This window comes from Enterococcus raffinosus, from assembly GCF_001886185.1.
GTDB lineage: Bacteria > Bacillota > Bacilli > Lactobacillales > Enterococcaceae > Enterococcus_A > Enterococcus_A raffinosus.
Window position 1 is genome coordinate 1 of record NZ_JXLA01000019.1, and the last position, 57,030, is coordinate 57,030.

Below are 57,030 nucleotides of genomic sequence, written 5' to 3' on the forward strand. Positions count from 1 at the left end.
AAAAGCGAATTATGAAATTAGCTCAATTACTAAAGAAGAGGCGATGATTGAAGATTTTCTACCGATAATTCAGAAATACATGGATGACGGTGAGTATCAAAACTTCTTAAGCGATATTGAATCCTTCAATCGTCTAAACGAACGACTAGCCGAGGAAACACAGGAAATCAACCGATTGACTGCGATCCTGACGGTTGAGCGGATCAAACTGGATCAAAGCTGTGATAGCTGGCAATCAGCAGTGGAGGCGGCAGGGCAGCTCTTGCTGGCAGATGAACTAATCACATCGGAATACATCCAGGCGATGATTCAAATGGTCGTTGATTATGATTCCTACATTGTAATCTCACCAGGAGTGGCCATTCCCCATGCGGAATTCTCACATGGAGCCAAAAAAATTGGCGCAAGCTTTGTCCGTTTAGCAGAGCCAGTTTCCTTTAACCATCAGAAAAACGATCCAGTGAAGTATGTTATTGCCTTTTCTTTACCTGAAGGGGTTTCAATCGGCACCTGTTTGTATTATTTTACAGAAATTTTAGCAACCGAAAATTTTTTAGCGTTGATGGATCAATGTCAATCGGAAGAAGCGGTCATGAATCAGTTAAGAAAATTAGAAGATAAAGTGATGGGATATCCTTATGAATAAACTATTGAGAAAAGAAGATCAGAAATTTTTGTATTATTCCTTCGATGAAGAGGACCAAGAGGCACTATTAAGAGAAATGAGCGGAGTGCTGATCGATGCCGGCTTTGTCCATGAGAGCTACTCAGAGGCGGTAATTGAACGAGAACAGGTTTTTCCTACAGGACTACCCACGCAGGGAATCAATGTGGCGATCCCTCATACGGATTCTGACCATGTAAAAAAGGAAGGGTTCTTGGTAGGCGTGTTGGAAAAGCCCGTAACCTTTGAAATGATGGCCAGCAAAGATGTTTTTTTAGAAGTAGAACTTATTTTTATGCTGGCGATCAAACAGCCAGAAAATCAATTGGAAATGCTGCAAAAATTAATGCTGCTATGTCAGGATGAGAAAAACTTACAGTTGCTTAAGTCAAAAGAGAAGGTTGTTGAGGTGGAGCAGTTATTGAAGACGATTCAATAATGGAAACAAGGAGGAGAAAAAATGTTAGATATACTTAAAGCAGGTGTGAACTATATATTGGACCTTGGAGCAGCTGCGATGCTGCCGATCATTTTGACCGTCTTTGGGGTTGTTTTAGGTCAAAAGCTGAGTAAATCTTTTCGAGCTGGTTTAACCGTCGGGATTGGTTTCACTGGATTGAATCTAGTAATTGGGTTGCTTTCGGATTCGATCGGAGCATCCTCTCAAGCGATGATTGAACGTTTAGGTTTGCAATTGGATATCTTGGATGTTGGTTGGCCGATCGGAGCAGCGATCACCTTCGCCACACCAATCGCAGTAATTTTGATTCCGGTAATCTTTATTTTTAATATGATCCTGCTGCGATTTAATCAAACCAAAACGATGGACGTGGATCTTTGGAACTATTGGCATTTGATTTTCCCGGGAGCAATGATTTATTATGCGACCGATTCGATTTGGATCGCGATTGTTTGTGCCTTGATCAATTCCTTTGTCATTTTCAAATTAGCCGATTGGACGGCACCAGCAGTCGAGCATTTCTTTGGCTTGCCGGGCATCTCCTTACCCCACGGGGAGACGGTAAACTTTGCGCCGTTGACCTATGCGTTGAACCGTGTATGGGATAAGATTCCAGGCATCAATAAAATCGATATTAACGCGAAGAACTTGAAGGAACGTTTAGGGATCTTTGGTGAACCGATGATGATCGGTTTGGTACTAGGGGTCGGAATGGGCTTGCTGGCAGGCTACGACTCTCAAGCAATTATCCAATTGGGTGTGCAAACTTCAGCGGTAATGATCTTAATGCCGAGAATGGTGGCTTTATTGATGGAAGGGCTATCACCGATTGCTGAAGGGGCTAAAACCTTTATTCAAAAACGTTTCCCAGGAAAAGAAGTGTACATTGGTTTAGATGCGGCAGTTGTAACAGCCCATCCGGCAATTATCACTGTAGCACTATTGATGGTACCAATCACGATCTTATTAGCGGCAATTCTGCCATTCAATCGCTTATTACCTTTCGCTGATTTAGCGGTATTGCCTTTCACGGTCATCTGGTCAGTCGCAGCATCCAAAGGAAATATTTTCAGAGGATTGCTAAATTCAATCGCATCCATTTGTATCGTCTTCTTTATCGCAACGAATTTAGGGGCATTGACGACCACAATGGCACATGCAGTGGGCTTTGCTTTTCCTGAAGGGGCAACGATGATTTCAGGGATTGATATGAGCAGCCACATCACCCTATGGATCATGCTGAAGCTGATTGATCCATCGAATCTTCCGGCGTTCATGGCAGGGGCCATCGCGCTAGTTATGTACGGAGCATTGTGGTTCTGGACACGAAATGATATTAAGAAGCATTATGGATTGCCAACAGGAAAAGACGATCCAAATAATACGGTTAAGGGAGCTGAGATGAATGAATAAAAAACATATCCTTATTGCCTGCGGAACAGGTGTAGCTACATCAACGGTGGTGTGCATGCGGGTAAAAGAAGAGCTGGAAAAGAACAATATTCCGGCAACAGTGGAACAGTGCAAGGTAGCCGAGCTGCCTTCAAAAATACAAGGAGCGGATTTGGTTGTTACGACGACGGCTTATGAGAGCGAGAACATCCCTGTTATTCGTGCCTTGTCCCTTTTAACAGGTGTTGGAATTGAAGCAGATGTACAGAAAATTATTGATATTTTAAGTTAGACAATGCGCGCTTTTTTTCCTGAATAAATAGGAAAAGAAGCGCGTATCTAACGAAAGGCATATGTTCGAACATATAAAATAGAGATAGGAGCGAACCCATGAAAGGAAAAGTTGCGGTAATCACTGGCGGGGCAAAAGGAATCGGCAAAGCGATTGCTCAAAAGTTTGCGGAAGCGGGTGCGTACACAGTGATTTTAGATTTTGACCAAGTGAACGGGGAGCAATCAGCGGCGGAATTTTCTCAGTCCTTTTCGGAGTCCTTGTTTATCCAAACCGATGTCTCAAATCCAGAGTCGCTGCAGCGGGCAAGCGAGCAGGTTTTTGAACATTTTCATCAAGTGGATATTTTGGTGATCAACGCGGGGATCAGCTATCTACATTCCATAGATGAAATCTCGATCGAAGAATGGCAGCGTGTCCTGCATATTAATTTGGACGGCTCCTTCTATACCTTGAAGGCTTTTTATGATTATTTTGTCGATGACGTAGGAAAAGTCATTTTTATCACCTCTGGATCAGCTATTACGGGCACAGGTGGCGGGATGCACTATGCTTCCTCAAAGGCAGGACAACACGGTTTAATGCGAGCGGCGTCAAAAGAGCTTGGACCAAGAGGGATCAACGTCAACGCGATTGCACCGCGAGTCATTCAGACCGATATTTTAGATACGCTTTATCCAGATGCAGCTAGTCGAGAAGAGCTGGTGAAGAAAATTCCGCTTCGGCGGATCGGTCAGCCAGAAGACATTGCGAATCTAGCGCTGTTTTTGGCAAGTCCTGAAAGTTCGTATATTCATGGACAAATTATGTTAGCTGATGGTGGAAGAACTTATTAAAGGAGCGCTTATGAAAAAAATTTTAGTTGTTACAGGTACCTCCGACAATAAACGGAACTTTGCCGTGAACTATATTGCGGAGTTTATGAAGAAAAAAGAAGTAGAGGCAGAGGTTGTTGGAGAAAGTATTTATGATGTAACGGAGGTAGCCGAAGATATTTCTGCGATTGTAGCTATTGGACAGCCGCAATTCACGACGGATCTGCCGATCATTGACGGCACCCCCTTTATTACGAAATTCAACATGGATACATGCTGCCAGCAATTGCTTGAAAAGCTCTAACGTGGCGACCCTTATAGTGTGAAGTCGATTAATGAGCCGAGTGTTGAGGAAGCAATGAAAAGCTGTTCTTTCATGATTAATGATGAAAAAAGGATGACTATAAACAGAGGCACAGATTTATTATGATGGAGATGAGAAATAGGGCAGAATCAGAGGCTCAGCGAGGATGTACCTTTTTGTTTTTAAGCTGAGTAAGTTGTTCTTTCACTATGGAGATACTAAAGGACTCTAGGAACGAATAGAAGAAACATTCTCCTGCATTTATCGAGTACCATAAAGCATTTGGAAAAATCATAGTGAAAATCAACCTTATTGGTCCTTTCGCGAGAACGCAATAATACATGGTTTTTACTATGATCTTTTTATTCAAAAGTCAGTAAACCCAAAAGAATGTGAAGAGCTGTGACATATGTTACGAAAACCGCGTCGTTGGAACATTTTGTAAAGATGAGATTGTGAAAAAAATCATTTGATGAAAGCGTTGACACTAAGAGGCAAGGCTCTTATGATGAGTGTGTAACATATGTTAAATATAAGAACATATGATAATAATGAGTCTAAATTAAGAAAGAGTTCCTTTATACAGGTTCTCTTTTTCAAAAAGAAGCTCATTGGCACGAACTAGGAGGGAATAAAAATGAGTTATTCCGACGATGCCCGATTGTTAACCGAGATTGCTTCCATGTATTACGAAGAGGGAGCAAAGCAATCAGATGTGGCGAAAAAATTTAATATTAGTCGTTCGCTGGTATCCAAGTATTTAGCAAAGGCACGTTCCTTAGGTCTGGTAGAGATTATCATTCATGACGATCTTGTCCATCCCTATCGCATGTTAGAAGAGAAATTGATTGAAAAATTTGGATTGACGGAGGTCATTTGTATCGCGCCAGCCGCAGCTGAAATGCTGAACAAACGGATCGGGATCGCCGCTGGAAAATACCTGTCACGCGTTTTAAAAGGCGATGAAACCATTGGCGTTTCCGCGGGGATGGTCGTTCACGAAGCGGCTCAAAACTTTTTGCCGAAAAACCAAATGGAAAATATTCGATTTATTCCGTTAGTAGGCGGATTGGGACAAGAGCATACGGCGTTGCAGGCAAATGTGGTCTGTGAAATTTTTGCCCGCAAGAGCGGCGGCTCAGTATTGGAGCTGCATGCACCAATCACCGTTGATTCGGCTGAAGCCAAAAAGGTGTTTATGGCACAATCCTTTATCAAGAACGTTTTTGACAAAGGAAAGAAGGCGGATGTCGCATTAGTGGGAATTGGCGGATTGCCCGCGTATTCCACGATGACTAAAGCCTACCTGCCGAATGAAGAAGTACCACTAAGAAAGGAATTGTCTGCTGGCAATGTGTCAGGAGATATTTGTTACAACTTTATTGATGAGGAGGGCGAGTTAACAGATTGCACTTGGAATGATCGGGTCTTAGCCATCAGCCTGTCGGAATTAAAGCAGATTCCCAAACGGATTGGCGTATCTGGCGGCAAAGAAAAAGTCAGCGGGATAAGAGCAGCGTTAAAGGGGAAATTAGTCAATGTTTTGATTACCGATGAAGAGACAGCTAAAACGTTATTAGATGAAGATAAATAAAAATGGAGGCGCATAAATGATGACAGCAACGAAAAACATCTCGATTCCGAATCGAGCAGGTTTGACGGACGAGGATTTGGTAGAGCTTTATCGCAGAATGTGGGAAATTCGTTTCTTTGACGAGAAGGTGGACCAGCTATTTGCCAAAGGATTGATTCACGGAACCACTCACTTGGCAGTGGGACAGGAAGCGACAGCCGCAGGTAGCGGAGCAGTTTTAAGAAAGACCGACTGGATCACTGCAACGCACCGCGGACATGGACAAACAATTGCTAAAGGGACAAATATCAATGAAATGATGGCAGAGTTGTTTGGACGTACAACGGGAACGAACAATGGGAAAGGTGGCTCAATGCACATTGCGGATCTGGATACGGGAAATCTCGGCGCAAATGGGATTGTAGGCGGCGGCTTCCCGATCGCTACAGGTGCGGCACTGACGTCAAAATTGAAAAAAAATGACACGGTTGCTTTAGCGTATGCCGGGGATGGTTCAACAAATGAGGGCAGCTTCCATGAATCCTTGAATCTGGCTTCCATTTGGGCATTGCCTGTCGTCTTCTTTATTGAAAACAATCAATACGGAATGAGCGGACCGTTTAAAACAATGATGAACGTTGAGCGTTTGTCTGAACGAGCAAAAGCGTATGGAATCGAAGGAATTACTATCGAAGGAAATGACGTGATCGAAGTCATTAATACTACCTATGACGCGGTTGAAAAAGCGCGTCGCGGAGAAGGCCCAACCCTTATTGAGGCGATGACTTATCGCTGGAAAGGCCATTCGAAATCTGATGCGAAGAAATATCGTACGAAGGAAGAGGAAGAAGATTGGCGTAAGAATCGCGATCCAATCAAATTGGCTCGTGAAAAATTCGTAGCGGCGGGGATCTTCACGGAAGAGGAAGCAGAGGAAATTCGCTTAGCAGCGAAACAGGCGATTGAAGATGCGGTAACCTTCGCGGAAGAAAGCCCAATGCCGGCGATTGAAAGCATGTACGAAGACGTTTATTCAGACTAGAGAGAATTAGGAGGAGCAAATAATGAGAGAAATCACGTACGCGGAAGCGGTCAGAGAAGCAATGTCTGAAGCGATGCGAGAAGATGAAGATATTTTCATGTTAGGTGAAGACATCGGTGTTTATGGTGGCGCTTTCGGTGTGAGTCGGGGTATGGTGGAAGAATTTGGTGAGGAACGGGTGCGTTCAACACCGATCTCTGAATCAGTGATCGCGGGAGCGGCTGTAGGTTCGGCGATGACAGGAATGCGTCCGATTTTTGAAATTCAATTTTCAGACTTCATTACGATCGCATTAGATCAAATCGTCAATCAAGCAGCAAAAATCCGCTACATGTACGGTGGAAAAGCGAAAATTCCATTGGTGATGCGCACACCAGGCGGTTCGGGAACAGGCGCGGCGGCGCAGCACTCGCAAAGCTTAGAAAACTGGACAGCCCACGTCCCTGGATTGAAGGTTATCCAACCAGCGACGGCTTATGATGCGAAAGGTTTGCTGCATGCAGCGATCGAAGACAATAACCCAGTCATGTTTTATGAACACAAGCTTTGCTACCGGACGAGTTCAGATGTACCGGAAGGAAAATACACGATTCCAATCGGAGTCGCAGATATCAAACGAGAAGGAACCGACATTTCAGTTGTAGCGACTGGAATTATGGTTCACAAAGCCATGGAAGCCGCAGATATTTTAGCGGAGGAAGGCATTCAAATCGAAGTGGTTGATCCACGGACGCTGGTACCGCTAGATAAACAGGCAATTATTGATTCTGTTGTTAAAACAGGAAAAGCTGTTGTTGTGACTGAAGCAGTAAAACGCAGCGGATTCAGTGCTGAGCTGGCAAGCGTGATCGCAGAAGAGGAATGCTTCGACTTCTTAGATGCACCGATTGTCCGTTTAGCCGGTAAAGAAATCCCGATGCCGTATCATCCAGAGCTTGAGAAGAAAGCGGTTCCTCAAGTGGAGGATATTGTTGAAGCTTGTCGTGGATTGATGGCGTAGGGGGGATAAAAAATGGCGAATGAAGTATTGATGCCGAAGTTAAGTTCCACGATGGATGTCGGAACGATCACGACTTGGCTAAAAAATGAAGGCGATTCCGTGGAAATCGGTGAGGCGATTTTTGAAGTAATGACGGATAAAATCGCGATCGAAGTGGAAGCCTATGATGAAGGTATTTTACTCAAAAAATATATCGGCGACGGAGATAGCGCACTGGTGAATTCCGTGATCGCCTACATTGGTGAAGCTGGGGAAGACGTTCCCGCGGAAATGCCGGGAGCAGAAACAGAAGCAGCGGAAGAAGCACCAGCTGAGGAAACGACAGCAACTGCTGAACCTGCTAAAGAAACAACCGTTGCGACAACGAAAGTTCGGGCAACACCAGCGGCTCGACGCATCGCACGAGAAAAAGGAATTGATCTGCAGCAAGTTCAAGGAACGGGTCCAAAAGGGCGCATTCAAGCTTTAGATGTGAAGCAATATCAAGAAAAACCAGTTGCAGCCGCGCCAGCACAAAAAGCTGCAGAAGGCGAACTGATTCCTTGGAGCGGGATGCGTAAAGCCATTGCCGACAAGATGTCAGAAAGCAAGCACACGATTCCTCACGTGACCATGAATGCGGAAGTTGATTTAACAAAAGTGATCGAGCTGCGGAAGCAATTATTACCGATGGTGGAAGAACGCACCGACGAGCGGTTATCCTTCTTAGAAATTATCGCAAAAGCCGCGATGGTCGCGCTAAAAGCGTATCCTGAATTTAATGCTAATGCCTATGAGGATGGCATCCGACGGTTCGAGCATGTCAATCTTGGTGTTGCAGTGGCAGTCGCTGATGGCTTAGTCGTTCCTGTTGTGGAACAAGCGGATCAGAAGGGGTTAAGTGATCTGACCGCAGCTGTAAAAGCGGTGACGAAAAAAGCGCGTGACGGGCAATTGATGCCGGCAGAAATGAGTGGCGGGACCTTTACGATCAGTTCATTAGGCCGCAGTAAGGTTCAAACCTTCAATCCAATTATCAATTTGCCGGAAGTGGCAATTCTAGGTGTTGGCGGCAGCTATGACAAATTAGTTGTTGAGAATACACCAGAAGGACCGCAGGTTGCGACGATCACGGCGTTGAACTTATGTCTGTCCTTTGATCATCGAGTTGCTGATGGCGCACCGGCCGCGGCATTCTTAAGTATGATTGTTGACCTGTTGGAAAATCCAATGAGCTTGTTGCTGTAGAGGGGGCTGAACATGACGAAAAAGACAGATACAGTCGTAATCGGCGCAGGACCTGGCGGTTATGTAGCGGCCATTCGTGCAGCACAATTAGGACAAAAGGTAACAGTGGTAGAAGCTGAACATATTGGCGGTGTCTGCTTGAATGTAGGATGTATCCCATCCAAAGCATTGATTACAGCAGGACACCGTTATCAAGAAGCCCAGCACTCTGACTTTTTAGGTTTGAGTGTGAAGGAGGCAACCTTAGATTTTGCCAAGACGCAGCAATGGAAGGATCAGCAGGTCGTCAAAACGCTGACCTCTGGTGTTGGAATGCTTTTAAAGAAAAATGGTGCGGACGTGATTATGGGCAAGGCAGCCTTTACTGGTCCGCAAAGCTTAACGATCACCACAAAAAAAGGGGAAGAAAAGCTGGAATTCAAACATGCGATCGTCGCAACCGGCAGCCGGCCAATCGAGATTCCTGGTTTTGCTTTTGGCGGACGGGTATTGGACTCTACTGGCGGCTTGAATTTAAAGGAAATACCGAAGAAGCTGGTAATTATCGGCGGGGGAATCGTTGGCTCAGAGCTTGGCGGCGCCTATCGCAATCTGGGTTCAGAGGTCACGATCATTGAAGGCAGTCCGAATATCCTGCCGAATTTTGAAGCGGATATTCAAAAGCTGGTTGCTCAGCGCTTTAAACAAAACGGCGTGTCTATTTTCACAGACGCAAAAGCGAAGAAAGCGACAGAGACAGCAAATGGCGTAGCGGTTGAATTTGAGGTCAAAGGCAAGACTCAAACCATCGAAGCAGATTATGTGATGGTCACAGTCGGGCGCAGACCCAATACGGAAAGTCTAGGTTTGGAAAAAGCCGGCGTTAGACTGACTGAACGAAACTTGGTTAAAGTAGATGAGCAATACCGGACCTCTCAGAAAACGATTTTTGCCATTGGTGACATTGTGGAAGGTCTGGCCCTGGCCCACAAAGCCAGCTATGAAGCGAAGGTTGCGGCTGAAGTGATTGGCGGGAAAAATGTGGCGAAGGATTATCGCGCGATTCCAGCAATCTGCTTCACCGACCCGGAAGTGGCAACAGTTGGCTATACCTTGGCAGAAGCAAAGGCGGAAGGGATCAAAGCCAAGACAGCGAATTTCCCAATGCAGGCCAACGGACGTGCCTTGTCGTTGAATGCTACGGAAGGGTTTGTTCGATTAGTCTTTGAGGAAGAGACCGAGCTGGTTCTAGGCGCTCAAATCGTTGGTGTGAACGCCAGTGATCTAGTGGCTGAGATCACTCTGGCGATCGAATCCTATCTCACATTAGAGGATATTTCTCTAACGATTCATGGACATCCGACACTTTCAGAAATGGTGATGGATGCGTGTGAAGTCGGACTAGGATTGCCGATTCATATGTAAAAAGAAGGACTGCCAAGCAATCGGCGGTCCTTCTTTTTCATGCTATTTTTTACCTAATTCCTCATCTTTACGAATTGTCGCGTCAATCCCTTTAATCACCGTTGAGATAAAGGCGTTGTCTTCTAACTCTACGATCCCGGCAACCGTTGTTCCACCAGGTGAACTTACCCGATCAATTAAAGTCCATGGGTTTTCATCGCTGTTGGCTAAGGTTTGTGCGCTGCCTAAAATTGCTTGGGTCGCCATTTCTAATGCTAGATCTTTCGGCAAGCCATTTTTCACGGCTGCACGAGCGATGGAGTCGATAAATAGGAATGTATACGCAGGAGAGCTGCCGGCGATTGCTGTGAAGATAGAAAAATATTTCTCTTCTAGTGGCCAGGCTTTTCCGACGGCGTTGAATAGATCAATGATTACTGCCACGTCTTCTTTGGTAGCGCTGGTGTTTCCACAAACAGCGGCCGCACCTTCACCCACCATCGCGTTCATATTCGGCATGACGCGGACAATTCGAATCGGCTGATCTGTTTCAAAGACTTCATAGATAGCTTCGGTACTTGTTCCAGCCGCGATGGAAACAATCAAAGGATCATTTTGCAGAATGGCGTCTTTCGCTTCCAACAAGACTCCTTTAATGACATTGGGTTTTACTGCCAAAATCAAGGTATCGACGGTTTTAATGACTTCCTGAGGATCTTTCAAGGCATGGGCGCCCACTTTATCCGCAAAAGCCTGTACCTTTTCGGTTGAGATATCATATAAATAAATATCCTCAGGCTTGCTGAATCCCTTTTGAACAATGCCTTCTACGATTGCAGATGCCATATTCCCGGCACCAATAAAACCAATTTTCATACTGATTCCTCCTAATTTCTATTTCTATAGGTCTGCTTAATTTTGAGCAAAGTGTTTCAATCAAATGTTTAATTGTTAAAAAGATGGTACAATCACTAAAGAGATTATATGCTGAAGGGACTTTATTTAAAATAGTTTAGATAAAGAAGAAAGTGTTCGATTCTAAGGTTGTGGGGAAATGGATGTAACGACAGAGCAGTATGTCAGCTTTTATCAATTTTTGAAAACGTTGGATTGTTACTTGGGTGATGATGGTCAAATGGTCGGGGAGGTACAGCGTTTTGCTGCTAATCCGCGGCGGGAGATCGCAGCCTTTGTAACGAAAGAAACGTCTGATCGAATAGAGGTTCCTGCTGATTTTATTCGCATATTGTATGTAATGAAGGGAACGGTGGCCGTTCAAATCAAGGATACGGAGCAGGTGCTGGATGCTGGCGGTCTAGTCATAGCCAATGCTGTAACCAGCCTTTCTTATCGCGGCAACTTCGAGGCTGAAGTGATTGCCTTTTATTTTAAGCGAAGCTACTTTAACGAATCGTTGTTAAGTCAATTTTTAGAAGAGCCGTTGCTTTACCGCTTTTTTGTAGAGGCATTGAGTGACGAGTTTAACGGAATTCCACGTTTTCTAGTCTATGATTTTGCGACGATCACAGACGTTCATTTTTACGCGCTGCTTCTTTTAAAGCAGGTGGTAAAAATGGCGTACTTCAATAATAAGGTGACCAAATCGGCATTTGTTCTTTTGATCGTGGAGATCAGTCAGGCCGCTCCTGAACGGTTGATCGCGAAGGATAGCGTTGTCTCTAATGGTCAGCTGACGGAAGAAATATTAGCGTATATCGATGCTCGCTTGGAGCAGGTAACCTTGGAAGAGGTCGCACAAAAGTTTCATTTCCATCCCAATTATTTATCCAACTTATTAAAGGAAAAGACGGGTCATTCATATACGGAAATTGTCTTAGTGAAAAGAATTGAGCGCTGCAAGAGCTATTTGGAGCAGACCGATCTGACCATCCAGACAATCGTTGAGCGTCTAGGATATAAGGACAAGGCCTTTTTCTACAAACGGTTCAAGCAGATTGAGGGCGTCACGCCACGACAGTATCGAAAAATGCGAGAGGAAGAAAACTAATGTATGAAGAGATTTTTGCTGAGGTTCATTTAACAGTCGTTGAACAACCGATTGAATGGGTGGGGGAGCTGCCGCTTTATCGGGGGCATCTCAAGGAATTGCCTTTTATCACTGGGGAAGGTCCATCTAAAAAAGCAATGTATCGCCAGTTGGCGGAACAATATCAGGAATATGTCGCGTTGAATCAAATGGAGGATAAGGAGGAGGAGATGACCTCTTCACTATTAACAGCGGATCAGTTATTGAAATATTACGATGGCGAAACCTTCGACGGCTTTTCATTGAGCGATTTATTGAAAGATGAATAGAAACAGAGCAAGTTTGTATACCTTTTCAATACTTTTCGATAGACTGAATGCAACACGATGAAGGAGTGAAACTTATGTCACCGATCGAAGAATATATAAATGACGCGGAGCAGGAGCAGCAGCCGATGCTAAAAGACATCTATCAGCTGATTAAAGAGCTGCTTCCAGCAGAAACGACCGAAAAGCTTTCCTATGGGATGCCAACATTTTATTTGAAGGAAAATCTCGTTCATTTTGGCGCAATGAAAAAGCATCTGGGTTTTTATCCAACGCCTAGCGCGATGACCGCTTTTGCGGACCAGCTATCTGATTACAAAACCTCAAAAGGCGCCTTGCAGATTCCCTATACACAGGAGCTGCCGAAAAAGTTGATCAAAGACATGGTTCGCTTTCGTTTGCAGGAGATGGTGGAGAAAAATGCTTAAGGAAATAGAGATCATGCTGTATGTCAATGATGTAGCAGGCTCAGCGGCCTTTTGGCAGGAGGGGTTAGAAGGAAGAATCATTTCTCAGCAAACAATGCCGGATGATTCCTTGCAGGTGACGGTGGAATTGTTCGATTCAGTACATCTAGTATTGTTCGATCGCGGATTTATCGAACGATATTCTCCAGAAGTCGTCGATAATGTTCCATCACTGCTTATGAAGGTATCGGATCTGGACGCTTACCATAAACGATTGCAAAAATTAGGGACAACGGTGAATCCGATTGTCCAACAGGGCGAAAAACGGCAGTTTAATTTCGCTGATCCTGAGAACCATTATTTTGTTTTGAGTGAATAACCTTCATGAATTGAGGGTTATTTTTTTGTATTGCGCGATTTCTGCCAGCTACTCATAGAATCCTCTATTGTTTATAGGACGAATATCATCAAACTGTTAGGTGATTTAAGTCAAAATCCTTGTGAATTGTTGTATTATCTTAAAAGGAAAAAGAGCTTTCATTGATTATTTTTTTAGAGGAGAGAACTATGGTACAAATTTTGTTGGGACTGTTAGGTGTCCTATTGGTTTATTATCTGTTTTATTTTATTCGCGATTTGATCGCTGAACGTGGCAATTGGGGCGGCGGAAATATGGTTGTTTCCGGTGTGATCGGTTTTATCACGGATGCGATGGATACGCTGGGAATCGGCAGTTTTGCGCCGACGACAATGCTGCTGGAGATGACAAAGCAGCTGGACAACGACCGTCAATTACCAGGAACCTTGAACGTTTCTCATACTGTTCCGGTTATTATTGAAGCATTTATTTTTATTACCGTTGTAAAAGTAGCGCCGCTGACGTTATTCTCATTAGTTATCGCGGCAATCGTTGGGTCTTACATTGGTTCGAAAACAGTCAGCAAGCTGCCTGAGAAAAAAGTGCAATTCTATATGGGAATCGCTTTGATTGTTACAGCCGCGTTGATGGCGTTGAAACAATTAGGGATGCTTGATCTATTAGGAACAGGCAATCATTTAACTGGCTTGACGGGTGTGAAATTGATCATCGGGATTGTCGGCAACTTCATTTTAGGTGCCTTGATGACGATTGGTGTTGGCTTATACGCGCCGTGTATGGCATTGGTGTATATGCTGGGATTAAGTCCGCTAGTGGCCTTTCCAATTATGATGGCTTCTTGTGCAGGATTAATGCCTGTGGCGGGGACAAACTTTATCAAATCTGGTGATTATTCGCGCAAAGTAAGCTTAGGGATCACGATCGGGGGAATCATCGGTGTGATTATCGCGACCCGTTTTGTTACAGGATTGAACATGACGGTGTTGACATGGATCGTCATCGTAGTTGTCCTCTATTCAGGCTTTACCTATATCCGAAAAGGAATGCATGAAGTAACAGGCACGTTGAAAAAGTCTTAGAGAGCAATCTCTAGGACTTTTTTTAAGATAGTGGGAACGGTCTATTCACCTGCTTGTTTTTAGCGGATAATAAGTGAAACGAGTTTATCAGATGGGAGAATTTATGGATCAGGAATTATTAATCATCGATTTGCTTTCGGCAGGCGAGGCGATCTATAAGCGTGTTCGAAAAAATCGACAGCGAAACTTGCGCACAGCATTTTTGTTTTTAATTGCTGCTTCGGTAGTATTTTTCGGAATCGGTACCTTTGTCTATCAGCGATTGGAAATGCGTGTCTACTCGATCGACAGCGGCTATTGGCTGCGGGGATTTTATCATTTTTCATTAGTGCTGGGAATCCTCAGTGTCATCGCGGTAGTGACCTTCTTTATACTGAATGGGATTCAAGAGGTCCGACTGCGGCAATCCTTTCAACGTTTTTTAGCACACCATGTTAAGAGGGCGGCCAAGTATCCGATTGTTTATCAGGATCGCGAAGCCTATTACTTAGCGGAAGAGGCAGGAAAACCGACATTGCGGTTAGAAAAGCCGGAATGTCTTGAATTGACCACGACATTTGACGGCGCGAAGGTCTTCTTAGGTGAACGGCAAGAGTTCTGGGGATTTTCCGTGATTCAATTATTTGTCCTGAATGAGGAACCGCCACGACTGCCTGTCCATTTTCCTAAAACACAGGGAATGAATCGAAAAGGATCTTTCCTATTGATTAGCGTGCTCTTTTTTGCGGGAGCAGGAGTGTTTGCTTACGATGGAATGACACGGCATCAAATGCTTTATGGCGGAACTGATGAGCCGAGGCATTCAACTGTTACCAATTCCAGCGAAGCGGCTCCGCTAACGAGTGAAGATTTACTGACGCAGCAAGGCGCGGCACCGACTAAAAAAACCAGCCAGACCAATCAATTGGATTTGAATGAACAGACCCAGGAATTGTACCTGACGACGGATGGCGGCAGCGCATGGTCATTTGTCCCATTAAAACCAGAATGGCTCCGTTCAGGCAGCTATTTGCTGACTAGCGGGGAGATTCCCATGGGGTATTGGATGGATAAGACGTACAATGTCTCGTCGGATTTCTCTTGGTTTATCTATTCGGAGAACGAAAAGGAATTGTATTTCTTATTCTCCAAGGACAATGGCAAGACGTGGCAGAAATCACTTGTCTCAGAAAATGCGCAACGAATGCGTTATCGCAAGGCACAATTTTTCGCGGACGGCAGTGGCGTACTCGTTTATTCGAATGCGTCGCCGGAGGTCTCTTCTGAAGGCTTGGAAATCTACCAAACCAATGATTTCGGCAAGACATGGTCTAGAAGCAACGGCACGACCATCAGTCAACCGGTCCAAAATGTCAGCTTTGTGAATCCGGCTTTAGGCTTTGTTTCAACAAGAGAAAAATTATATTACACCAATAATAGCGGCAGCTCCTTCAAGGAGGCGATCGTAACCATTCCCGCGGAGTATCAAACTGGCGGGCTGGATCTGTTCCAATCGCCAAATGAGGTGACACAGGTCGGTACCAATCAATTGGAGACGAAATTCTATTTATTGAAAATGAAGGGAATCGACCAAGGCAAGATTTTCGCTTGTCTCTATCGTTCTTCCGACAATGGCGAGACCTGGCAATTTGCGGAGCAGCTGTCGCAGGTTCAGCCGACAGAATAGTTTACAGGCAACGCTTTTATTGCTACACTGTTCCGTTACAGGAAAAATGAAGATGGAGTGATTTGATGGAAAAACGATTGGACAAGGGCCCTTTTTATCACGGAACCAAAGCGGATCTAAAGATAGGTGAGTTGATCACAGCAGGAAAGAACTCCAATTACGGCAAACAAGTCAAAGCAAATTTTGTCTATTTTACCGGAACAATGGAGGCGGCAATCTGGGGCGCTGAATTGGCGCTGGGTGAGACTCGGCAACGAATTTATCAAGTAGAGCCGACAGGCGAATTTGAAAATGATCCGAATCTGACGGATAAAAAATTTCCGGGAAATCCGACACGCTCCTATCGAACGCAGCAGCCGTTGAAAATTGTCGGCGAGGTTGCGGAATGGTCTGGTCATTCCCCTGAACAATTGAAAGCAATGATGGCTCACGTAGAGAACATGAAGCAGCAAGGAATTGAAGCAATCAATGAATAGCAATAAAAAAAGCCTTGATCTCAAGGCTTTTTTGCTGCTATTCAAAGACTTTATTGACGTCCTCTAGCATCATTTTGACTGATTCCAGACCGCCGCCGCTTAGGTACCATACGTCTGGCTGTAAAGAAATCACTTTTTTATTTTTGCCGGCAGTTGTTTGAGCGACGAGTTCGTTATCAGCGACATTATTGTTGCTGTCGTCACCACCGATTGCTTTTGTACGGTCAACGACGAATAGTACATCTGGATTTTTATCTAACACATATTCGTAAGAAACACTTTGACCATGGGTAGAAGCTTTGATAGCATCATCGGCTTGTGCAAATCCAAAGGTATCGTAAACAATGCCGAAGCGAGAATCTTTTCCGTAAGCTGAAAGCTGCCCTTCATTTACTAAAACGGTCAAGGCCTTGTCTTTGCTCTCTTCAGCTTTTGTTTTGGTTTCTTTTATACTGGTTTCTAATTCAGCTAATTGTTCTTTGGCTGCTTTTTCTTTGCCGAAGATTTTTCCTAGCGTCTCCACGTTCTGCTTGATAGAGTTCCAGGTATCGGAAGTGTCTACCGCCAGATACATCGTTGGGGCGATTTCCTTCAGTTGATCTAAAAAGTCGCTTTGACGACCAGAAATGATGATCAAGTCCGGTTTCATTTGATTGATTTTTTCTAGATCGGGTTCCTTGATTCCGCCAGCAGAGTCCACTTTTTTGTAGTCCGCTAAATATTCAGGCAAGTTGTCCGTAGCTGCGCCTACCACCTTATCGCCGACACCTAGAGCATCCAAGGTATCCAACGAGCCATTATCGAAAACAACGACCTTCTCAGGGTTCTTTGGTACAGTCACTTTGCCATTCGAATCTTGAACCTCCATCGTCTTTGCCTCTTTGACTGTACTACTTGTCGCTGCTTTGTCGGTAGAAGCACTGGTACTTTCACCGTTCGTTGAGCCGCAGCCCGCCAAACCTGCCCCTAGCAACACCAAAGATAAGCCAACTATATATTTTTTCATTCCTTCTTCCTCCTAATTTATCGTTAAAAAACTCAAGGTTGATGAGTTTGATACCTAAAAATGTTTAATTAAAATACATACAGAAGCGTTTGCCATCTAGCTCGCAGATTTTGATCTCCATATCGTATAGGGCATTCAAAATCTGTGGCTGGATCATCTCCTCCATCGTTCCGTGGGCAAAAATTTCGCCCGCCTTCATCGCAACGATCTCATCGGCATAGGTCGCCGCAAAGTTAATGTCATGGATCACCAATAAAATGGTCTTGTGTTCTTCTTCTACTAAGCGACGCAAGGTTTTCATCAGCTGTACCGCATGACTCATGTCTAAGTTATTCAAAGGTTCATCTAATAAAATGTATTCCGTATCTTGGGCTAGAATCATCGCGATATAGGCCCGCTGTAATTGTCCGCCAGATAACGTATCAATTTTTTCCTCCGCCATTTCCACTAGCCCTAGTTTTTCTAAGGCGTAATCGATCATCTCCAGATCGTCTCTGGTTAGGCGGCCTTTTGAATAGGGGAAGCGGCCAAAGCCTACAAGCTCACGGACAGTGATCCGCAGATTGACGCCATTGCTTTGCTTTAGGATTGATAATTTTTGTGACAGCTCATTGGAACGCCAAGCCTTTACCTCATTGTGATCGAGATAGATTTGCCCGGCATCAATGGAGATCAACCGACTGATCATCGACAGCAGGGTACTTTTGCCAGCACCGTTTGGTCCGATAAAAGCCGTCAGCTTCTCTTCTTTAATGGGCAAACTCACTTCAGAGATGACTTTCTTCATCCCGTAATTCTTTGATACGTCATTTAGCTCGATCATTTTTGCCGTCTCCTCTCATAAATGATTTTCCAGATAAAATACAAGCCGCCGACAAATTGTGTCACCACACTGACTGTCGTCTTTAACTGGAAGACCTGTTCGACTAAAAATTGGCTGCCGATCAAAAAGATCATTCCTAGTAAAACGGCGGTAGGGAACAGATAGCTGTGGCGATAGGTGGGCATCAGCTGATAGCTGATGTTGGCGACAATAAAGCCTAAAAAGGTAATAGGGCCCACCAATGCCGTCGCGGTTCCAGTCAAGAGACTGACTAAAAATAAGATCAGAATTTGAAATTTGTTTAGTGAGATTCCTAGATTGGTCGCTTGATCTCCCCCTAAATGCAAGACATCCAGGTAACGATTGGCAGCAAATAAAAGGAGGGACCCTAGGATAATGATGCCAGCCGCCAAGCCTAAATGCGTCGTATTGATATTTCCAAAGCTGGCAAAGAGCCGTCCCTGCAACAGATCGTATTCATTGGGGTCCATCATGACCTGTAAAAAATTGCTGGTGCTGCTGAATAAGGTTCCAAAGATCATCCCCAGCATCAGTAGGATGAATAGATCGTTTTGCTGCCGCTTCAGCAAGACCTTCGCTAGCAGCAAGCTCAACAGCGCCATCAAAAGAATACTGATCAAAAAGGTGGAGGTCTGCTCCTGCGACAGCATGTTGACTCCGCCGATAATGAAAAACAGCAAGGTTTGAATCAACACGTATAAGGAATCCAGGCCCAAAATATTTGGGGTTAAAAATTGATTTTGTGTCATAGTTTGAAAGCTGATGGTCGCCATTCCTGTCGCCAGGGCAACAAGTAAAAAGGCCGCCACTTTTTTCCCTCGCAGCATCCATGCAAACTGAAAGTTCCCATAGGTGTTATATGTCAGATAAAGACCGCACAAGAGCAGAACGATCAGGACAAGACTAGCTAAAAGCAGCTCCTTTTTTGGCAGAGATCGTTTCATGCACGTCTCCTCCTAACCAATAGATAAATAAATATCAGACTACCTAAAATCCCTACTGTTAGACTGACAGGCACTTCATAGGGGGCGATGACGATGCGGGAAATAATATCGCAGGCCATTAAAAACAAACTGCCGCTCAACGCGGTAATCCATAGATTTTGCTTTACATGATCTCCATAGATCAGGGAAACGATATTTGGAACGATCACGCCTAAAAAAGGCACTGTCCCTACCATGATCAATACCAATCCGCTGGCGGCAGCGACCAAACCGATCCCAAGCATTTGCATCAACCGATAATTGACACCTAAATTAACCGCCACATCTTCACCTAAGCCAACAATTGTGAAGGAATAGGCAAATAGATAAATGATGAAAAATAAAGGAATCGTCAGATAGAGCAGCTCATAGCTGCCTTTGGCGACTAACGAAAAGTTTCCCTGCAGCCAGGAGGACATATTTTGGATCAGTTGAAACTGATAAGCAAAAAAGGTCGCGACAGAACCAACGATATTGCCGAACATCACACCCAGCAAAGGCAAAAATATTGGATCTTTATTTGGAAGCAGTCGGCTTAGTCCTAAAAAAATCAAGGTTCCGAGAAAAGCAAAAACAAAGGCGGCAAGCGTCCGAATACTGGTAGAGGCATTTGGCAGAAAAAGCATTACCAGTAAAATCCCCAATCGAGCACTATCCATCGTGCCCGCTGTTGTTGGTGAAACAAATTTATTTTGTGTGAGATGCTGCATAATCAGACCGCAAATACTCATCGTCGCGCCGGCTAAAAGCAAGCTGACGGTTCGCGGAACACGCGTAGTGGCTAGGATCAGCCATTGCTCAGAATCGCCTCGAAGCAACCCCTGCAGCATCAACTCTTTGACTCCGATAAATAAAGAGAGAGCGCTTAACAAAAGTAGACCAAGTATAATTCCTTTTCTTTTCAAGAACTCACCCCTTAGATAAGTGATAATGATTCTCATTCTCTCTGTTTATAAAGTTTAGGTGAAAAGCAAAACAAATGCAAGTTATTTTTTAAGAATAGTTGCTGTAAAAATAACTTAGTCAAGTACCGACAGGTCTCATTTTGCTGATTTCTGCAGGAGTCTTAACGAAGAGAGGAAGAAGGCGGTTTGTTTGAAGCAATTGTGTAAAACTGAATTTAGTCATAGAAAAAAAGACTAGGATTTTTCCCAGTCTTTAAGTCCAAGCTGCTATTTTTCTTTTCTAAATGTTACGAGGATCGCGCTTCTTGTCGCAATCACATTCGGCATATAAGAATGGGTAACAAATTCCCATCCTTCTGCTGATCGAGTATTGATTAGATCATCTAACCGATCCAGATCTTCCACACTTGCACTATCCTTAAACCATTTTATCGATGTTTCCAATACTTCGCTTTTGTATACCCACATAATTAAATGCCTCCTTTTCTTCCATTATAAAATAAAAGAACAATGAGAAGAAAAATCGAAAGTATTGTTTCAAAAGAAGCGCTGGGAACGAAAGTGAGACTATTTTCGTCGCTGATAAGAAACTATAGTTTCCTATCAGCGGTCTCTGTCTGCCAGCATTTCTTTATAAGTCTTTTGTTTCTCTTCTAAAAAGGTCAGATGCTGCTCAATTTTTCTTTTTTCCGTTAGCAGGCGATTCCTTTGGGTAGCCAGAAGCTTCATACGCTTTTCGATGGTTTGATCGCCTTGGCTGCGCAACTGAGAATATTTTTTGATCGACTCCAAATCCATCCCGGTATGTTTTAGGCGGTGAATGAAGCGCAGCCACTCGACATCGGCCTCACTGTATTCACGATAGCCGCTTTTATTTTTGGCGGGAGCACTGATTCCCAGTTCCTCATAGTAACGTAGTGTCGGCACACTGAAGCCGATCATTTTCGACACCTCACTGATTTTATACATCTGTTCTCTCCTTCGTTCGATTTTTTTTACTTAATCCCTTGCTATAAAGTCCACTTGATAGTTTATAGTACTTTACCATAAGGGAGGCGAAAGCTGCTATGTATGATAAAAGATTGGAACAAGGAATGAAAAATTTGAAGGCGATCGATGGTGAGGCTGGGGAACGTGTCATCCAGACGCTGGAAGGGATCGCCCCAGATGTTGGCCGCTACATTTTGGAATTTGCCTTTGGGGATATTTATGAAAAAGATACTCTTTCCTTTAGAGAACGGGAGATCATCACCATTACAAGTCTGTTAACACAAGGCGACACGAAAAATCAATTGATCGTCCATATTAACGGGTCATTGAATGTCGGTATCACTAAAGAAGAAATCATCGAGGTTTTTACCCATTGTATTCCTTATGTTGGCTTTCCTAAGGTACTAAACGCGATTATGATTGCGAAGGAAGTTTTCGAAACCAGAAAGCTTTAATGAGTAAATCCGCTCTTTTTTAACAAGCTATTGACATTACCCTACCATCTTCGGTACCGTTAGGATAGCACTAATGAATGCGCTAACAAAAAGGAGGAGGTAAGGATATGTTTGATTTAAATGGAAAAGTAGCAGTAGTAACAGGTGCCAGCAGCGGGTTAGGTCGTGACGCGGCAATTGCGTATGCGGAAGCTGGCGCGGATGTGGTGTTATTAGCTAGACGCTTGGAAAGACTAGAAGAATTGGCGGAAGAAATCAAAAAGATGGGCCGTGATGTTCTAGCAATTAAGATGGATGTAACAGACGAAGCGAACGTCAAGGCTGGAATCCAACAAGCATTTGACCACTTTGGTCATCTGGATATTTTACTGAACAATGCGGGGATCGCAGTAGGCGGCGGTGTCGACTCCTTGACGGTAGAAGACTTCGACAAATCAATGGACGTTAACGTGAAGGGAATCTTCCTCGTTAGCAAGTATGTTGTTAAGCACATGATGGACAATAATTATGGACGAATCGTCAATGTTGCGTCCATAAACGCGATTATGGCGGATAAAGAGGACGTGTTCATTCGTCATTCATACAATGCTAGTAAAGCGGCAGTTTTAGGTTTGACTAAAGGAATGGCGGCCAGCTATGGGAAATACAATATCACAACCAATGCCATCGGACCAGGACTGTTTGAGTCTGAAATGACCGAAAATACCTTATTCAAATCCGATGACTTCTTAAATCTATATCAAGGCTTGAACCCAATGAGCCGTCCAGGCAAGCATGGTGAATTAAATGGAACAATCCTTTACTTCTCCAGCGATGCGTCAAGTTATACTAATGGTCAATTCATCGTTGTTGACGGCGGCATGTCGATCGTATAAGGAAAATAGTCGAAGCACTTTCTCAAATCGAGGAAGTGCTTTTTGCTTTTTAAATTACTATCCTCATTTATTAGGATCTTTGCTACAATCAATAGGAAAGACAAAGACTTGAATCAATGGTGAAAACCAACAGAACAGGAAGGGTACAAATGAAGAATTGTCCAAATTGTGGTCATGAAAATTTGGAAGATGCGCGTTTTTGCGAGGAATGCGGGCATCCGTTTACGTCAGAAAGCGTTGAAACATCGGAAATTTTCACTGAAGAAGAACAGCAACCACAACCGAAAAATGACCGCTTCTGTCCAAACTGTGGCGAATCAGTTCCGAAAGACGCTGATTTTTGTCCGAATTGCGGGCAACGATTGACGGCTGCGGTGGGACCAGCTCCTACAGCTAAAAAGCCGTTGTCAAAGAAGCAAAAAATCGGGATCAGCACGGGATTAGTGCTCATCGTATTATTAGTGGGCGGCTTTATGTTTGGCCGCCATTATTACAGCTATCCTCAGCAGCTGAGCCGTTTGGAGCGAACCTTCAAAACACAAGATCCTGAAAAAATGGCGGAGGTCATCACCTCGGAAGATTCCAACTATAAGGTATCCGCGGCAAATTTGAAAAAATTTATCAGCTACTATCAAGAAAGCAGCCACAAAGCAGATTTTGCTGATTTTTTGGCGGACTTAAAAAATAATCCCGGGCATTTAGAAGACTTTTCTGTTAAAACGAAAGGAAAATATCTTGGTCTGTTTCCGCGCTATCAGCTAGTGATTCAGCCGGTCTACTTGACGGTCACGACAGATCAAGCAGGGATGGACTTATCTTTAGATGATAAAAAGCTGGCGACGTCAAAGGGCACCAATTATCAGACGACTTGGGGTCCGTTGACTCCGGGAAGTTATCAGGTGGAAGGAAAATTAGACAGCGAGAAGTCCGTTTCGAAGCAATCGCTGATCCGCTATCACAATCCTGAATTTGAAACCGATAGCCATGTAGCAATGAATCTCCACAAAATTTCCTTCAAGGTTACCTCAAATATCGATGGGGCAAAGGTTCTGCTGAATAACAAGGAGGTCGCCACGATCGAAAAAGGGCAGGCGGAGATCAAGGATGTCGTTTGGCATCAGGGGATGGAGGTCCAGCTGGACTTTAAGACAGCCGGTGATTCACTAAAAAGTGATACGTATCAAATCGCAGCCAACGAGTTTCTGGCGGATGACTATAACGCAGACAGCTATGCCTCGGAGATTAACCTGAACTTTGATCATGTCCAATCGGAAGCAGATGTGCAGAATTTCTTAGATAATTTATACAGCGATTTGTCAGGCTATACGTCTAGATACGGAAGCTTTGGTTCCTCACAAAGAAGCGAGCTGGCAGAATATTTTGTCAACGGGCTGGGCAATGCGGACGAAAAAGACTTCGAGAAATTTATCAACGATATTCGCACGAGCGATAAAAAATCACGCGTCGATGCCAAAGCTAAAGTCGAATCGGTCAGTCTGACAGGCAAAGACATCTATACGGTCCAATACCTGATCTATTATGATACGGTTTACACCGACGACACGGAGGACGTGAGTCAGGTTTTCCGGTATAAGAAGGCTACATTGCGTTATGACGAAGACGATGCCACCTTCCAAATAGATAATCTAGGTGGCGCGGAGAACTTCGAGACAGTGGATAGTGGTGGTGTTTAAGCTTTTTAAAGAATGATACACGAAAAGGATGCTTTTCAATGTGAGAAGCATCCTTTTTGCGTGTGCGGAGTAAAGAGAATAGCATCAAAAGTATTCGTGCTTTTTATTCAGATTTATTTTAGACTGATGGAAAAGGAGTGTGAGCTAAATGATGTGGCAAGATCTTTTCCCTGCGCGCATCCTTGAACGGGGATATGAGTATTTTATGGCGGGAGTAGTCGATGATTTTGAGGTTCGTGAAGCACTGGTCAACGCGGTTGTTGAAGGATCTGAGCATTACGTAGTAACGATAGAATATACAGAAGATCAAATTACAGAACTGCATTGCGATTGTCCCTATGCGGCTGAGGGAAATAATTGTAAACATATGGTGGCTGTTTTGTTCATGTGTGAGGAGCGAAATGTTTTTCATGAGCAGAATTCAGCTCAACGTTCAGATACAGCAGAGGAATTAGAAAAAATTGTGATGACGGCAGATGAAACAATGATTCGCTCTTTTTTATTGTCCGCAATCGTTAACGATGAAAAATTAGCCCATCAGTTTGCTCGAGAATTTTTGTCTAATTATTCAGCGGAAAGTGTCCGCTATATTATAAATCAAATCGCTGATATTTTTGATACCTATGAAGACTATAGTGGGTTTATTGATTATCATAACGCTTTTACCTTTGGCGGGGATATCTTAGGGCTCTTAACAGATGAAGTCGATCCGCTGATTGAAGCGAACGACTATTCAGCTGCTTTTGAGGTTCTCGGCTATTTGGTTAATCGAGTCGACACTGTTGAAATGGATGATTCTGGTGGGGAGATCACCATGATCCTGTCAGAATGCTTTGAAAGATGGCAAACGATTTTAGCAGAGGTGAAGCTAAACAAAAAGAAACGGATGTTTGATTGGTTCACTAAGAAACTAGCGGTTTCTGATGATGAGTACTCAAAGGAATATGTTGAGGAAATTATTCGCGTTGGGTTTCCTGAAGCTAGCTTCGTAGAGGTTAAGCTGCGGTTCGCTAAAAAAATGATTGAAGAAGCAGAGGCGATGGAAAGCTGGCGAAGGGAGTTTCAGTTATCTGAGTGGGCTGTTTTCCTTATAGAAATGATGGAACAAGAGGGAAAATCTGAAGTAGAGGTAAGGAAACAGTATACTCGCTACTGGGCGTTTAGCGAAGTTCGTAAAAAATATATCGCAAACGCACTCGCTCGAAAGGACTATTCAACGGCCATCAAGACATTGGAAGAAAGCATTAAATTGGATCATTCTTATCTAGGGTTAGTCAGTGAATATAGCCATGTGCTGAAAGCAATCTATAATACCTTAGGAGATAAGGATCGCTATCTTGACCAATTGTGGCAGCTTTTGTTAACCGATGACCCAGGGAATATCGAAATTTTCCGTGAATTAAAGGCAAATTATACAAAAGAAGAATGGCCAGCTGCTAGGCAACGAATTTATTCAGCGTTAGAAGGAAAAGACTTTATGGATCGTCTCTATTTAGAAGAAAAAGATTATGAGCAATTAATGACGTATGTTGAAGATTCCCTTGAATTGTATAAGGTACGTGAGCATTTTGACTTATTGAAAGACAGATTTCCTGAAAGAATGCTAGATAAATATGAGAAAGAATTACGGCAATTAGCAGCCCCTGTATCGAATCGTCAAAAGTATCGTGCGATCGCTGATCTAATGAAGGGAATGACGAAGATTTCTGGCGGAAATCTTCGAGGAAAGCGTCTGATGCAGGAATTCAAGACGAATTATCCGAGAAGAAAAGCGATGCTGGATGAACTAAGTAAGCTAAAATCTCTGTATTAAACAGAAAAAAAGAGAAACGGCCAAATCCGATAGACTCCATCGGATTTGGCCGTTTATTAATGTTCCTTATTAAAAGATCGCTTTTAATAACACTTGGCACAAGGCGTTAACCCACGAGCTTGTGCTTCTTCTAGTGTGGCAGGCGAGTAAGTGCCGTTGCCGCATTTATGGGTGTGGTATTTACTACCGGTTGGAGTGATATAGACGGTCTGCCCCTGTGCGGCTTCCGCCGCTTGTGCTTGCTGCTGGGCTTGCGCTTCTGCCTCTGCTTGCGCCTGTGCTGCTGCTTGTTGAGCAGCTACCTCTTGGGCAAGACGTTCCTCCTCGGCTTTCTTGGCTGCTTCGGCTTCCTCAGCGAGTCGTTTCTGTTCCGCTTTTCTAGCCGCTTCCGCTTGTTCTGCGGCTTGCTTTTCCGCCGCTTCTTTTGCAGCCTGTTCCTTTTGCAGCCGTTCTTCTTCCGCTTTTTTTGCCGCTAACGCTTCTGACTGAGCCTTTTTATACTCATCTGCCGCGGCTTGACTGTACCCTTTATCACCTTGAGCATAATTTTCGATGCTCCAGATATTTCGTTTTTGATCTTTTGCCTGTTTTTCGGCCTTTTTAATTTTATCGAGGTATTTCGTATTCTTGCCTTTGGTGCTCGTCATCATTGCCAAACCTTCGCTTGCCAACGTTTCCTGCACTAATTTTCCATCAGCCCAAACATAAACCAACTCACGTTTTTTACTATCGCGTTTCGCACCTTTGTCATATTCAATCTGAATTTTTTCGGCATTTTTCAACAATTCTTTGGTGCGTTCCTTCGCCTCTTGTGCATAAGGATTTTCCTTTTTCAGCTCAGGTGCCGTGATCAATAAATATTTTGCTGTGACCGTCTTGCCATTATTCAATTTAAAACGTGTTCGATCCCCATCAATATACTTCTTCACTTTTACCGTTACTTTTTTGTTTGCTGTTCGTTTAATGCTCGCTTTCTTCTCGATCTTTGTTTTCGCTGCTTCTACCTGATATTGTTGCGTTGGTGAAGCGAATAGAAAGCTAAACAAGACAGCGAATGTAATACCTAGCTTTACCCCAATCTTCTTTTTCACTAAGATCCCTCCAATTCCCTATTGTTTGAAAATAATGATTAATAAATATGTGTGTACTTAAATAATACTATATATCTAAAAATAAATTAAACAAATAACTAAAATAGTTGTTTTGTCATTCTGGAAAACAAACGGTTTTTTGTGTGGAAGTAAAACGTAAAACGGAACTCAAAAAACTCTTTTCCTATTGAAAAAATAAAAATGTTGGCAACTTTTTAAGATTGTTCCTGTTATATAATATAGAGGTGAAGTTAAAAGGAAACTAAAAAGAGGATGTATAAATTAGAAGTAGAAGGAGAGAAAATCGATGTTAACAAAGCCATTATCACAAATAACTATCTATACTATGGGAAGAGAAAATCTTGAAAAACGAATTTCAAAATTTTATGCAGATTCATCTGATTCAGATACTGTTATTCAATACTTGGTCGCGGTGCTGATCCGGCATTCTTTGTGCATCAGTGATTTTTCTGATTTCTGCAGTGATTTAATCAGAGAAATTCTTCTATTTGCGGAGCCAACAGATGTTCTGCGCAAATGTGGTCCGTTGTTCCAGAATTACTTTAAAGAGGAGAAAGAGTGGGCACAGGTCAAAAACCGTTTATACAAAAATAAAAATGAATACCATCGTTTTAACAATCGCTTGAGCGACTGCAAAAAATACTTATTCACCCCAACAACACCTGTGGAGGAAACCGATGGTCAGCAATACAAGATTCTTTCCACATTTGAAGATGCAGTCGGCAAGCTTCATACATGGAGTTTGCGGGATGCGGACTCGAATTCCTCTGGGATGAAAATTGATGCCGTCTTAGAGTTAATGAGTTCGTTAACTATTTTTGAGAAAGAAGGCATACGCCGTTTTGTTAAGCTAGAAAATTCCGATATTCAAAACTGCACCCGTCATCCAAAAATCAGAAAAGGTAAAGTCGTGGAGGAGTCTGTAAAAGTTGAGACCGCCCGCTCAAAAGAGGAAGCGCTAACAGAGTTTGACTTTAGCCATATGACAGAAGACGAAAAATTGAACTTAGTAAAGGCATTATTGCCAGAAGGAATTGTATTGACCGATACTCGGATGGAAGAACTTAAAAAGGATGAAGCAAAAGAAGACTCTACTGAAATTCCTGCTGAGACAACGCAAAAAAACGAACCAATCAGCGAATCAGCAACTGCCGCAGTAAAAGAAGCGCCCAAGACCAAATCCCAGAAATCCTCTACACCAAGACCCATGGCACTTTCAGCTGAAAAGAAGCTCCCTTATGAGAGCTACAAGAAGCCGAAAAGCGAGAAGCAAAAAGAACTCGAATATAAGGACGGGCTGATCAGGAAAGCCAAAAAAGGGACGAAGAAAGCTAAAGAAGATAAAAAGAAAAGTAGGAAACGTAAACGAAAATAAATTGTTTACAATCATCTAGAGACACTCTCTTCAAACTGCAAAATTAAAAAAATCCCCTTTTGAAGGTTTATTTGTCATGGAATGAAATAACTAAACAGTCATCCGTTTTTTTAAACAATGCGGATGGCTATTTCACATTCAATTGAAGCCGAATCAGTGAAAACTTGAGTGGTAGTAGAAAAAATCTGTCGACCTGAAAAACACAGAAATCCCCGTAGTTACGACAGCAGCATAAAATAATTGAAATCAAAGAGATTGTACTGGAAATCGTTGTTATGATTGCTCGGCGATGAGGGCGTAACCCTGTGATCGACAGAAAAGTGCTTCTAAGACCAAGTGGCAACAGGTATAATTTAGGGTGGGTTAAATCTAAAAGAGTGGAATGTAAATGTCATTGCCGTAGAGAAAGTATTTCCTGGGGCTTATCTAATTTAAAATAGTGGAATGTAAATTTCCCTGACGCTTCAACACCTACGCCTAGCCCAGGCATCTAAATCTAAAACAATGAATGGAACGCAAATTATGTTATCACACAACCAATTCACCCAGAAAATTTCTCCAATTCCAAAGCACTAACCCCATAAAAAATCTACAGCCACCATCGCAAAAACACTTTTACCAGCTGGAGAGTGTTTTTTTGTCTCTTTATTTATTCCTAAACTCTGAAACTTTCATCCGAAACGTGGGTGATCTTTGCTAAAATTAAGAATAAAACCATTATTTTTATAAGGAGAAGACCGATGCAGGAGAAAATAAAGGTATTGATCATTGATGATGATCAAGAGCTGTGCTCGATTATTGAACGGTATTTGACGCGTGCTGAGTATGAGGCGGCGTTTGCTCATACGGGTGCGGGCGGATTGAAAATGGCCTTAACAGGGGAGTATCACTTGATCGTATTGGATATTATGCTGCCGCAAATTGACGGGTTGAGCATTCTAACAGAGATTCGCAAGGAGAGTGTGGTGCCGGTCTTGATGTTGACAGCAAAGAACGAGGAGGCGGATAAGATTCGCGGCCTGCAGCTGGGTGCGGATGATTATTTGACGAAGCCTTTTAGCATGGCGGAGCTGATGGCTCGGATTGATTCGCTGGTTCGGCGCTACACAACCTTTAATCGTGCAGCGGCAGGAGGAAAGACGCTGACGTTAAATCACTTGTCCTTCGATACGCAGACGCGAATCGTTTTATTGAATGAGGAGTCGCTGGAATTGACTGGAAAAGAGTTCGATCTTTTGTACTTTTTGGCTTCCCATAAGGGGCAAATTTTTACGAAGCGGCAAATATACCAGCAGGTTTGGGGCGATGAGTATGCTTTTGATGATAGTAATATCATGTCCTTTATCAGCAAGCTGCGGAAGAAAATCGAGCCGGACCCGACGCAGCCTTTCTTCATTCAAACCGTTCGCGGTGTCGGCTATCGGTTTAACCAGGAGGGATAGGAAATGATGATTTTAAGCAGTCTTTGTCTCTTACTGGCCGCGGCTTGTTTGTATCTGATGGCACGTCTTCGCACGAATAAGCAACAGATTGCTCAAGCAATGGAGGTTTTGGAAGATATCAGTGAAGGAAATCTTGATCGAAAAATAATTGCGGATGAAGGTTCAGACGTTGCAGCACTTTGTTTTCGTTTGAATAAAATTGTTGCAGAAATCAAGCAGCAGCTGAGTCGTCTGCAGGTTTCGGAGAAGGAATACCGCCAGCTGATCACTAGCTTGTCTCATGACGTTCGGACCCCCTTGGCTTCCTTGATTGGTTATTTAGAGGCGATTAACGATGGTCTGGTCACGGAGGAGGAGCAGCGGGAGTATTTACAGGCTTCACAGGCAAAAGCGTTTGAATTGGAAAAATATATCGACACGCTGTTTGAATGGGTCAATCTTGAATCAGGAGAACGCCGCTATCAGTTTGAAACCCACGATGTTGCAGAGCTGCTGCGGGAAATTGTTAGTGAATGGATTCCACGGATGGAGCCGCAATTTTCCTATGATATTCAAATCTCTGAAAAGGAACTGTATTACCAGGTGGATGTCGCGGCTTTTCGTCGGATTGTTGATAATTTATTGGAAAACAGCTTGAAGCATAGTCAGGGAAATAAGCTGACGATCAAGTTGACGGAGGAAAATCAGCTGCTGCAGCTTGAAATTGGCGACAACGGCAAAGGAATTTCTGAGAAAAATCTGCCGCGTATTTTTGATCGTTTGTATAAAGGGAATGAAGCTCGCGGGTCAAAGGGCAACGGCTTGGGATTGGCAATTGTTCAAGAGCTGGTCGCCGCTCATCAGGGCACGATTACCGCCAGCAGCAAATTAGGTGAAGGAACCACCTTTTATGTCCGCTTACCAAAATAAACCAGCAAAAAACAAGACTTCGGCAAGGTTAGGACAAGGTAGCGTTGCTAAGCTAAAGGTATAGAAAGGATGGTCGCTATGGACAACTTTATTATTAAAACAACCGCTTTGACAAAGCAATACAATGATCAGACTGTTGTCAAAGGCGTTTCGATGGCAATTCCTAAGGGGAAGATCTATGGGCTGCTAGGTCGTAACGGTGCGGGAAAAACGACGATCATGAAAATACTCTTAGGCTTAGCAAAGGCAAGCTCTGGGGAAGTCCGGTTATTCGGTCAAGCCCCCAGTAAACACCCGGAGGTTTATTCAAGAATTGGAAATATTATCGAGACACCAAGCTTTTATCCGTATTTATCTGGACCTGAGAATTTGCGCGTTTTTTCTAAATTGAAGGGACAGGTCCAAAAAAATAGTGTGGAAAAGGCCTTAAAGCTGGTTGATCTGACCCAAGCGAAGCATAAACGTTTTGCGAACTATTCATTGGGAATGAAGCAGCGTTTAGGGATTGCCAATGCGCTTATGAATGATCCGGAATTATTGATCTTGGATGAGCTAACCAACGGACTAGATCCGATCGGGATCGCGGAGATTCGTCAATTATTGAAGGAGTTGGCAGAGGTACATGGAAAAACCATTTTGATCTCCAGTCATCAGCTGTCAGAGATTGAACAAATCGCGGATATTATTGGCATCCTGCATGAAGGGGATCTGATGGAGGAATGCGATATGAGTCAGATTGCCCAACACAATCAACGCTACATCAGTATTACTGTATCAGATGTTCATCAAGCCACTCGCTTATTGGAGGAAGCCTTAAATGTGACCAATTATACGGTAGACGAAAGTGACACGATCAAAATTTTTGATTTTACCTATGAGCCACAAGAGCTCAATCGATTGTTTGGGACAAATGGCATAGCGGTTTCTAGCTTGTTTATCGGTTCAGACAATTTAGAGGAACATTTTCGGACGATTACAGGGGGTGTTGGCATTGCTTAATATCATTTCTGCTGAATGGATGAAGCTGAAACGCAATCGGATTTTCGCTGTGTGCTCGTTGTTGGCGTTATTTGCCTCTGCTTTTATGGTTTTCAAAGATTTAGTGATTGTTGAACATCCGCCAGAAAATTATCAAACGTGGATGATGAGCGTGTATGTGGTGGTAGGGGCAGTTTTGTCCATCCTGAGTGGCTTCATTATTACATTTTTGATGCAGCGAGAGTATGAAGATCGAACGATCAACAATGTATTGACCGCTCCCACCTCAAGATTACGTTTTCTTATGGGAAAATTAGCGATCTGGTTCCTCTGGTATTTTGGGACACTAATTGGCGTTGTCATCATTTATACGATTGGCGGCTGGCTGATCTTTGCAAATACTTTTGGTATGGCGGGGACAAAAATTTTGATAACTACCTTGCTCAAGTATTGTCTCTTAGGTTTTGTAGCAGCCGTCCCTTTGTTAACGGTAAGTGTGCTGCAGCGAAAGCTATTCTATCCAACAATCATGGTAGCTTTGGCTTTTACGGGGATCGAAATGTTTGCCATGAATATGCCCTTCAAAATGGCGAAGCTCATTCCTTGGTCAGCGGTAGTTGTTCAAAGCTTGATGGACCTGCCCTTCAAGGATGATCTGATAACGTTTGGAAGTATCTTTTTGACAGGGATAGTGGGCTTTATTGCGGCTTATTGGTTGTTTAAAGGGCAAGATTTGTAGCGTAAAGAATGAAATAGTTATTCGCGTAGTTTTATAGTAAAAGGGAAAAAACTATTAAAAAAACGTTTGTCGAAGTACGCCCTTCTATTTTAAAAAGATGGGCGGCTTTTTTGTATTTGATTGTCCCTTCGTTGCATGATACCTTAATTAGTAAAGTGATCTGTTCCTGAGTTAGAGGGGCGTGACAGAGGAGGAGCTATGGAAAATTCAGTGATGCAGCAACGTATCAACGGGTTTAAAACGTTTGGGGAAACGCTAAAGGGAGCGAAAGTTTATTTTCGCGAAGATTGGGAAGTACTTTATTTTGATTTGCAGGGCAAGATGTTCGGGATGATGAGTGATCAGGCGAGCGAGGATGCGATTATTACCTTGAAAAACTTGCCGGAAAAAAATGAAGAGCTGCGGGAGATTTATTCCGGGACAGTGATTCCGGGATACTACACGAACAAAAATCATTGGAACTCTATCAAGCTGGCCAGCGACGAGTTGTCGGATGACGCGATTCAGCAACTGATAGAAACTTCGTATCAGCTAGTCTATCAGAAGCTGACGAAGAAACAAAAAGCGGAAATTGAAGCATAAAAAAATGGCGCTGCTGAATTAGGCAGCGTCATTTTCATTTTTATTTTCTGACCAATGCAGGGCAAGGTAGTAGCCGGTAATGCCCATACCAATTAAAAAGCAGGCGGCATCAAAACTATTCACATCTGGTTTGAAAAGTGCGTAAAGGATGACGACGACCAGCCAATTTGCTATTCCCCATAGGACATTTGTGGAGGCAGAAGCTGGTTTTTTCCAAGGAACATCCCATCTTTCAGCGGTGATCCCTTTGACAAAGTGGGGAACACCATTTGCAAACAGCATACCCAAAACGATACAAATAATTGAATCCATTGTGATCTTCTCCCTCTAAAGTGTTCAATCAGTAGTATACCTCTTTTCCGCATTTTTTTCTGCCTTATCTGAAAAGTATTTCTTTTAAAGTGAGCAGAGGATTTAACAGATAGAAGAAGTTGATGGTAAGGTAGAAATTGAAACGTGCTCCATGATTGATGGAGCGGTTAAATAAAAGGAGGATTTTGATGATGAAAGCACCATTAATTACGATGAATGACGGGCATCAGATACCAGCGATTGGTTTAGGCACCTACCAGATTCGTGGAGGCGCAGGGCTTGATCAAGTTTTAACGGCGATCCAGGATGGCTACCGTCTGTTAGACACCTCCACGAATTATGATAGTGAAGGAATTGTTGGAGAAGCGATTCGTCGTTCCGGCATTCCTCGTTCAGAATTTTTTGTAACAACAAAGCTGCCAGGAAAGTACCATCACTATGAAGACGCGTTGATGATGATCCAAGAGTCACTCTTTCGGATGGGACTAGACTATTTTGATTTGTATTTGATTCACTGGCCCTTACCAAAACGAGGACTTTACGTTGAAGCTTGGCAGGCGCTAGTGACTGCGCAAAAATTAGGACTGATCCGTTCGATCGGGGTTTCTAACTTTGAACCAGAGCATTTAGATAAGATCATTGAAGAAACCGGTGTGACACCGGCGGTTAATCAAATCGAGATTCATCCTTATTGGGTGCAAGAACGAATGGTCGCAGCAAATCAGGAACGCGGGATTATAACTGAAGCGTGGAGTCCTTTGGGTCGCGGCAGCGATGCCTTGAAGGAATCAGTGATTACTGAGCTAGCCGAAAAATACGAAAAAACACCGGCACAAATCATTTTACGCTGGCATACGCAACGGGGAATTCTTCCTATTCCTAAATCCCGGAATTTGGTACATCAGCGGGAAAATCTGGCTATTTACGATTTTGAATTGTCTCAAACAGAAATTGAGCGAATCAATCTTTTAGAAAAGGCGGATGGCCGCATTGATGGTCAAGATCCGAATGAATACGAAGAGTTTGAGTAAAACAAGCTGATTTTCATTTTATTTTTTTCAGGAAAATAAGGCGTCTTCATATATTTCTTTCAAAAATAAAGGAATATTCGCTAAACAATTAATTTTTCATTCAAAAACGTTTTCAACTGTGGCATACTAAAAGTAAGAAGATGCTTCAGGGGAGGACGTAATGAAGAAAGTAGTGGCACTGGTTGGTGTACTGGGTGCAGCATTTTTATTCTTTTGGTTTACTCAAAGGAAGGATGTTGCTGTTGAGGAGCAGGAAACGCCTGATTTCTCGCAGACAGAACAGGTTGCGCCTAGTGAAGATTTTTTCACGAATCGTGACTTAAATGAGCTAGAAAAGGTGACATACTCGCGCCATAAAGAGTTGCTGGAGGATCTGACCGGTGAGGGGAAATTGGTCAGAAAAGCCACTCAGAAAGAGTTTGTCGGAGCGAAAGTAAACGACGATGGACTCTCTTGGACGGGGTATTTCGAGAAGTAAAAAACGTTTTGATCGGCAAACGATCAAAACGTTTTTTTCGTAGAGCTTATAAATTCACTTGACTAAATCGACGAACAGAAACTTTATAGGTTCTCCACATGGCAACAAGATAAATCAGCAGGCCTGCAGCTAAAATAGGCAGCTGCTTGATTTGTCCGTCAAAAGCGACTGAATCCAACCAAGCCAGCTGTGGAAAATGGACAAGAACTTCGACGATGATCGCGATAAAAGTCGCTGGAGCTAACGCTTTTAAAAAGGAAGTCCCGACTTTGTAGCCTGTTTGAAAATAACTTGTTAGAAAGATGAAATTAAAGCAGCTGAAGATGATCAGACCAAAACCATAAAGCGCCACATTCGCTTCGATTCCCACAGGATTTGGCATGGATAGAAGCCTAAGTCGTAGAAAGGCAAAAGGAATAGAAATTACAATCGTTAATAGCTGAGAGATCAATAAAACTAGCCATTTTCCTAAAACAACCTCCGAACGCTTCAATGGAAGCAAAGCAGAATAATAGATATCATTGTTTTCTCGTGTATACATCAGATTAATAAAATTCCCGATCAAACTGAAAAGAAAGACCATTGTATAGGGATATCCAGGTATTAAAATGAGTGGTCCCATCAGTGTAAAGACAATCAAATTAGGATGAAGGGCCAGACGAAATTCCTTATAGAGTAAGTTAGAAATCATAGTGTTTTCTCTCCATTCGTACCATAATATCTTCCAAGCTCAGCGCCTCTGTTTCCTCAGGGCGTTTCAGCTTTTGGAAATAATCAATGAATTCTTGTTTCGGCGCTGCTTTGACCAATTCTCCTGCCTTGATATAAACAATGCCATCTGCACATTTTTCTAGGTCGGAGGTAATATGCGTGGAGAAAAGAATGCTCTTCTCTCCATTTTCAACGATTTGAAGAAAAATCTCCATCAGCTCATCCCGTGAAACTGGATCAAGACCACTAGTAGGCTCATCAAAAATAAATAGTTTTGCTTTGTGAGACAGAGCTAAGGCAATCAAATATTTCACCCGCATCCCAGCGGAAAGTTCCTTGACTTTTTTATTAGGGTCCAAGGAAAAAAGCGTTAAGAAGTTTTGATATGCTGCTTCATCCCAATCTTCGTAAAATCGCTTCGTCACTTTCGTAATGTCTTTGATCTTCTTCTCCTTATAAAAATCGATGCCGCCTAGAACAACCCCAGTCTGCTGCTTGCAGGCCAATTCATTCTCCAAAAAGAGTTTCTCAAACATCGTAACATTTCCATGATCAATAAGAATCAGGTTCAATAAAGTCTTCAAAATAGTAGTTTTACCGGCACCATTGATACCGATCAATCCGATGATTTTTCCCTCTGGTACTTGAAAGCTGACATTTTTTAAGGAAAATGTCGGATAATTTTTAGTCAGTTCTGTGACTTCCATCAGGTTCATCAGGATTCCTCCTTTCGATTAAAAAGCGGTTCAAGACTATTTCCTGTTAGTTGTATGAAGCTTTGGCTGTCGATCAAAGCGATGCCGGGAAAAGCTGGGTTCGTGTCGCCAAGAACCACTAAGGTATCACCCGTTTCAATGTTGAAAAGATCACGAGCTTTCTTGGGTAAAACAATCTGTCCCCGTGCCCCCACAGGAATGATTCCAAAAATGTGTTTGCCGGCTGGTCCAATCGGCACCCCTTCTTCTTCTTGATTGTGTCTGATGAGATCCGTTAATGTAACCTCGTATAAATTCGCTAGTGCGTCACACTTCAATACGTCTGGCAAAGACTCGCCGCTTTCCCATTTAGCAACGGCTTGACGTGAGACCTCTAGCTTTTCTGCGACATATTCTAAGGACCAATTGTTTCGATTTCTTAATGATCGCAGGTTGTTCGCGATCGGATTTTTCTGATTATTCATATTTTTCATCTCCCTTGATTACACTTTAGCTTATTTGTCTATAAAAGAGTATCAACCGCCGATAACAAAATTGGTAAACATCGGTTGCTTTAGGAAAAAGATTAAATTCTGTTAATGAATGAAAACAAAACTGTTGTGTTTTCAGAAAATGAAGTCATAATGATTGAAAAAGATTGAGAGCGGGAAAAGACAGCATGAGAGAGCAAGAAGATCGCCATGAATCAGAGAAACGTTTTGTAAAGGATCACTTTTTTGAAAAAGGCTATTGGAGGAATAAATTCTATATTGGTATACTAACGATTATCGGCTGGATTGCTGTAGGTATTCCAGTTTATTGGACACTTTCATCGACACTTTTGAAGAATAATTCACAAGTCTATCATGTGTGGAAGGATCGTACGGGAGAGGCGGTTTATTATCACACGGGCTTTCAGTTTTTAGTTTCTCTGGGGATTCTCTCAATCGGTCTCTTCTTTTTGGTGCTGCGGAATAATCATCGAATCAAATACCACGAGCGGGTAGAAAAGCTTTACGATGACGAAGGTCTGGGCATCAGAAAAACGGCGTTGAATACTTTCTATTCGGAACGCTTTGGCTCAGAAGAGACCCGTCATGAAATCCGTTACTATTCTGTGCCGGAGGAGAAGAATCTAGCGGATGCAACGATTCGCGAGCTTTATAAGGAGGCAGAGCAGCATGGCGATTGATACAGGTTCACCAATTTTAAACGGAATAATAAATGTGCTGCTGTTCACTTTAGTTAGTTATCCAGTGCTTGGTGCGTTTATTTGGTTGATCGAGGTTGTTTTTTATCGTTTCTTTTATCGCTATAAACGGACGACCTTCAAAAAGATTCCTATTTCAGAAGAGCCCTTTGTGACGATCATGGTACCGGCACATAATGAAGAAATCGTGATTGAAGATACGCTGGACTATTTGTTAAATAAACTGAACTATCACAATTATGAGGTGCTTGTTACCGACGATGGTTCAACCGATCAAACCCCTGAAATTTTAGCTCGTTTACAGAGCCGCTATTCCCGATTACGCGTGCTGCGGATCGAAAAGAATAAAGGGAAAGCCCATGCCTTTAATATTGGCGTGGGTTTTGCCAAGGGTGAGTACATATTAAGCAATGATGCAGATACTATTCCTGAAGCCGATGCGCTTTGGAAGTATATGAATTACTTCATGACGGAAGCCGATCAAAATGTGGCGGCAGTGACTGGGAATATGGATGTTCAAAATCGGTCGAAGATCATTGAAAAGGCGCAAACCGTCGAATTTTCAAGTATTGTCGGAGTGATCAAACGGGGACAGGTAGGGACCCTTGGAACGATGTATGCTTACAGTGGTGCTAATACAATGTATCGCAAAGATGCCCTGATTGATGTGGGCTTATTTCGCCAAGATCGGGCAACTGAGGACATCAGTATCGCGTGGGATCAACAGCTGCAGGGTTGGATACCGACCTTTGCGCCGGATATTATGTTTTTCATGGGTGTTCCCAACACATTAAAAATGCTATACCGTCAGCGAAAACGTTGGTCAAAAGGCGGAACAGAAGTGTGGCTGACCAATATGAAGAAGGTTCCGCTGCATCCGATCAAGTATTTTGAACAGTTTTTGTTGTTTTTAGATCAAAGCTTCAGTATTTTGTGGAGCCTTTATTATTGGCTGTTTTCAGTGCCGTTTATTGGAATGATGATTTATTCACTAATTTTGGGCGAATACCATCGAGTCTTCCATATGCTGACCTTGTCCTTCATCTTCATAAATTTTGAAATGTTGGCTGGTTTTCTGCAGGTCGCGGCCGCGCTCATTATTGATGATGGTGGTCGGAAGCTCAAATATCTGATTTTTGCACCTTTTTACATGCTGATCTATTGGATGATGAATACATTGACAGTGGCAACAACCTTTATTCCGGCAATCAAAACAATTTTAGGCTTCGGGACAGGCACCTGGGTGAGTCCAACGCGCGTATCCATCAGTAAATAAAATAATTATCCGCTGAGAATATTCTTAGTGGATTTTTTATGGTTCCTACAGGCAGGAAATAAGACTAAATTAAACGAAAAAAGTACAATATAGGAATTAATACAAATGGAATCTAGCTTTGTTATTTTTGAAAGGGATGTTTAAATGAAAAAAAGTGTACTGTTTGTTTGTGTGGTAACTCTTGCAGCGTTTGCAGCGCCTGCAGTCACTCAAGCAGAGACTGCAGGCCAAAGTTCTACGGAAACAACAAGTAGTTCGGTGATGGAAAGTCAAATTTCTGAAAGCGTTCTTTCGTCGGAGACGTCTAGCTCAGAATCATCGCAGGAGATTACTCAAGCTTCGGACTCTGTTGAAGAACCGCAAACAGCGGTCGTAAATGGCGAGGTTGTCCAGCTGGAGCCGCCTCACAAAGAAGGGCAAACCGAAGCCAATGAAACACAAGCACCAAAAGAAGAATTGATCCAAGGTAATGCTCGCTCCTTTAGAGCTGCTGCGGCATCGGTTCCGATGTACCGCCTATACAATCCAAACAGCGGAGAGCATTTCTATACAAAAACGACCAGTGAGCGGGATCACCTACGTTCTGTCGGATGGCGTTATGAGGGGATCGGCTGGCAAGCACCAGCCAGTGGAAATCCTGTTTATCGTCTATATAATCCAAACGCTGGAGACCATCATTACACGTTAAATGCGGGTGAACGGGATCATTTGAAAAAGGTGGGCTGGCGATACGAAGGAATCTCTTGGTATTCGCCAAGCTCAGGTACGCCGCTTTATCGTCTATACAATCCGAATGCAAAAGCGGGAGCCCATCACTATACGCCGATCACTTCCGAGAGGGATCAGCTGAAAAAGCTTGGCTGGCGTTATGAAGGGATCGCTTGGTATGCGGTTGGTGGTGGTGAGCAGAGTCACGAAGATTATCGCCTGCTCGGAGTGAAGAATTACAACCAATATGCATTAGGCGCACCAAGCGGCTGCGAAGGCGCTTCTTTACTTCAAGCCTTGCAGTATAAAGGCAAGCTGACAAATTGGAGTCTGCGTTCGTTCTTAAATACAATTCCGAAATCCTCAAATGGCAATCCTAATAACGGATTCGTTGGTTCGCCTTTTGTCGAAAACTCCTATACCTATTCCGCGATTTATCCAGCACCATTGACCAGCTGGGGACAAAAATACGGGAATGTTCAAAATATTTCCGGGAGCTCAATGAACACCTTAATCAACGAAGTGAAAAACGGCAATCCAGTCGTGGTGTGGGTAACCATCAACTTCCAACCGATTCGCTGGGGGAATTGGAACTTTGGGGTTGCTGCCAACAACAATCATGCGGTCACTTTGGATGGCTTTAATAAAGCCGGCAATCAAGTCCATGTCTCTGATCCGATCAGCGGATCGTATTGGTTGAGTCGTACGACTTTCGAAAACATCTACAATGCAAGAAAATATGCGGTAGTCGTTCGATAACCAAGGGAAAAATAAAAAAGCGGCGATCGCCGCTTTTTTATTTACCCGCCGCCCATTAGGAAGTCGAGGATATTCCAGCCGTCAGAGGTTTCTCCACGATAAAGCTCCGTATACCCACAGCGCTTACAACTGATGGTCGTAAATTTTTTGTTTTGAACATCAAAAATCTTCGCAAAGTTTCCGCCAGTCGCTTGAAACTGGTCAGACGTATAGTGCTGCGACCCGCACTTATCACAAACATATTGTTTCCTTTCCATTATTCCCACTCCTTTTATTATGTCCTATTGGATGCTTTAAATTATAGCAAATTCTGCGCCATCTTCATCCGTCTTTAGGAGTATCTCTCAAATTCTTTTTTGACAATTCGCATTTTTTTTGGTTAAATAAGAACATACGTTCGTATAAAATGTCTTGTTTTTTTGAAATGATGGCATTCGTATGTATAAGGAGTGATTTTCGATGGAACTGGAAAGAAAAATAGAAATTTTAGCGGAATCAGCGAAATACGATGTTTCCTGTTCCAGCAGCGGTGTCGAAAATAATACACGGACAGGAACGGTAGGCAGCACACAGGTTTCGGGAATTTGTCATTCCTTCACCCCAGATGGCAGATGTGTCTCGTTATTGAAGCTGCTGTTTACCAATGCGTGTATTTTTGATTGCCACTATTGTATTAACCGTAAATCTAACGGGATTCCACGAGCAACCTTCACGCCGCAAGAAGTGGCGGATTTAACCATGGATTTCTACATGCGCAATTACATTGAAGGCTTATTCCTGAGTTCGGCGATTATTAAAAATCCGGACTACACTTGCGAGCTCTTGATTAAGACCTTGAAAATTTTGCGTGAAGAAAAGGGCTTTCGCGGGTATATCCACGTCAAGGCGATTCCCGGCGCGGATGAAAAATTGATTGAGGAGTTAGGCTTTCTGGCGGATCGAATGAGCGTCAATGTCGAACTTCCTTCCCGCGAAAGTCTGAAATTACTGGCTCCGGACAAAGATCCGTTTGACTTATATAAGCCGATGAAGCAAATTACGACGGTAAAGAAAGAACAGGAATTTTTACCAGCGGTTCGGCGCGGTCCAAGCTTCGTGCCTGCCGGACAGTCAACACAAATGATTATCGGAGCCAGTCCTGAGAGTGATCGGTCGATCGTGAAGATTTCCGAGAATTTGTATCAAAAATGTCAATTGAAGCGGGTATATTATTCGGCCTATATCCCAGTCAATCAGGACAATTTATTGCCTGCGGTAACGACAGAACCGCCACTGCTGCGGGAACATCGCCTGTATCAAGCGGATTGGCTGCTGCGGTTTTACAAGTTTACAGCGGATGAGATTTTATCTGAGGACAAGCCAAATTTTAATCTTTATCTTGATCCTAAAGCGAATTGGGCAGTCCAAAATTATCAACGCTTCCCCATAGATGTCCAGACCGCAACCTATGATCAGCTGCTGCGCGTTCCGGGAATCGGTCCAAAAAGCGCGCAAAACATTGTTAAGGCGCGTAAATATTATCGACTCCATTTGACCGACTTAAAGAAATTAGGCATCGTGATCAAACGGGCACAATATTTTATTGCCTGCAATCATGAAACACCTGCCGGCTTAATCAAAGACCCTGAGTGGATCATTACTTCTTTGATTTCCTCAAAGCAATATGAAGTATTGAAAAAGCACAATACACAATCAGTCAGTGAACAGTTATCATTATTTGATGTCGAACGATTTGAACATGCGAAGAGTAGGTGATTAGGATGCAAGAATCTGCGGAACATTGGGAATATGACGGCAGTTTTCTTGGCTTTATGACGGTGGTGGATCGCAGCTTTCGTGAGAAAAAGTTTCCAACCCTGATTTTGTCGCCGGAAACCGCGGTTGAAAGCTTGTTTTTGGCAGAATGGGTCGCAACCGATCCAGTACGAGGCAAGAAAATCTATCGCCGATTGCGGCAACGTCTGCGCCCAGAAAATTTTTTGTTTATTCAAAATGGCTTTTACGCCACACTTGAAGGCAAAGAGCGCTATTTGCTAGATGCCATCGAGATCGCGTTGCAGACAAAGGATTTGTTGGAAAATCATTTAGGCCATCCTTCGATTTTAGCCCTGAGAAAAAGTATTCGCACACTGTTGGGAGAAAATCATTTGTTGACGGGCTTTGTTCGTTTTGAGTATGTCGGCGATGTGCTCTTTAGCAAGATTAATCCCAAGCATTATGTGATGCCTTATCTTTGTCCCCACTTTGCGGAAAGATATCCTCAGGAAAAAATCATGATCTATGATGAGACCCACGAGCTATTGGGGATCATCGATCACGGAAATATCCATTTAATGGAAAACACCAGCTGCCCAGAATTTGCCGAAGCGAGTAATGAACAGGACATTCGTCAACAATGGAAAACCTTCTTGCGGGCAGTTACAATCGATGAACGCGCCAATTATGTGGCGCAGCGCAATCATTTACCGTTGCGTTTTCGCGAGAATATGACGGAGTTCAAGACGTAAAGTAAGGGATGTCTACTTGCTTATTAAAAGAATCATGAAAACAATAGCGGACTTGAAGGGCTTTGCTTTCATGATTTTTCGCTTCTGCTTTATAATAGAGGCATTAGGAAGCGAGTGAATCAAATGGAAGAGAAAAAGACGCAGGGATCGATGGCGGTACTGGCGGCCTTATTGGCCAATGTGTTAGTGGCTGTTAGTAAATTTGTCGGTTACATGCTTAGCGGCAGTGCCGCGATGATGAATGAAAGTATCCACAGTGTAGTGGATTGCAGCAATCAAATTTTACTATTATTTGGTGATCGTCGTGCTGCTCGCGGTCAAAGTGAGCTGCATCAGTTTGGTGAAGGCCGAGCCAAGTATTTTTTTAGCACGATTGTTGCCACCATGTTGTTCTTTGGCGGGGGCGCACTAGGTATCTGGGAAGCAGTGGAAAAATTATTCCATCCCAGCCATGAGGTTGCCAATCCTCTAATCGTATTAGCGATTTTAGTCTTTGGTATCTTAGTAGAAGGAAGCTCGTTGCGGATAGCGATCAAGGAAATTCATGAACTGAACACAGAGAAGCTGCCATTATTCAAGTTTCTGCACGAAAGCCGTCACAGCGAAATTCTGATTATTTTCACAGAGGATTTTTGTGCGGTGATTGGTTTAGTGTTGGCAATTATCGGAACCGTATTGACGATGGTTACTGGAAACCCGATGTTCGATGCCTTGAGCGGATTGTTGATTGGGATGATGCTGATGTTTGCTTCAATCTTTTTAGCACGAGAATTTTACAGTCTAATCATTGGCGAGAGCGTCTCAAAGAACGATCTGATAAAAATTCAAGATGCGTTTAAACGAGATGAAGTGAAAAAGGTCATCGATATCAAAACCGTTCATTTAGGTCCAACGGAAGTCATGATCGCTGCGAAAATTGACATTGCGGATTCCTATGAAGGCGTCAGCTACGATGTGGTTAACCAAATCGAACGCGTCATTCGCAGGGCATTACCGGATAAAAAGGCCTATATTTATATCGAAACCGACGAGTTTGATCCAGAATACGATCAGAAACGTCAACAACAATCGGACACATAAACCCGTGTGCCCGATTTTTTGCCAGTTCCACTTTTCGCAGTTATTTAAAAGTTGATAACAGAAACAATTGTTAGAGTGAGCTATAGTGACAAGATGTTTAGTGGAATGGTATGCGTACGAAAATAGCAAACATTTTTCTGGGTTGTAGAAAAATGATTTCCTCAAACCGAGCTAGCTGCCAATTCGTTTTTCGCCTTTGCATCATTTTTGGCAATTCACTGTCCTATAGAAATTTACCTGCATTATTTATTTGAAGGAAGGGATATCAAATGTCATCGCTGCGTTTTTTCTTTACTTACTCAAGAGAATTTTTGCGTCATTGGGGCAGTTACATTCTTTTGATTGTTGGCACCAATATCGTATTAGAAATGTTGGTGATTCCGTGTGTTCAATTTTCAATTGCCTTCATTTTAAAACAAGGAAATATACCTTATGTATCTAGCACTAATATTTTAACGATTTTAACGAAACATCCGGGAGTTTTAGCCGGTTTACTAGTTTTGCTAGCCATCGTGTTAACTTTGGTTTTTCTGCAATTTACGTTTCAGCTATTCAGCATCAAAAGTATTCAAACAAAGGAAGACCGTTCGTTATGGGCACTGTTTAAGCAATCAGTCTATCACATGCGTCATTTACGGCCGGCCACTTTCTTTTTCTTTCTCTTTTATTTTGTACTGATCCTGCCTTTTGCCAACGCCATTTTCCGGACCCCTTTATTAAGCAAAGTGACGATCCCAGTATTTATTTTAGATTATTTAAGTGAAAACCTATTGTTTCTTCTGTTATTGATTCTTGCCTCTATTGTGGTGTCATATATCGGAATTCGACTGTTGTTTGTTCTGCCGTTAATGATTTTTTCTGATGAACCGCCGAAACAAGCGGTTGAAAAGAGTCTGGCGTTGACCCATCACCGATACTGGCATTATGCTTGGCGTATATTTATTTTGACCGTATTTTTAACCATTGTTTCGTACCTCGGCTACGGTCTAAGCTATGGTCTACAGGTCGTTTTGGATTTGTTGCCTAAACCATTTCCTGCAATCGGTGCGATGATCACACTAACGAGTATCCAGCTTTTCAGTCAATTGATGCTGGCATGGGCGACGGTGCTGTATTTTAGTGTCTTGGTTCAAAAGTTTTATCCACTGGTGATTAGCGGCGAGCGTCCGTTACGTTTGATCCGTCCAAGCTTGTGGACACGTATCGCAGCCGCCATTTTGTTTGTCTTTTTAGGTGGGACAACGTTGCTAAGCAATGTGTTGTATCTGACAGGGTTGGCGGATTCCATTCCTTTAACGATCTCTCATCGGGGAGTAGACAACGGCAACGGGGTACAGAATACGATTCCGGCAATGGCCGCGACCATTAAAGAAAAGCCCGATTATATCGAGATGGACGTTCAAGAAACCAAAGATCATCAATTTGTCGTCTTTCATGATAAAAACTTCCGGAAGTTGACTGGGCGTGACAAAACCACCCATGACCTGACACTGAGTGAGGCTCAAGACCTGCAAGCTGTGGAAAATGGACATGTAGCACCGATTGCGAGCTTTGATGATTATTTAGCCTTTGCCAATGAACATCAGCAAAAACTATTGATTGAGATCAAAACCAATTCGTCAGATTCTAAAGAGATGGTGGAGAACTTTATTGAAAAGTATCAACAGAATATTTTGACCCATCATCACCGGATTCATTCGTTGGATTATGACGTAGTGACTGAATTGAAGGAGAAGGCACCAAAGTTGTATGTCAGTTATGTCTTGCCTTATAATTTAGTATTCCCCCAGACACCAGCAAATGCTTATACAATGGAAGAAACAACCTTGACAGGGGATTTTGTTCAACGGGCGCATCAAGAAGATAAGGATGTTTATGCTTGGACAGTCAATGATGCCGATTCGATGGATCGAATGATCTCACTAAATGTGAATGGCATTGTGACAGATGATCTTAAAACGCTGCAGAAACAGATTAAAACGTATGAGGAGAGTCCTTCTTATGCAAAACGTATTGAGATGTATATCAACCGTTTGCCAGCTTTGGATGAACGAATCAGCGAGAATTAAAATAAAGCGAAAAAAATTCATTAAATTTCCATAGAGTTTTCGTAAAAGATTTTCGAACAGAAGCGTGCTCTATGGTAGAATAGCTATATATTTCACAAAGGATGTCCGCTTATTTATTTCGCACGTTTCTTGCGAAATAAATAACTGGGCAGACGAGCCAAATCAGGCACAAAGAACTAAAGGAGATTACAATGAGAAAACGTGGTTTTGAAGTAACAGCAGCTTACCAGGATAAACAAATCAACTTGCCAAAACGGGCGACAAAAAATGCGGCAGGCTATGATTTTGAGGCTGCAGAGGATATCGTGATTCCAGCGATTTGGAAACAAGTCATTCAGCATTTTACAAAAGGATCTGAGGTATCTGAAAAAATTGTTAAACCCGTATTGGTTCCTACAGGGATCAAAGCCTATATGGGACAAGATGAATACTTACAGCTGGCAAACCGTTCCAGCAATCCATTGAAGCGTTTCTTGACGCTAAGCAATGGGGTTGGAGTGATTGACAGCGATTATTATAATAACCCGGACAACGAAGGGCATATTATGTTCCAGTTTTCAAATTTTGGTTTGACAGACGTACAAATCAAAAAAGGCGAACGGATCGGTCAAGGGATATTCCTGCCGTTTCTAAAAGCCGATAATGATGTGGCCGAAGCGGAGCGAACAGGCGGCTTTGGTTCATCCGATCAGAAATAACGAATCAATTAAATGAGTGAGGCGAAGGGTTTGGCAAAAAAATCCAAGACACAATTTATCTGCCAAGAATGTGGTTATGTTTCGCCTAAGTATTTAGGGCGTTGTCCTAACTGCGGAAATTGGAACACGATGGTAGAGGAGATTGAGCAAAATCATCCCGAAGATCGACGCAACCGTGTCAGTTTAACCGGAGAGCGTGCGACACCTACCAAATTAAAGGATGTCGTCTTCAAAAAGGAAACGCGCGTTCAGACAGAATTAGCTGAATTGAATCGCGTTCTTGGCGGCGGAGTGGTTCCAGGTTCATTGGTATTAATCGGTGGGGACCCAGGTATTGGGAAATCCACCTTACTATTGCAAGTATCCCATCAATTAGCGGCAACCGGCGGCACAGTTTTGTATGTTTCTGGAGAAGAAAGTGCGCAGCAGATAAAATTGCGTGCGGAGCGCCTGGGATCAAGTGAGACAGATTTTTATTTATATGCGGAAACAGACATGGGAGAAATCAGCCGAACGATTGAAAATCTGAAGCCGGATTATGTGATCATCGACTCGATCCAAACCATGACACAACCAGATATCACTAGTGTAGCGGGCTCGGTCAGCCAGGTTCGGGAGACCACCGCAGAGCTATTGAAGCTGGCGAAGACGAACGGCATTGCGATTTTTATCGTAGGTCATGTGACCAAAGAGGGAAATATCGCAGGTCCGCGAATGCTGGAGCATATGGTGGACACTGTTTTATACTTTGAAGGCGAGAAGCATCACAGCTTTCGAATCTTACGAGCGGTAAAAAATCGTTTCGGTTCCACTAATGAAATCGGAATTTTCGAGATGAGAGAACGGGGGCTGGTCGAAGTGGCCAATCCTTCACAGGTTTTCCTAGAGGAACGCCTAGAAGGGGCGACCGGATCAGCAATCGTGGTTGCCATGGAAGGCAGCCGTCCGATACTGGTTGAGATACAGGCATTGGTAACCCCCACTGTTTTCGGCAACGCGAAGCGCACAACGACCGGCCTAGATTTCAACCGTGTTTCTTTGATCATGGCTGTTTTGGAAAAACGCGCCGGGTTGCTGCTGCAAAATCAAGATGCCTACTTAAAAGCGGCAGGCGGGGTAAAATTAAATGAACCGGCCATTGATTTAGCGGTGGCTGTGGCGATTGCCTCCAGCTACAAAGAAAATGGCACGGAAGCCACCGAATGCTTTATCGGTGAAATTGGTTTGACGGGTGAAATTCGTCGGGTCAATAGCATTGAGCAGCGGGTGAAAGAAGCTAGCAAATTGGGCTTCAAAAAAATCTATCTGCCTAAGAACAATATGGGCGATTGGAAACCGCCAAAAGGAATCGAATTGGTTCCTGTGGCAACCTTAGGGGAAACCTTAAGAAAAGTATTTCGTTAATAAGCGGCAGTGCCGGAGAGATTTTCCGGCACGCCCTTTATTCAAAAAAATAACTATTAGAATTTAGGAGGGATGGCATGCAGAAACGTGTGTTGACAGTAATCGTTTTACTCGTTGGAATTAGTTTAGGAATTACTTTCCTGCCCATAGCGTGGACAGCGGTTGGTTATGCAGACAACATGTGGTTGAATAATTCACTAACGAATGGCCTGATCGGTGCAATTATTTTTTATATTATTTCTTTGGCTATCGTGGAACCAATCACAGTTGGTGTAAAAAGAATTGAAAAACAATTAAATGAATTGAGCTTAACGTATATCTTATTTGGAGTGGTAGGTGCGATCCTTGGATTGACCCTTGGATTGATCGGGACGACGCCTTTGTACCAGATTCCGATCCCGTTCATTAACAGCGGCTTGCCGATTTTGATCATGCTGTTATTGGGTTATCTAGGCTTTCGGATGGGAACGACGCGGATCGATGAATTGAAAAAATTCTTCAGCGGCCGAAGCAAAAAATCTGAAACAAATGAAGGCGAAGTTTTAGAACGTAAAGCCGATGATCATTTCCATAAATATAAAATTTTGGATACTAGTGTCATCATTGACGGAAGAATTTATGATATTGCGAAAACCGGCTTTTTAGAAGGCGTTTTGATGATCCCGAATTTTGTCCTCTATGAATTGCAATACATTGCCGATTCTGGTGACAGCTTGAAGCGTGTACGGGGACGCCGCGGGTTGGACATTTTAAACTCATTGCAAAAAGAAGAAGGCATCGCTGTTGAAATGTATGATGGAGATTTCGAAGATATCAGCGAAGTCGACAGTAAATTGATCAAATTGGCTAAATTGCTGGATGGCGTGATCGTAACAAATGACTATAACTTGAACAAAGTTTCTGAATTCCAAAATGTCGCAGTCTTGAATATCAACGCGTTGGCAAATGCTGTGAAGCCTGTAGTGATCCCAGGTGAGAACATGAATGTCTTGGTTGTGAAGGCTGGAACGGAACGTCAGCAAGGGGTCGCGTATCTGGATGACGGTACAATGGTCGTTGTTGAAGATGGACAGCATTATATGAATGAACACATAGAAGTCGTTGTAACAAGTGCTCTGCAAACAGCGGCTGGACGGATGATCTTTGCGAAGCCCGCACATTCAAGCCGTAACATCAAGGACGATTCACCAGAGAAAAAGTTAGATTACACTCATGATAAGGGTGGAAAATAAGAGTGCAGCTTTACTAAACAATGGATTGATTGTACAATTTGTGTTGAGTAGCAAATGTTTTTCATTTGTTAAATAAGCGGGAAAGAGGAACTACTATATGTCGAAAATTCGTGTGCGCTACGCACCAAGTCCAACAGGACACTTACACATCGGAAACGCCCGAACAGCATTGTTCAATTATCTATTTGCTCGCCACAATGATGGAGAATTCATCATTCGAATCGAGGACACCGATTTAAAAAGAAATATCGAAGGCGGCGAAAAAAGCCAGCTGGAAAACTTAGCTTGGCTTGGAATCGACTGGGACGAATCACCAGAAAATCCTGGGAAATACGGCCCTTACCGTCAATCTGAACGACGCGATGTTTATCAACCGTTAATTGATCAATTATTAATGAGTAACTTAGCCTACAAATGCTACTGCACATCTGAGGAATTGGAAGCAGAGCGTGAAGCGCAGCGTGCTCGCGGCGAGATGCCTCATTATTCAGGTAAATGTGCCAACTTAACACCTGAAGAGCAAGCAGAAAAAGAAGCACAAGGGCTAGAGCCAGTGATTCGTTTCCGCGTTCCTCGCAATACGAGCTTCACGTTTGACGATATGGTCAAAGGAGAAATCAGCTTTGAATCTGACAATGTCGGCGGCGATTTCATCATTCAAAAACGTGACGGTATGCCGACGTATAATTTTGCGGTTGCAGTAGATGATCACCTGATGAAAATCACGCATGTTTTACGCGGAGATGATCATATCGCCAATACACCGAAACAATTGATGATCTATGATGCCTTTGGTTGGCCTCGTCCAACATTCGGTCATATGACGTTGATCATTAATACAGAAACAGGCAAGAAATTAAGTAAACGGGATGAAAGCATTCTGCAATTTATCGAACAATACCGTGAATTAGGCTATCTGCCAGAAGCGATGTTCAACTTTATCGCGTTACTTGGCTGGTCACCAGTGGGCGAAGACGAAATCTTCCCGCAGGATGAATTGATCAAGATTTTCGATACGGAACGCTTGAGTAAATCACCTGCAGCCTTTGATCAAAAGAAATTAGAATGGGTCAATAACCATTACATCAAAGCGATGGATTTGGATAAATTAACAGACTTGTGCTTGCCTTATTTGATCAAGGCTGGTAAAGTCGAAGAAAATCCAACACCAGAACACAAAGCTTGGGTGAAACGTGTAGTCAGCTTGTATCAACCACAAATGAGCTATGCGGCGGAAATCACAGAGGTTTCTAGCTTATTCTTCCAAGACCATTTAGAGCTTGATGATGCTGCGAAAGAAGTTTTATCAGGCGAAGGCGTACCGACTGTATTAGCAGCCTTCAAGGCACAGCTAGAAGGATTAGAAACGGTAGATGCTGCAAGTGTTTTAGCAGCAATCAAGGCGGTCCAAAAAGAAACGGGTATCAAAGGGAAAAATCTATGGATGCCAATCCGGGTCGCAGTCAGCGGCATGGTTCATGGCCCAGAATTACCAGAAACCGTTGAATTATTAGGCAAAGAAAAAGCCTTAGCACATTTAGATCAAGTAATGTAAACACATAGAAGAGAAGAAGTAGCAAGCGACGATTTTTCAGAGAGACTGCGGGAGGTGGAAGCAGTCAAATCAACACTTGCGAAATGCATCTCCGAGTGGCCTTGGCGATACGTAGCCAAGGACGGTTCACAGACGTTACCTGTTTCAAGGCATCATTGCAAACAAAAGTGGGACCACGTAGAAGCGTCTTTTGAGGAAACTCAAAAGACGCTTTTTTGCGAGTTACACTTTTCGCAGTTCTATAGTGTACAAGAAATTAAATAAGATTTCTTGACTAATCTGAGAATGAGATGTTTAGCGGAATCGTATGCGAGGCAACGATAAAATCCTTTTTCTGTTTTTTGGAAAAAGGATGTCATCCAAAAGGTGCTAGCTGCCAGTTCCACTTCTTGCTTTAGCAAGTTAGTGGAATGGTATGCGTAATGAGCATCAAACGAACTTTTTGCATTTTGAAAAAGTTGATACTTAAAAACAAATTAGCTGCGAGTTACGCTTTTCGCAGTATAGGCAGCTAACTAATGAAAACGAAGAAAGTCAGTAAACTTGAACAAAATGAAAAAGTTGTCAGAGTTCGATAGAATGGATTCTGACAATAGGAAAATAAAGGAGTTGAGGTAAATGGGATGGTGGCAAGAAGCAATCGCAGCGGCGAAACGCAATGATCCGGCAGTCAGAACTGGCGCAGAAGTAGTCCTTACATATCCAGGTGTTCACGCATTATTCTTTCATAAGTTCTCGCATTTTCTTTATCGGCACCGTTGGTTTTTATTAGCACGGATTCATTCGCAGTTTTGGCGGTTTTTAACAGGAATCGAGATTCATCCTGGTGCCAAAATCGCTCCCGGAGTCTTCATTGATCATGGAATGGGTGTAGTGATCGGTGAAACAGCGGAGGTTGAACGTGACGTCGTATTATTTCATGGGGTAACATTAGGAGGAACTGGAAAAGATACAGGGAAACGACATCCGACGGTACGTCAGGGAGCGTTTATTTCGGCGAACGCACAGATATTAGGTCCTATAGAGATTGGCGAGCGTGTGAAGATCGGCGCAGGAGCGGTCGTTTTAAAGGATATACCCGCGGACTCGACCGCGGTAGGCGTTCCGGCAAGAGTAGTTAGAGTAAAAGGGGAGAAGGTTCAACATGATTAAAATACACAATACATTGACACGAGAGAAAGAGATTTTCCAACCAATAGAAGAAAATAAAGTTCGCATGTATGTTTGCGGACCAACAGTATATAACTATATCCATATTGGAAATGCCCGTAGTTCCATCGCCTTTGATGTGATTCGCCGTTATTTTGAGTACCGCGGCTACGAGGTAAACTATGTATCGAATTTTACAGACGTAGATGACAAAATCATCAAAGCGGCGAAAGAATTATCAATCTCAGCGCCAGAAGTGGCGGATCGTTTCATTGAGGCCTTCAAAGAAGATACTGCTGCGCTAAATGTGAAGCCAGCGACTCTTCATCCGCGCGTCATCAACCATATTCCGGATATTTTGGCGTTCATCGAAGCGCTGATTGAAAAAGGCTATGCTTACGAAGCTGAAGGCGATGTTTATTATCGAACACGTAAGTTTGAACACTATGGGGAATTAAGCGATCAATCTATTGATGAGCTGGAGGTTGGCGCGAGTCAACGAACTGGCGCAGAGCAAGCGATCAAAGAGGATCCCTTGGACTTTGCTTTATGGAAGAGTGCGAAGCCAGATGAGATTTCTTGGCATTCTCCTTGGGGTGAAGGCCGTCCAGGCTGGCATATCGAGTGCTCGGTAATGGCGACCAAGCATTTAGGTGATACGATTGATATTCATGGCGGTGGTCAGGATTTGGAATTTCCCCATCATGAAAATGAAATTGCTCAAAGTGAAGCGAAAACTGGACAGCGTTTCGCTAATTATTGGATGCACAATGGGTATGTAACGATTGGAGAAGACGATGCGAAGATGAGCAAGTCTTTAGGAAACTTTGTGACAGTGCATGATTTGGTGAAAGAAATTGATCCGCAAATTTTGCGTTTCTTCATGGCAACGACGCAATACCGTCGCCCAATCCGCTATAGTGAAGCAACCATGAAGGATGCGCAAGCGAACTTACAAAAATTACGAACAGCGTTTGAAAATACGACGTTCCGACAAGAATCAGCAGTCGCGGAATTGGCTGACGATCCGACGAGAATCGCTGAGCTTCAAGGACTAAAAGATCGCTTCATTGAAGAAATGGATGACGACTTCAATGCGGCTAATGGAATCACCGTCGTTTATGAAGTGGCGAAATGGTTGAATCATTATAGCGAGCAGGAGCAGGTTTCAGCAGCAGTTCTAACGACAGCATTGGAGGAATTTACGAAGATGTTGGGCGTTTTCGGCATTGTCTTCCAAACGGCAGGTCTATTGGACGAAGAGGTTGATCAATTGATTGAAGAACGAAACCAAGCCCGCAAAGACAAAAACTTTGCCCGCAGTGATGAAATTCGTGATCAATTAAAAGAGCAAGGAATTATTTTAGAAGACACCCCACAAGGCGTCCGTTGGAGACGAGCATAATGACAGATTATAAACAATTAAACGCACTGGCACTGGCGTATGTTGGCGATGCTATCTATGAAACCTACGTGCGGGATCATTTAGTTCGAGAAGGACAAACACGCCCGAATAAACTGCATCACATGGCAACACATTATGTTTCGGCGAAAGCTCAAGCAATGTTGATCCAAAAAATGATCGAAGATGGTATGCTGACAGAAGAAGAGCAGGGGATTTATCGGCGTGGACGAAACGCTAAAAGCTATACCTCGGCTAAAAATACAGATATCATGACCTATCGAATGTCCACAGGTTTTGAGGCCTTGATGGGCTATCTGCATCTGTTGGAGCAAAAAGAACGACTGGAAGAATTGATCAAGTGGTGTTTAGAGAAAGCGGGCGAAGCAAATGAAGGATAAAAAACAACGACGTGGAAATGATCGGCGCAATCAGCGAAAAAATGATCGTTCGAAAGACCGTCGCAAAGAATCGATTGATGTGACTGAGTCGGAAGAAAATAACTTTGTTTTCGGTCATCATGCGAGTGTCGAAGCACTGCAGGCTGGTCGAGGGAATAAATTATTCTTACAAGAGGATGCACATGGCGAGAAGATCGATCAATTAAAAAGGTTAGCAAAGGAACAAGCAGTTCCGGTGAAGTGGGTGCCCAAGCAAAAATTAGATACGTTAAGTGATGGCGGCGTCCACCAAGGGATCGTTCTAGGCATAACGCCTTATGAATATTTGACGTTAGAGGAGCTGTTGGCAAAAACGGCTGCTGAAGAAGCCCCCTTCTTACTGATTTTAGATAGTTTGGAGGATCCGCATAATTTTGGATCGATTCTGCGAACGGCAGATGCCAGCGGGGTATCTGGTGTGATCATTCCGAAGCATCGCTCAGTCGGTATCACCCCTGTAGTGACAAAGGCTTCGACTGGCGCGGTGGAATATGTACCAATCGCTCGAGTAACGAACTTAGCCCAAAGCATCAAACAGCTGAAGGATGCGGGCTACTGGATCTTTGGGACAGATATGGCTGGAACAGACTATCGCCAGTGGAAGGTTTCTGGACCGATTGCCTTGATCATCGGCAACGAAGGAAAAGGCATGAGTGCTGGTCTGAAGAAGGAAGTCGATGAAATGCTGACGATTCCTATGACTGGGCATGTTCAAAGTTTGAACGCGGGCGTAGCTGCCGGATTACTGATGTATGAGGTCTTCCGAAAGCGAAGTGAGCTGTAATGAAGAAACAATTATTGATCGTTGATGGGTATAACATGATCGGCGCCTGGCCAGAATTAACAGCCTTGAAAAATCAAGATCGATTAGAAGAAGCGCGGGAAGCCTTGTTGTTTCGTCTATCGAACTTTGCAAAATATCAAGGGCTTGAGACGATTGTAGTGTTTGATGCTCAGTTTGTACCTGGTATCACTCAAAGCTATAAAAAATATCAGCTAACAGTTGTCTTTACTAAAGAGGACGAAACGGCCGACAGCTACATTGAGCGAATCGCCGGCGAATTAAATGATCGGTTGACACAGGTAACGGTAGCGACGAGTGATTTAGCAGAGCAATGGACGATTTTTTCTCAGGGAGCTTTGCGGACTTCTGCGCGTGAGCTGTACAAGACCGTTCAGGAGACAGAAGCTTTGATAACTGGTGATACTAAAGATACGCATTTTAAAAATTTTCGTCGAAATTCTCCTTGGAATAATGAACAATTGCAAAAATTGTCGCAAAAATTGGACGAATTAAGTCGAAAAAAATAAATATCCTTTTAACACTCCTCTCATTTTTAGACAAAGTGTATGCTTTTACTTGTGAGAGGGGTGTCTTTTGGAATGGAAGAACTAAAAAAATCAGAACCATTTGATAGTGTTGCCTTTGAAGAAATGTTTAATCAATATATTCCCGTTGTGTACAGTATGCAGAATCGTTACAAGATACGCGATTTTGATTTCGATGATTGGTTGCAAGAAGGACGAATTGCGTTAAATGATGCTATACAGAGCTACCGTAAAAATCGTGGAACGACATTCGGTTTGTACTACAAAATGATTTTTGAAAATCGAGTCCGTTCCCTTTTACGCCGTCAACAGGCCAAAAAGCGTTTGGCACAGCAACAGGCTGTATCGATTGAGAAGGTTGGACCGGAGACCTTTAGTGAGCGTTTTTATTATCACGAGTTTTTAGAGGAGACGATGTTTATCAGTGAGATGATTCTGACGGGCGAAGTTGTCCTTTCTCCTTTAGAGCTACGGGTGCTGCATTCTTACCTGAAAGGCGAAGAAACCAAAAACATCGCGCAGCAGTTAAATGAAACAGAAAAAGCGATTCATAACGCACTGAATCGGACGAAGAATAAGATCAAGAAAAAAATATATGAATTAGATGAATAACACAACAGGAATCCTTCCTATTAAACAAATAAGAATTTGCAAATTTTTTTATCTTATGATAACATTGAAAAGTTTTATATTTGTGCTATAATATATGTTGAGGTGAACTGTATGCCAACAACTTTAGCGACTATCAAGAAAAACTTGGAAGATCGTATTGGTGCTCCGATTATGCTTGTAGCTCAGACGGGACGCAAGCGTCAAACACAACGAAAAGGAATCCTAACAGAGACTTATCCTTCCGTTTTTGTAGTTGATTTGGACCCAGAAGAAAATTCTTTCGAACGTGTTTCATACAGCTATTCCGATGTATTGACTCGCACAGTAGAGATCGAATTTTTAACAGAAGCAATTTAAAAACCATGGAGCGCTTGCTCCATGGTTTTTATTTGTCTTCGAAATCTTCTCGAGTCGCCTTGTTTTGTTCGACTAATAGATCACGAATATCCGCTAAGTAGTCTTCAGCTGTAGGAACCGTTTCTTCAGGTTCAGCAGCTTCTTCTTTGCTGGTTGCATCTTTTGCTTTGTTGGCAGCTTTAACGATTAAAAATAGCACAAAACCAGTGATAATGAATGTGATCAATGCGCTGACAACGTCGCCAAAGGCAAAGGTAACTCCCTTAACAGGTGTCCAATCTAAAACAGACATGGCTTCGTTCAAATCTTTTCCTTTCGTAAACAAGGAAACAATTAATCCCACTAGGGGCGTGATCAATCCGTTGACGACATTTGTCACAATCGCAGTAAAGGCAGTACCAATAACTACACCAACTGCGAGATCGATGACATTGCCCCGCATCAAGAATTCTTTAAATTCTTTAAACATTGTGTCACTCCTCTCTTCGTCCTTATTTTCAGTATAGCGAAAGAAGAAAAAAATTAGAAATAAAAGGGACTAGGAGCTATGTCCGAATTCAGTTCTTATACTGTTCCTGTGCTATAATTATCTTTAATGATAATAGTGGAGATTCGTCTCTTTTTTCCTTTCGTGATATGCTCGAAACCATACGAGAATAAATTGAAATTTTTTAAATTAGCCTGAAATAGGCAAACCTCTGGTTGAATATTCTGTCACAGGAATATCAGCCTTAATTTTCTGCAAAAAATAAGAAATAAGGAGCTTTGTGATGATTGAACTAAAAAAAGGCGTGCGTCTGCACGTCATTCCAACAAAAAAATACAAAACCATTCAATTATAT

The 57,030-nt window shown here is 43.0% G+C and carries 63 protein-coding genes and 1 other annotated feature (1 of these 64 only partly in view); of the genes, 49 read left to right on the forward strand and 14 right to left on the reverse strand.

What is annotated here, in order from left to right; all coding sequences use genetic code 11:
- The 11 genes from RV13_RS11435 to lpdA all read left to right on the forward strand — a co-directional run.
- Window positions 1-646 (forward strand): PTS sugar transporter subunit IIA (locus RV13_RS11435; RefSeq protein WP_143142292.1); only part of this gene is annotated, 646 nt, incomplete at its 5' end.
- Complete coding sequence (locus RV13_RS11440) at window positions 639-1,103, forward strand: PTS sugar transporter subunit IIA (protein ID WP_010747337.1); 465 nt, start codon at window positions 639-641, stop codon at window positions 1,101-1,103. The genes RV13_RS11435 and RV13_RS11440, both read left to right, overlap by 8 nt.
- Window positions 1,104-1,124: 21 nt before the next feature.
- Window positions 1,125-2,537, forward strand: a complete 1,413-nt coding sequence (locus RV13_RS11445) for a PTS galactitol transporter subunit IIC (protein WP_010747336.1) — start codon at window positions 1,125-1,127, stop codon at window positions 2,535-2,537.
- Window positions 2,530-2,808, forward strand: coding sequence for a PTS sugar transporter subunit IIB (locus RV13_RS11450; RefSeq protein WP_060789394.1), 279 nt, complete (start codon window positions 2,530-2,532; stop codon window positions 2,806-2,808). The genes RV13_RS11445 and RV13_RS11450 overlap by 8 nt, the downstream gene beginning before the upstream one ends.
- Window positions 2,809-2,906: 98 nt before the next feature.
- Window positions 2,907-3,644 (forward strand): SDR family NAD(P)-dependent oxidoreductase, encoded by a 738-nt coding sequence (locus tag RV13_RS11455; protein WP_010747334.1) that lies wholly within the window; start codon window positions 2,907-2,909, stop codon window positions 3,642-3,644.
- Window positions 3,645-3,654: 10 nt separating this feature from the next.
- A complete protein-coding gene (locus RV13_RS11460) occupies window positions 3,655-3,927 on the forward strand; it encodes a PTS sugar transporter subunit IIB (RefSeq protein WP_010747333.1) in 273 nt (90 codons plus the stop codon).
- 637 nt (window positions 3,928-4,564) lie between these two features.
- On the forward strand, window positions 4,565-5,521 hold the full coding sequence (locus RV13_RS11465) for a sugar-binding transcriptional regulator (RefSeq protein WP_010747332.1): 957 nt from the start codon (window positions 4,565-4,567) through the stop codon (window positions 5,519-5,521).
- Between the two features lie 16 nt (window positions 5,522-5,537).
- A complete protein-coding gene (locus RV13_RS11470) occupies window positions 5,538-6,542 on the forward strand; it encodes a thiamine pyrophosphate-dependent dehydrogenase E1 component subunit alpha (protein ID WP_010747331.1) in 1,005 nt (334 codons plus the stop codon).
- 22 nt (window positions 6,543-6,564) lie between these two features.
- Entirely contained in the window at window positions 6,565-7,542 is a 978-nt protein-coding gene (locus RV13_RS11475; RefSeq protein ID WP_010747330.1) for an alpha-ketoacid dehydrogenase subunit beta, read from the forward strand.
- Between the two features lie 12 nt (window positions 7,543-7,554).
- On the forward strand, window positions 7,555-8,769 hold the full coding sequence (locus RV13_RS11480) for a dihydrolipoamide acetyltransferase family protein (protein WP_060789395.1): 1,215 nt from the start codon (window positions 7,555-7,557) through the stop codon (window positions 8,767-8,769).
- A 12-nt stretch (window positions 8,770-8,781) separates the two neighbouring features.
- Window positions 8,782-10,173, forward strand: coding sequence for a dihydrolipoyl dehydrogenase (gene lpdA / locus RV13_RS11485; protein WP_010747328.1), 1,392 nt, complete (start codon window positions 8,782-8,784; stop codon window positions 10,171-10,173).
- A 42-nt stretch (window positions 10,174-10,215) separates the two neighbouring features.
- Here the strand turns inward: lpdA and proC are convergent, their stop codons facing one another.
- Window positions 10,216-11,028, reverse strand: coding sequence for a pyrroline-5-carboxylate reductase (proC, locus tag RV13_RS11490; RefSeq protein WP_010747327.1), 813 nt, complete (start codon window positions 11,026-11,028; stop codon window positions 10,216-10,218).
- Window positions 11,029-11,206: 178 nt separating this feature from the next.
- Here proC and RV13_RS11495 point away from each other — a divergent pair, with 178 nt between their 5' ends.
- The 7 genes from RV13_RS11495 to arr all read left to right on the forward strand — a co-directional run bounded on the left by RV13_RS11495 (window position 11,207) and on the right by arr (window position 16,472).
- Window positions 11,207-12,160: a helix-turn-helix domain-containing protein gene (locus tag RV13_RS11495; protein ID WP_010747326.1), complete on the forward strand. Its 954-nt coding sequence runs from the start codon at window positions 11,207-11,209 to the stop codon at window positions 12,158-12,160.
- Window positions 12,160-12,468 (forward strand): hypothetical protein, encoded by a 309-nt coding sequence (locus RV13_RS11500; protein WP_010747325.1) that lies wholly within the window; start codon window positions 12,160-12,162, stop codon window positions 12,466-12,468. Before RV13_RS11495 ends, RV13_RS11500 begins: the two co-directional genes overlap by 1 nt.
- A gap of 74 nt (window positions 12,469-12,542) precedes the next feature.
- Window positions 12,543-12,893 (forward strand): iron chaperone, encoded by a 351-nt coding sequence (locus RV13_RS11505; protein WP_010747324.1) that lies wholly within the window; start codon window positions 12,543-12,545, stop codon window positions 12,891-12,893.
- Entirely contained in the window at window positions 12,886-13,251 is a 366-nt protein-coding gene (locus RV13_RS11510) for a VOC family protein (protein ID WP_010747323.1), read from the forward strand. The genes RV13_RS11505 and RV13_RS11510 overlap by 8 nt, the downstream gene beginning before the upstream one ends.
- A gap of 188 nt (window positions 13,252-13,439) precedes the next feature.
- Window positions 13,440-14,330 carry a sulfite exporter TauE/SafE family protein gene (locus tag RV13_RS11515; protein ID WP_010747322.1) on the forward strand — a complete coding sequence of 297 codons (891 nt, stop codon included), beginning with the start codon at window positions 13,440-13,442 and terminating at the stop codon, window positions 14,328-14,330.
- Between the two features lie 91 nt (window positions 14,331-14,421).
- A complete protein-coding gene (locus RV13_RS11520; RefSeq protein WP_231371733.1) occupies window positions 14,422-15,996 on the forward strand; it encodes a hypothetical protein in 1,575 nt (524 codons plus the stop codon).
- A gap of 65 nt (window positions 15,997-16,061) precedes the next feature.
- Window positions 16,062-16,472 carry an NAD(+)--rifampin ADP-ribosyltransferase gene (gene arr / locus RV13_RS11525; protein WP_010747320.1) on the forward strand — a complete coding sequence of 137 codons (411 nt, stop codon included), beginning with the start codon at window positions 16,062-16,064 and terminating at the stop codon, window positions 16,470-16,472.
- A 37-nt stretch (window positions 16,473-16,509) separates the two neighbouring features.
- Here the strand turns inward: arr and RV13_RS11530 are convergent, their stop codons facing one another.
- The 6 genes from RV13_RS11530 to RV13_RS11555 all read right to left on the reverse strand — a co-directional run bounded on the left by RV13_RS11530 (window position 16,510) and on the right by RV13_RS11555 (window position 21,179).
- Window positions 16,510-17,478 (reverse strand): siderophore ABC transporter substrate-binding protein, encoded by a 969-nt coding sequence (locus RV13_RS11530; RefSeq protein ID WP_010747319.1) that lies wholly within the window; start codon window positions 17,476-17,478, stop codon window positions 16,510-16,512.
- Window positions 17,479-17,542: 64 nt separating this feature from the next.
- Window positions 17,543-18,301, reverse strand: coding sequence for an iron ABC transporter ATP-binding protein (locus tag RV13_RS11535; RefSeq protein ID WP_010747318.1), 759 nt, complete (start codon window positions 18,299-18,301; stop codon window positions 17,543-17,545).
- Window positions 18,298-19,266, reverse strand: a complete 969-nt coding sequence (locus tag RV13_RS11540; protein WP_010747317.1) for an iron chelate uptake ABC transporter family permease subunit — start codon at window positions 19,264-19,266, stop codon at window positions 18,298-18,300. Before RV13_RS11540 ends, RV13_RS11535 begins: the two co-directional genes overlap by 4 nt.
- A complete protein-coding gene (locus tag RV13_RS11545; RefSeq protein ID WP_028020408.1) occupies window positions 19,263-20,210 on the reverse strand; it encodes an ABC transporter permease in 948 nt (315 codons plus the stop codon). The genes RV13_RS11540 and RV13_RS11545 overlap by 4 nt, the downstream gene beginning before the upstream one ends.
- Before the next feature lie 267 nt (window positions 20,211-20,477).
- Entirely contained in the window at window positions 20,478-20,678 is a 201-nt protein-coding gene (locus RV13_RS11550; protein ID WP_010747315.1) for a DUF4177 domain-containing protein, read from the reverse strand.
- A 135-nt stretch (window positions 20,679-20,813) separates the two neighbouring features.
- A complete protein-coding gene (locus tag RV13_RS11555; protein WP_010747314.1) occupies window positions 20,814-21,179 on the reverse strand; it encodes a MerR family transcriptional regulator in 366 nt (121 codons plus the stop codon).
- Window positions 21,180-21,277: 98 nt separating this feature from the next.
- On the opposite strand from RV13_RS11555, the gene RV13_RS11560 reads away from it, so the two are divergent.
- The 4 genes from RV13_RS11560 (at window position 21,278) to RV13_RS11575 (ending at window position 26,037) form a co-directional block, all read left to right on the forward strand.
- Complete coding sequence (locus RV13_RS11560; RefSeq protein ID WP_010747313.1) at window positions 21,278-21,655, forward strand: carboxymuconolactone decarboxylase family protein; 378 nt, start codon at window positions 21,278-21,280, stop codon at window positions 21,653-21,655.
- A gap of 107 nt (window positions 21,656-21,762) precedes the next feature.
- The gene (locus RV13_RS11565; protein ID WP_010747312.1) at window positions 21,763-22,530 is read left to right on the forward strand and encodes an SDR family NAD(P)-dependent oxidoreductase; all 768 of its coding nucleotides are present in this window, start codon (window positions 21,763-21,765) and stop codon (window positions 22,528-22,530) included.
- Between the two features lie 149 nt (window positions 22,531-22,679).
- Window positions 22,680-24,224: a zinc ribbon domain-containing protein gene (locus RV13_RS11570; protein WP_010747311.1), complete on the forward strand. Its 1,545-nt coding sequence runs from the start codon at window positions 22,680-22,682 to the stop codon at window positions 24,222-24,224.
- Window positions 24,225-24,372: 148 nt separating this feature from the next.
- On the forward strand, window positions 24,373-26,037 hold the full coding sequence (locus tag RV13_RS11575; RefSeq protein ID WP_010747310.1) for an SWIM zinc finger family protein: 1,665 nt from the start codon (window positions 24,373-24,375) through the stop codon (window positions 26,035-26,037).
- A gap of 83 nt (window positions 26,038-26,120) precedes the next feature.
- On the opposite strand, the gene RV13_RS11580 is transcribed toward RV13_RS11575, so the two are convergent.
- Window positions 26,121-27,128, reverse strand: coding sequence for a thermonuclease family protein (locus RV13_RS11580; protein WP_010747309.1), 1,008 nt, complete (start codon window positions 27,126-27,128; stop codon window positions 26,121-26,123).
- Window positions 27,129-27,435: 307 nt separating this feature from the next.
- On the opposite strand from RV13_RS11580, the gene RV13_RS11585 reads away from it, so the two are divergent.
- From RV13_RS11585 to RV13_RS11610, 6 genes are all read left to right on the forward strand, one after another.
- Window positions 27,436-28,524, forward strand: coding sequence for a hypothetical protein (locus RV13_RS11585; protein WP_010747308.1), 1,089 nt, complete (start codon window positions 27,436-27,438; stop codon window positions 28,522-28,524).
- A 740-nt stretch (window positions 28,525-29,264) separates the two neighbouring features.
- On the forward strand, window positions 29,265-29,966 hold the full coding sequence (locus RV13_RS11590) for a response regulator transcription factor (protein ID WP_010747296.1): 702 nt from the start codon (window positions 29,265-29,267) through the stop codon (window positions 29,964-29,966).
- 3 nt (window positions 29,967-29,969) lie between these two features.
- The gene (locus RV13_RS11595; protein ID WP_010747295.1) at window positions 29,970-30,875 is read left to right on the forward strand and encodes a sensor histidine kinase; all 906 of its coding nucleotides are present in this window, start codon (window positions 29,970-29,972) and stop codon (window positions 30,873-30,875) included.
- A 78-nt stretch (window positions 30,876-30,953) separates the two neighbouring features.
- Window positions 30,954-31,874, forward strand: coding sequence for an ABC transporter ATP-binding protein (locus RV13_RS11600; protein ID WP_010747294.1), 921 nt, complete (start codon window positions 30,954-30,956; stop codon window positions 31,872-31,874).
- Window positions 31,858-32,592, forward strand: a complete 735-nt coding sequence (locus RV13_RS11605) for an ABC transporter permease (RefSeq protein WP_249024479.1) — start codon at window positions 31,858-31,860, stop codon at window positions 32,590-32,592. Before RV13_RS11600 ends, RV13_RS11605 begins: the two co-directional genes overlap by 17 nt.
- A gap of 198 nt (window positions 32,593-32,790) precedes the next feature.
- The gene (locus tag RV13_RS11610) at window positions 32,791-33,174 is read left to right on the forward strand and encodes an MmcQ/YjbR family DNA-binding protein (RefSeq protein ID WP_010747292.1); all 384 of its coding nucleotides are present in this window, start codon (window positions 32,791-32,793) and stop codon (window positions 33,172-33,174) included.
- Window positions 33,175-33,192: 18 nt separating this feature from the next.
- On the opposite strand, the gene RV13_RS11615 is transcribed toward RV13_RS11610, so the two are convergent.
- Window positions 33,193-33,486, reverse strand: coding sequence for a hypothetical protein (locus tag RV13_RS11615; protein WP_010747291.1), 294 nt, complete (start codon window positions 33,484-33,486; stop codon window positions 33,193-33,195).
- Between the two features lie 191 nt (window positions 33,487-33,677).
- Here RV13_RS11615 and RV13_RS11620 point away from each other — a divergent pair, with 191 nt between their 5' ends.
- The gene (locus tag RV13_RS11620) at window positions 33,678-34,517 is read left to right on the forward strand and encodes an aldo/keto reductase (RefSeq protein ID WP_010747290.1); all 840 of its coding nucleotides are present in this window, start codon (window positions 33,678-33,680) and stop codon (window positions 34,515-34,517) included.
- 160 nt (window positions 34,518-34,677) lie between these two features.
- On the forward strand, window positions 34,678-34,995 hold the full coding sequence (locus RV13_RS11625; RefSeq protein WP_010747289.1) for a hypothetical protein: 318 nt from the start codon (window positions 34,678-34,680) through the stop codon (window positions 34,993-34,995).
- Window positions 34,996-35,041: 46 nt separating this feature from the next.
- Here the strand turns inward: RV13_RS11625 and RV13_RS11630 are convergent, their stop codons facing one another.
- From RV13_RS11630 to RV13_RS11640, 3 genes are read right to left on the reverse strand one after another with little or no spacing between them, the layout of a single operon-like run.
- Complete coding sequence (locus tag RV13_RS11630; RefSeq protein WP_010747288.1) at window positions 35,042-35,686, reverse strand: ABC-2 transporter permease; 645 nt, start codon at window positions 35,684-35,686, stop codon at window positions 35,042-35,044.
- A complete protein-coding gene (locus RV13_RS11635) occupies window positions 35,676-36,425 on the reverse strand; it encodes an ABC transporter ATP-binding protein (RefSeq protein ID WP_211276171.1) in 750 nt (249 codons plus the stop codon). Before RV13_RS11635 ends, RV13_RS11630 begins: the two co-directional genes overlap by 11 nt.
- Entirely contained in the window at window positions 36,422-36,886 is a 465-nt protein-coding gene (locus RV13_RS11640) for a helix-turn-helix domain-containing protein (protein WP_010747286.1), read from the reverse strand. Before RV13_RS11640 ends, RV13_RS11635 begins: the two co-directional genes overlap by 4 nt.
- Before the next feature lie 194 nt (window positions 36,887-37,080).
- Between RV13_RS11640 and RV13_RS11645 the strand changes: the two genes are divergently transcribed.
- The 3 genes from RV13_RS11645 to RV13_RS11655 all read left to right on the forward strand — a co-directional run bounded on the left by RV13_RS11645 (window position 37,081) and on the right by RV13_RS11655 (window position 40,354).
- Window positions 37,081-37,593, forward strand: a complete 513-nt coding sequence (locus RV13_RS11645; protein ID WP_010747285.1) for a hypothetical protein — start codon at window positions 37,081-37,083, stop codon at window positions 37,591-37,593.
- A complete protein-coding gene (locus RV13_RS11650; protein ID WP_010747284.1) occupies window positions 37,583-38,887 on the forward strand; it encodes a glycosyltransferase family 2 protein in 1,305 nt (434 codons plus the stop codon). The genes RV13_RS11645 and RV13_RS11650 overlap by 11 nt, the downstream gene beginning before the upstream one ends.
- Window positions 38,888-39,031: 144 nt before the next feature.
- Window positions 39,032-40,354: a C39 family peptidase gene (locus RV13_RS11655; protein WP_010747283.1), complete on the forward strand. Its 1,323-nt coding sequence runs from the start codon at window positions 39,032-39,034 to the stop codon at window positions 40,352-40,354.
- Between the two features lie 41 nt (window positions 40,355-40,395).
- On the opposite strand, the gene RV13_RS11660 is transcribed toward RV13_RS11655, so the two are convergent.
- Window positions 40,396-40,611 carry a zinc ribbon domain-containing protein gene (locus RV13_RS11660; protein WP_010747282.1) on the reverse strand — a complete coding sequence of 72 codons (216 nt, stop codon included), beginning with the start codon at window positions 40,609-40,611 and terminating at the stop codon, window positions 40,396-40,398.
- 202 nt (window positions 40,612-40,813) lie between these two features.
- On the opposite strand from RV13_RS11660, the gene RV13_RS11665 reads away from it, so the two are divergent.
- The 15 genes from RV13_RS11665 (at window position 40,814) to RV13_RS11735 (ending at window position 56,188) form a co-directional block, all read left to right on the forward strand.
- Entirely contained in the window at window positions 40,814-42,109 is a 1,296-nt protein-coding gene (locus RV13_RS11665; protein ID WP_060789397.1) for a putative DNA modification/repair radical SAM protein, read from the forward strand.
- Window positions 42,110-42,114: 5 nt separating this feature from the next.
- Window positions 42,115-42,861, forward strand: a complete 747-nt coding sequence (locus RV13_RS11670) for a TIGR03915 family putative DNA repair protein (protein ID WP_028020844.1) — start codon at window positions 42,115-42,117, stop codon at window positions 42,859-42,861.
- 123 nt (window positions 42,862-42,984) lie between these two features.
- A complete protein-coding gene (locus RV13_RS11675) occupies window positions 42,985-43,941 on the forward strand; it encodes a cation diffusion facilitator family transporter (protein ID WP_010747279.1) in 957 nt (318 codons plus the stop codon).
- A gap of 269 nt (window positions 43,942-44,210) precedes the next feature.
- Window positions 44,211-46,010 (forward strand): glycerophosphoryl diester phosphodiesterase membrane domain-containing protein, encoded by a 1,800-nt coding sequence (locus RV13_RS11680; RefSeq protein ID WP_010747278.1) that lies wholly within the window; start codon window positions 44,211-44,213, stop codon window positions 46,008-46,010.
- 191 nt (window positions 46,011-46,201) lie between these two features.
- Complete coding sequence (locus RV13_RS11685) at window positions 46,202-46,708, forward strand: dCTP deaminase/dUTPase family protein (protein ID WP_010747277.1); 507 nt, start codon at window positions 46,202-46,204, stop codon at window positions 46,706-46,708.
- Window positions 46,709-46,738: 30 nt separating this feature from the next.
- A complete protein-coding gene (gene radA / locus RV13_RS11690) occupies window positions 46,739-48,112 on the forward strand; it encodes a DNA repair protein RadA (protein ID WP_060789398.1) in 1,374 nt (457 codons plus the stop codon).
- Between the two features lie 77 nt (window positions 48,113-48,189).
- Window positions 48,190-49,344, forward strand: a complete 1,155-nt coding sequence (locus RV13_RS11695; protein WP_010747275.1) for a PIN/TRAM domain-containing protein — start codon at window positions 48,190-48,192, stop codon at window positions 49,342-49,344.
- A gap of 97 nt (window positions 49,345-49,441) precedes the next feature.
- Entirely contained in the window at window positions 49,442-50,899 is a 1,458-nt protein-coding gene (gene gltX / locus RV13_RS11700) for a glutamate--tRNA ligase (RefSeq protein WP_010747274.1), read from the forward strand.
- Window positions 50,896-51,093 (forward strand) — a binding site (T-box leader). Its footprint overlaps the gene before it by 4 nt.
- 424 nt (window positions 51,094-51,517) lie before the next feature.
- Window positions 51,518-52,051: a serine O-acetyltransferase EpsC gene (gene epsC / locus RV13_RS11705; protein WP_010747273.1), complete on the forward strand. Its 534-nt coding sequence runs from the start codon at window positions 51,518-51,520 to the stop codon at window positions 52,049-52,051.
- Window positions 52,044-53,453 carry a cysteine--tRNA ligase gene (cysS, locus tag RV13_RS11710; protein WP_010747272.1) on the forward strand — a complete coding sequence of 470 codons (1,410 nt, stop codon included), beginning with the start codon at window positions 52,044-52,046 and terminating at the stop codon, window positions 53,451-53,453. The genes epsC and cysS overlap by 8 nt, the downstream gene beginning before the upstream one ends.
- Window positions 53,453-53,851: a Mini-ribonuclease 3 gene (locus RV13_RS11715; protein WP_010747271.1), complete on the forward strand. Its 399-nt coding sequence runs from the start codon at window positions 53,453-53,455 to the stop codon at window positions 53,849-53,851. The genes cysS and RV13_RS11715 overlap by 1 nt, the downstream gene beginning before the upstream one ends.
- Entirely contained in the window at window positions 53,841-54,674 is an 834-nt protein-coding gene (gene rlmB, locus RV13_RS11720) for a 23S rRNA (guanosine(2251)-2'-O)-methyltransferase RlmB (protein ID WP_010747270.1), read from the forward strand. Before RV13_RS11715 ends, rlmB begins: the two co-directional genes overlap by 11 nt.
- Window positions 54,674-55,201 carry an NYN domain-containing protein gene (locus RV13_RS11725; protein WP_010747269.1) on the forward strand — a complete coding sequence of 176 codons (528 nt, stop codon included), beginning with the start codon at window positions 54,674-54,676 and terminating at the stop codon, window positions 55,199-55,201. The genes rlmB and RV13_RS11725 overlap by 1 nt, the downstream gene beginning before the upstream one ends.
- A 72-nt stretch (window positions 55,202-55,273) precedes the next feature.
- Entirely contained in the window at window positions 55,274-55,831 is a 558-nt protein-coding gene (locus RV13_RS11730) for a sigma-70 family RNA polymerase sigma factor (protein WP_010747268.1), read from the forward strand.
- A gap of 111 nt (window positions 55,832-55,942) precedes the next feature.
- Window positions 55,943-56,188, forward strand: a complete 246-nt coding sequence (locus tag RV13_RS11735) for a Veg family protein (RefSeq protein WP_010742697.1) — start codon at window positions 55,943-55,945, stop codon at window positions 56,186-56,188.
- A 28-nt stretch (window positions 56,189-56,216) separates the two neighbouring features.
- Here RV13_RS11735 and mscL read toward each other — a convergent pair whose 3' ends face one another.
- Window positions 56,217-56,657 (reverse strand): large conductance mechanosensitive channel protein MscL, encoded by a 441-nt coding sequence (gene mscL / locus RV13_RS11740; RefSeq protein WP_010747267.1) that lies wholly within the window; start codon window positions 56,655-56,657, stop codon window positions 56,217-56,219.
- Window positions 56,658-56,958: 301 nt separating this feature from the next.
- On the opposite strand from mscL, the gene yfmF reads away from it, so the two are divergent.
- Window positions 56,959-57,030 carry the start of an EF-P 5-aminopentanol modification-associated protein YfmF gene (gene yfmF, locus RV13_RS11745; RefSeq protein WP_010747266.1) on the forward strand. 1,191 nt of this gene lie beyond the right edge of the window, so the window shows 72 of its 1,263 coding nt (coding positions 1-72); it begins with the start codon at window positions 56,959-56,961; its stop codon lies off the right edge, out of view.

Coding starts and splice junctions, on each gene's coding strand:
- arr (WP_010747320.1), top strand. CDS start 16,062: ATGGAAAAACGATTGGACAAGGGCCCTTTTTATCACGGAACCAAAGCG.
- RV13_RS11735 (WP_010742697.1), top strand. CDS start 55,943: ATGCCAACAACTTTAGCGACTATCAAGAAAAACTTGGAAGATCGTATT.
- RV13_RS11630 (WP_010747288.1), bottom strand. CDS start 35,686: ATGATTTCTAACTTACTCTATAAGGAATTTCGTCTGGCCCTTCATCCT.
- cysS (WP_010747272.1), top strand. CDS start 52,044: ATGATTAAAATACACAATACATTGACACGAGAGAAAGAGATTTTCCAA.
- RV13_RS11445 (WP_010747336.1), top strand. CDS start 1,125: ATGTTAGATATACTTAAAGCAGGTGTGAACTATATATTGGACCTTGGA.
- RV13_RS11585 (WP_010747308.1), top strand. CDS start 27,436: ATGTTAACAAAGCCATTATCACAAATAACTATCTATACTATGGGAAGA.
- RV13_RS11510 (WP_010747323.1), top strand. CDS start 12,886: ATGCTTAAGGAAATAGAGATCATGCTGTATGTCAATGATGTAGCAGGC.
- RV13_RS11500 (WP_010747325.1), top strand. CDS start 12,160: ATGTATGAAGAGATTTTTGCTGAGGTTCATTTAACAGTCGTTGAACAA.
- RV13_RS11565 (WP_010747312.1), top strand. CDS start 21,763: ATGTTTGATTTAAATGGAAAAGTAGCAGTAGTAACAGGTGCCAGCAGC.
- RV13_RS11615 (WP_010747291.1), bottom strand. CDS start 33,486: ATGGATTCAATTATTTGTATCGTTTTGGGTATGCTGTTTGCAAATGGT.
- RV13_RS11590 (WP_010747296.1), top strand. CDS start 29,265: ATGCAGGAGAAAATAAAGGTATTGATCATTGATGATGATCAAGAGCTG.
- RV13_RS11460 (WP_010747333.1), top strand. CDS start 3,655: ATGAAAAAAATTTTAGTTGTTACAGGTACCTCCGACAATAAACGGAAC.
- rlmB (WP_010747270.1), top strand. CDS start 53,841: ATGAAGGATAAAAAACAACGACGTGGAAATGATCGGCGCAATCAGCGA.
- RV13_RS11600 (WP_010747294.1), top strand. CDS start 30,954: ATGGACAACTTTATTATTAAAACAACCGCTTTGACAAAGCAATACAAT.
- RV13_RS11515 (WP_010747322.1), top strand. CDS start 13,440: ATGGTACAAATTTTGTTGGGACTGTTAGGTGTCCTATTGGTTTATTAT.
- epsC (WP_010747273.1), top strand. CDS start 51,518: ATGGGATGGTGGCAAGAAGCAATCGCAGCGGCGAAACGCAATGATCCG.
- RV13_RS11640 (WP_010747286.1), bottom strand. CDS start 36,886: ATGAATAATCAGAAAAATCCGATCGCGAACAACCTGCGATCATTAAGA.
- gltX (WP_010747274.1), top strand. CDS start 49,442: ATGTCGAAAATTCGTGTGCGCTACGCACCAAGTCCAACAGGACACTTA.
- RV13_RS11495 (WP_010747326.1), top strand. CDS start 11,207: ATGGATGTAACGACAGAGCAGTATGTCAGCTTTTATCAATTTTTGAAA.
- RV13_RS11675 (WP_010747279.1), top strand. CDS start 42,985: ATGGAAGAGAAAAAGACGCAGGGATCGATGGCGGTACTGGCGGCCTTA.
- RV13_RS11665 (WP_060789397.1), top strand. CDS start 40,814: ATGGAACTGGAAAGAAAAATAGAAATTTTAGCGGAATCAGCGAAATAC.
- mscL (WP_010747267.1), bottom strand. CDS start 56,657: ATGTTTAAAGAATTTAAAGAATTCTTGATGCGGGGCAATGTCATCGAT.
- RV13_RS11650 (WP_010747284.1), top strand. CDS start 37,583: ATGGCGATTGATACAGGTTCACCAATTTTAAACGGAATAATAAATGTG.
- RV13_RS11655 (WP_010747283.1), top strand. CDS start 39,032: ATGAAAAAAAGTGTACTGTTTGTTTGTGTGGTAACTCTTGCAGCGTTT.
- RV13_RS11685 (WP_010747277.1), top strand. CDS start 46,202: ATGAGAAAACGTGGTTTTGAAGTAACAGCAGCTTACCAGGATAAACAA.
- RV13_RS11505 (WP_010747324.1), top strand. CDS start 12,543: ATGTCACCGATCGAAGAATATATAAATGACGCGGAGCAGGAGCAGCAG.
- RV13_RS11480 (WP_060789395.1), top strand. CDS start 7,555: ATGGCGAATGAAGTATTGATGCCGAAGTTAAGTTCCACGATGGATGTC.
- RV13_RS11570 (WP_010747311.1), top strand. CDS start 22,680: ATGAAGAATTGTCCAAATTGTGGTCATGAAAATTTGGAAGATGCGCGT.
- RV13_RS11610 (WP_010747292.1), top strand. CDS start 32,791: ATGGAAAATTCAGTGATGCAGCAACGTATCAACGGGTTTAAAACGTTT.
- RV13_RS11725 (WP_010747269.1), top strand. CDS start 54,674: ATGAAGAAACAATTATTGATCGTTGATGGGTATAACATGATCGGCGCC.
- RV13_RS11645 (WP_010747285.1), top strand. CDS start 37,081: ATGAGAGAGCAAGAAGATCGCCATGAATCAGAGAAACGTTTTGTAAAG.
- RV13_RS11520 (WP_231371733.1), top strand. CDS start 14,422: ATGGGAGAATTTATGGATCAGGAATTATTAATCATCGATTTGCTTTCG.
- proC (WP_010747327.1), bottom strand. CDS start 11,028: ATGAAAATTGGTTTTATTGGTGCCGGGAATATGGCATCTGCAATCGTA.
- RV13_RS11555 (WP_010747314.1), bottom strand. CDS start 21,179: ATGTATAAAATCAGTGAGGTGTCGAAAATGATCGGCTTCAGTGTGCCG.
- RV13_RS11455 (WP_010747334.1), top strand. CDS start 2,907: ATGAAAGGAAAAGTTGCGGTAATCACTGGCGGGGCAAAAGGAATCGGC.
- RV13_RS11620 (WP_010747290.1), top strand. CDS start 33,678: ATGAAAGCACCATTAATTACGATGAATGACGGGCATCAGATACCAGCG.
- RV13_RS11670 (WP_028020844.1), top strand. CDS start 42,115: ATGCAAGAATCTGCGGAACATTGGGAATATGACGGCAGTTTTCTTGGC.
- RV13_RS11595 (WP_010747295.1), top strand. CDS start 29,970: ATGATGATTTTAAGCAGTCTTTGTCTCTTACTGGCCGCGGCTTGTTTG.
- RV13_RS11695 (WP_010747275.1), top strand. CDS start 48,190: ATGCAGAAACGTGTGTTGACAGTAATCGTTTTACTCGTTGGAATTAGT.
- RV13_RS11450 (WP_060789394.1), top strand. CDS start 2,530: ATGAATAAAAAACATATCCTTATTGCCTGCGGAACAGGTGTAGCTACA.
- RV13_RS11440 (WP_010747337.1), top strand. CDS start 639: ATGAATAAACTATTGAGAAAAGAAGATCAGAAATTTTTGTATTATTCC.
- RV13_RS11625 (WP_010747289.1), top strand. CDS start 34,678: ATGAAGAAAGTAGTGGCACTGGTTGGTGTACTGGGTGCAGCATTTTTA.
- RV13_RS11475 (WP_010747330.1), top strand. CDS start 6,565: ATGAGAGAAATCACGTACGCGGAAGCGGTCAGAGAAGCAATGTCTGAA.
- lpdA (WP_010747328.1), top strand. CDS start 8,782: ATGACGAAAAAGACAGATACAGTCGTAATCGGCGCAGGACCTGGCGGT.
- RV13_RS11530 (WP_010747319.1), bottom strand. CDS start 17,478: ATGAAAAAATATATAGTTGGCTTATCTTTGGTGTTGCTAGGGGCAGGT.
- RV13_RS11465 (WP_010747332.1), top strand. CDS start 4,565: ATGAGTTATTCCGACGATGCCCGATTGTTAACCGAGATTGCTTCCATG.
- RV13_RS11575 (WP_010747310.1), top strand. CDS start 24,373: ATGATGTGGCAAGATCTTTTCCCTGCGCGCATCCTTGAACGGGGATAT.
- RV13_RS11680 (WP_010747278.1), top strand. CDS start 44,211: ATGTCATCGCTGCGTTTTTTCTTTACTTACTCAAGAGAATTTTTGCGT.
- RV13_RS11550 (WP_010747315.1), bottom strand. CDS start 20,678: ATGTGGGTATACAAAAGCGAAGTATTGGAAACATCGATAAAATGGTTT.
- RV13_RS11470 (WP_010747331.1), top strand. CDS start 5,538: ATGATGACAGCAACGAAAAACATCTCGATTCCGAATCGAGCAGGTTTG.
- RV13_RS11660 (WP_010747282.1), bottom strand. CDS start 40,611: ATGGAAAGGAAACAATATGTTTGTGATAAGTGCGGGTCGCAGCACTAT.
- RV13_RS11715 (WP_010747271.1), top strand. CDS start 53,453: ATGACAGATTATAAACAATTAAACGCACTGGCACTGGCGTATGTTGGC.
- RV13_RS11730 (WP_010747268.1), top strand. CDS start 55,274: ATGGAAGAACTAAAAAAATCAGAACCATTTGATAGTGTTGCCTTTGAA.
- RV13_RS11540 (WP_010747317.1), bottom strand. CDS start 19,266: ATGAAACGATCTCTGCCAAAAAAGGAGCTGCTTTTAGCTAGTCTTGTC.
- RV13_RS11560 (WP_010747313.1), top strand. CDS start 21,278: ATGTATGATAAAAGATTGGAACAAGGAATGAAAAATTTGAAGGCGATC.
- RV13_RS11535 (WP_010747318.1), bottom strand. CDS start 18,301: ATGATCGAGCTAAATGACGTATCAAAGAATTACGGGATGAAGAAAGTC.